The sequence below is a fragment of the Deinococcus marmoris DSM 12784 genome, from assembly GCF_000701405.1.
Taxonomy (GTDB): domain Bacteria; phylum Deinococcota; class Deinococci; order Deinococcales; family Deinococcaceae; genus Deinococcus; species Deinococcus marmoris.
The window spans coordinates 1-51,434 of the sequence record NZ_JNIV01000024.1 but is presented as its reverse complement, the minus strand read 5'-3'; the positions used below and the strand labels follow the sequence as shown (position 1 = coordinate 51,434).

General features: G+C 65.1%; 51 protein-coding genes and 1 pseudogene. 28 read left to right on the top strand and 24 right to left on the bottom strand.

Translation table 11 applies throughout. The features are described 5' to 3' along the window. Positions 1-298: pseudogene (locus Q319_RS27860) on the top strand (IS4 family transposase); the annotation flags it as partial. A 275-nt stretch (positions 299-573) separates the two neighbouring features. Next, positions 574-2,277 (top strand): copper amine oxidase N-terminal domain-containing protein, encoded by a 1,704-nt coding sequence (locus Q319_RS0107755; RefSeq protein WP_415814597.1) that lies wholly within the window; start codon positions 574-576, stop codon positions 2,275-2,277. Positions 2,278-2,337: 60 nt separating this feature from the next. On the opposite strand, the gene Q319_RS0107750 is transcribed toward Q319_RS0107755, so the two are convergent. Continuing rightward, positions 2,338-2,754, bottom strand: coding sequence for a pyridoxamine 5'-phosphate oxidase family protein (locus Q319_RS0107750; RefSeq protein WP_029481619.1), 417 nt, complete (start codon positions 2,752-2,754; stop codon positions 2,338-2,340). A gap of 381 nt (positions 2,755-3,135) precedes the next feature. Here Q319_RS0107750 and mscL point away from each other — a divergent pair, with 381 nt between their 5' ends. Both mscL and Q319_RS0107735 read left to right on the top strand, forming a co-directional pair. Beyond that, positions 3,136-3,543: a large conductance mechanosensitive channel protein MscL gene (gene mscL, locus Q319_RS0107740; RefSeq protein ID WP_029481617.1), complete on the top strand. Its 408-nt coding sequence runs from the start codon at positions 3,136-3,138 to the stop codon at positions 3,541-3,543. A gap of 113 nt (positions 3,544-3,656) precedes the next feature. Beyond that, complete coding sequence (locus tag Q319_RS0107735; protein ID WP_029481616.1) at positions 3,657-4,943, top strand: aminotransferase class V-fold PLP-dependent enzyme; 1,287 nt, start codon at positions 3,657-3,659, stop codon at positions 4,941-4,943. A 31-nt stretch (positions 4,944-4,974) separates the two neighbouring features. On the opposite strand, the gene Q319_RS28605 is transcribed toward Q319_RS0107735, so the two are convergent. Both Q319_RS28605 and Q319_RS0107725 read right to left on the bottom strand, forming a co-directional pair. Further along, positions 4,975-5,709, bottom strand: coding sequence for a TM2 domain-containing protein (locus Q319_RS28605; RefSeq protein ID WP_029481614.1), 735 nt, complete (start codon positions 5,707-5,709; stop codon positions 4,975-4,977). Between the two features lie 59 nt (positions 5,710-5,768). Then, on the bottom strand, positions 5,769-6,524 hold the full coding sequence (locus Q319_RS0107725) for a methyltransferase domain-containing protein (RefSeq protein ID WP_029481612.1): 756 nt from the start codon (positions 6,522-6,524) through the stop codon (positions 5,769-5,771). A gap of 41 nt (positions 6,525-6,565) precedes the next feature. On the opposite strand from Q319_RS0107725, the gene Q319_RS0107720 reads away from it, so the two are divergent. After that, positions 6,566-7,174 carry a carboxymuconolactone decarboxylase family protein gene (locus tag Q319_RS0107720; protein ID WP_029481611.1) on the top strand — a complete coding sequence of 203 codons (609 nt, stop codon included), beginning with the start codon at positions 6,566-6,568 and terminating at the stop codon, positions 7,172-7,174. Between the two features lie 67 nt (positions 7,175-7,241). Next, a complete protein-coding gene (locus tag Q319_RS0107715; RefSeq protein ID WP_029481609.1) occupies positions 7,242-7,886 on the top strand; it encodes a DsbA family oxidoreductase in 645 nt (214 codons plus the stop codon). Positions 7,887-7,948: 62 nt separating this feature from the next. Here the strand turns inward: Q319_RS0107715 and Q319_RS0107710 are convergent, their stop codons facing one another. The 6 genes from Q319_RS0107710 to Q319_RS0107685 form a co-directional block, all read right to left on the bottom strand. Continuing rightward, positions 7,949-9,112 carry a GNAT family N-acetyltransferase gene (locus Q319_RS0107710; RefSeq protein WP_029481607.1) on the bottom strand — a complete coding sequence of 388 codons (1,164 nt, stop codon included), beginning with the start codon at positions 9,110-9,112 and terminating at the stop codon, positions 7,949-7,951. Then, the gene (locus Q319_RS0107705; protein ID WP_029481606.1) at positions 9,094-10,155 is read right to left on the bottom strand and encodes an agmatine deiminase family protein; all 1,062 of its coding nucleotides are present in this window, start codon (positions 10,153-10,155) and stop codon (positions 9,094-9,096) included. Before Q319_RS0107705 ends, Q319_RS0107710 begins: the two co-directional genes overlap by 19 nt. Before the next feature lie 30 nt (positions 10,156-10,185). Next, positions 10,186-11,598, bottom strand: a complete 1,413-nt coding sequence (gene thrC / locus Q319_RS0107700) for a threonine synthase (protein WP_029481605.1) — start codon at positions 11,596-11,598, stop codon at positions 10,186-10,188. A gap of 88 nt (positions 11,599-11,686) precedes the next feature. After that, positions 11,687-12,025: a hypothetical protein gene (locus tag Q319_RS0107695; protein ID WP_034414240.1), complete on the bottom strand. Its 339-nt coding sequence runs from the start codon at positions 12,023-12,025 to the stop codon at positions 11,687-11,689. 47 nt (positions 12,026-12,072) lie between these two features. After that, on the bottom strand, positions 12,073-12,348 hold the full coding sequence (locus tag Q319_RS0107690) for a hypothetical protein (protein ID WP_029481603.1): 276 nt from the start codon (positions 12,346-12,348) through the stop codon (positions 12,073-12,075). Between the two features lie 256 nt (positions 12,349-12,604). Beyond that, entirely contained in the window at positions 12,605-13,987 is a 1,383-nt protein-coding gene (locus Q319_RS0107685) for an RNB domain-containing ribonuclease (protein WP_029481602.1), read from the bottom strand. Positions 13,988-14,226: 239 nt separating this feature from the next. On the opposite strand from Q319_RS0107685, the gene Q319_RS0107680 reads away from it, so the two are divergent. The 5 genes from Q319_RS0107680 to rdgB all read left to right on the top strand — a co-directional run bounded on the left by Q319_RS0107680 (position 14,227) and on the right by rdgB (position 17,645). After that, positions 14,227-15,105, top strand: coding sequence for a DUF4097 family beta strand repeat-containing protein (locus Q319_RS0107680; protein WP_029481601.1), 879 nt, complete (start codon positions 14,227-14,229; stop codon positions 15,103-15,105). Next, positions 15,102-15,422 carry a hypothetical protein gene (locus tag Q319_RS26945; RefSeq protein WP_029481600.1) on the top strand — a complete coding sequence of 107 codons (321 nt, stop codon included), beginning with the start codon at positions 15,102-15,104 and terminating at the stop codon, positions 15,420-15,422. The genes Q319_RS0107680 and Q319_RS26945 overlap by 4 nt, the downstream gene beginning before the upstream one ends. Positions 15,423-15,459: 37 nt before the next feature. After that, the gene (locus Q319_RS0107670; RefSeq protein WP_029481598.1) at positions 15,460-16,167 is read left to right on the top strand and encodes a hypothetical protein; all 708 of its coding nucleotides are present in this window, start codon (positions 15,460-15,462) and stop codon (positions 16,165-16,167) included. A 111-nt stretch (positions 16,168-16,278) separates the two neighbouring features. Next, positions 16,279-16,968, top strand: coding sequence for a hypothetical protein (locus Q319_RS0107665; protein ID WP_029481596.1), 690 nt, complete (start codon positions 16,279-16,281; stop codon positions 16,966-16,968). A gap of 92 nt (positions 16,969-17,060) precedes the next feature. Next, entirely contained in the window at positions 17,061-17,645 is a 585-nt protein-coding gene (rdgB, locus tag Q319_RS0107660) for an RdgB/HAM1 family non-canonical purine NTP pyrophosphatase (protein ID WP_029481595.1), read from the top strand. Positions 17,646-17,652: 7 nt separating this feature from the next. Here rdgB and Q319_RS0107655 read toward each other — a convergent pair whose 3' ends face one another. Both Q319_RS0107655 and Q319_RS0107650 read right to left on the bottom strand, forming a co-directional pair. Beyond that, entirely contained in the window at positions 17,653-18,069 is a 417-nt protein-coding gene (locus Q319_RS0107655) for an OsmC family protein (protein ID WP_029481593.1), read from the bottom strand. A gap of 90 nt (positions 18,070-18,159) precedes the next feature. After that, complete coding sequence (locus Q319_RS0107650; protein WP_029481592.1) at positions 18,160-18,375, bottom strand: hypothetical protein; 216 nt, start codon at positions 18,373-18,375, stop codon at positions 18,160-18,162. A 267-nt stretch (positions 18,376-18,642) separates the two neighbouring features. Here Q319_RS0107650 and Q319_RS0107645 point away from each other — a divergent pair, with 267 nt between their 5' ends. Further along, positions 18,643-19,794, top strand: a complete 1,152-nt coding sequence (locus tag Q319_RS0107645) for a PQQ-dependent sugar dehydrogenase (RefSeq protein ID WP_081845940.1) — start codon at positions 18,643-18,645, stop codon at positions 19,792-19,794. 184 nt (positions 19,795-19,978) lie between these two features. Here the strand turns inward: Q319_RS0107645 and Q319_RS0107640 are convergent, their stop codons facing one another. Beyond that, a complete protein-coding gene (locus Q319_RS0107640; RefSeq protein WP_029481589.1) occupies positions 19,979-20,287 on the bottom strand; it encodes a hypothetical protein in 309 nt (102 codons plus the stop codon). Positions 20,288-20,398: 111 nt separating this feature from the next. On the opposite strand from Q319_RS0107640, the gene Q319_RS0107635 reads away from it, so the two are divergent. Then, on the top strand, positions 20,399-21,166 hold the full coding sequence (locus Q319_RS0107635) for an exodeoxyribonuclease III (RefSeq protein ID WP_029481587.1): 768 nt from the start codon (positions 20,399-20,401) through the stop codon (positions 21,164-21,166). Positions 21,167-21,196: 30 nt separating this feature from the next. Here the strand turns inward: Q319_RS0107635 and Q319_RS0107630 are convergent, their stop codons facing one another. After that, positions 21,197-22,417 carry a benzoate/H(+) symporter BenE family transporter gene (locus tag Q319_RS0107630; RefSeq protein WP_051655195.1) on the bottom strand — a complete coding sequence of 407 codons (1,221 nt, stop codon included), beginning with the start codon at positions 22,415-22,417 and terminating at the stop codon, positions 21,197-21,199. A 105-nt stretch (positions 22,418-22,522) separates the two neighbouring features. Here Q319_RS0107630 and Q319_RS0107625 point away from each other — a divergent pair, with 105 nt between their 5' ends. Beyond that, positions 22,523-23,932 carry an aminotransferase-like domain-containing protein gene (locus tag Q319_RS0107625; RefSeq protein WP_081845939.1) on the top strand — a complete coding sequence of 470 codons (1,410 nt, stop codon included), beginning with the start codon at positions 22,523-22,525 and terminating at the stop codon, positions 23,930-23,932. Positions 23,933-23,936: 4 nt separating this feature from the next. Here the strand turns inward: Q319_RS0107625 and Q319_RS0107620 are convergent, their stop codons facing one another. From Q319_RS0107620 to Q319_RS0107595, 6 genes are all read right to left on the bottom strand, one after another. Further along, entirely contained in the window at positions 23,937-24,440 is a 504-nt protein-coding gene (locus Q319_RS0107620) for a YsnF/AvaK domain-containing protein (protein WP_029481584.1), read from the bottom strand. A 101-nt stretch (positions 24,441-24,541) separates the two neighbouring features. Further along, a complete protein-coding gene (locus Q319_RS0107615; RefSeq protein ID WP_029481583.1) occupies positions 24,542-25,396 on the bottom strand; it encodes a PRC and DUF2382 domain-containing protein in 855 nt (284 codons plus the stop codon). 376 nt (positions 25,397-25,772) lie between these two features. Continuing rightward, positions 25,773-27,005, bottom strand: a complete 1,233-nt coding sequence (locus Q319_RS0107610) for a 2,3-bisphosphoglycerate-independent phosphoglycerate mutase (protein WP_029481582.1) — start codon at positions 27,003-27,005, stop codon at positions 25,773-25,775. Positions 27,006-27,407: 402 nt separating this feature from the next. Then, the gene (trmH, locus tag Q319_RS0107605; RefSeq protein WP_029481580.1) at positions 27,408-28,073 is read right to left on the bottom strand and encodes a tRNA (guanosine(18)-2'-O)-methyltransferase TrmH; all 666 of its coding nucleotides are present in this window, start codon (positions 28,071-28,073) and stop codon (positions 27,408-27,410) included. A 60-nt stretch (positions 28,074-28,133) separates the two neighbouring features. Continuing rightward, positions 28,134-28,754, bottom strand: coding sequence for an ASCH domain-containing protein (locus Q319_RS24300; protein WP_034414234.1), 621 nt, complete (start codon positions 28,752-28,754; stop codon positions 28,134-28,136). Positions 28,755-28,789: 35 nt separating this feature from the next. After that, the gene (locus Q319_RS0107595) at positions 28,790-29,842 is read right to left on the bottom strand and encodes an MBL fold metallo-hydrolase (protein ID WP_029481576.1); all 1,053 of its coding nucleotides are present in this window, start codon (positions 29,840-29,842) and stop codon (positions 28,790-28,792) included. Between the two features lie 112 nt (positions 29,843-29,954). Here Q319_RS0107595 and Q319_RS0107590 point away from each other — a divergent pair, with 112 nt between their 5' ends. From Q319_RS0107590 to Q319_RS0107570, 5 genes are all read left to right on the top strand, one after another. Then, complete coding sequence (locus tag Q319_RS0107590) at positions 29,955-30,722, top strand: AIM24 family protein (protein ID WP_029481574.1); 768 nt, start codon at positions 29,955-29,957, stop codon at positions 30,720-30,722. Positions 30,723-30,774: 52 nt separating this feature from the next. Then, on the top strand, positions 30,775-31,362 hold the full coding sequence (locus Q319_RS0107585; RefSeq protein ID WP_029481571.1) for a hypothetical protein: 588 nt from the start codon (positions 30,775-30,777) through the stop codon (positions 31,360-31,362). Further along, positions 31,359-32,528: an MFS transporter gene (locus tag Q319_RS0107580; RefSeq protein ID WP_029481569.1), complete on the top strand. Its 1,170-nt coding sequence runs from the start codon at positions 31,359-31,361 to the stop codon at positions 32,526-32,528. The genes Q319_RS0107585 and Q319_RS0107580 overlap by 4 nt, the downstream gene beginning before the upstream one ends. 46 nt (positions 32,529-32,574) lie before the next feature. Then, a complete protein-coding gene (locus Q319_RS0107575) occupies positions 32,575-33,411 on the top strand; it encodes an enoyl-CoA hydratase/isomerase family protein (protein ID WP_029481567.1) in 837 nt (278 codons plus the stop codon). A gap of 371 nt (positions 33,412-33,782) precedes the next feature. After that, complete coding sequence (locus tag Q319_RS0107570; protein WP_029481565.1) at positions 33,783-34,775, top strand: malate dehydrogenase; 993 nt, start codon at positions 33,783-33,785, stop codon at positions 34,773-34,775. A gap of 68 nt (positions 34,776-34,843) precedes the next feature. Here the strand turns inward: Q319_RS0107570 and Q319_RS0107565 are convergent, their stop codons facing one another. Then, on the bottom strand, positions 34,844-35,860 hold the full coding sequence (locus tag Q319_RS0107565; protein ID WP_281173829.1) for a GDP-L-fucose synthase family protein: 1,017 nt from the start codon (positions 35,858-35,860) through the stop codon (positions 34,844-34,846). Then, entirely contained in the window at positions 35,860-36,906 is a 1,047-nt protein-coding gene (gene gmd / locus Q319_RS0107560) for a GDP-mannose 4,6-dehydratase (protein ID WP_029481561.1), read from the bottom strand. The genes Q319_RS0107565 and gmd overlap by 1 nt, the downstream gene beginning before the upstream one ends. Before the next feature lie 491 nt (positions 36,907-37,397). Between gmd and Q319_RS0107555 the strand changes: the two genes are divergently transcribed. Beyond that, positions 37,398-40,097 carry an AAA family ATPase gene (locus Q319_RS0107555; protein ID WP_051655193.1) on the top strand — a complete coding sequence of 900 codons (2,700 nt, stop codon included), beginning with the start codon at positions 37,398-37,400 and terminating at the stop codon, positions 40,095-40,097. Positions 40,098-40,406: 309 nt separating this feature from the next. Further along, positions 40,407-41,186, top strand: coding sequence for an NAD-dependent epimerase/dehydratase family protein (locus tag Q319_RS0107550; protein ID WP_029481556.1), 780 nt, complete (start codon positions 40,407-40,409; stop codon positions 41,184-41,186). A 94-nt stretch (positions 41,187-41,280) separates the two neighbouring features. On the opposite strand, the gene Q319_RS0107545 is transcribed toward Q319_RS0107550, so the two are convergent. Together Q319_RS0107545 and dnaB are read right to left on the bottom strand one after the other, a co-directional pair. Further along, positions 41,281-41,949 (bottom strand): NUDIX domain-containing protein, encoded by a 669-nt coding sequence (locus tag Q319_RS0107545; RefSeq protein ID WP_029481554.1) that lies wholly within the window; start codon positions 41,947-41,949, stop codon positions 41,281-41,283. Further along, the gene (gene dnaB / locus Q319_RS0107540) at positions 41,949-43,295 is read right to left on the bottom strand and encodes a replicative DNA helicase (RefSeq protein ID WP_029481552.1); all 1,347 of its coding nucleotides are present in this window, start codon (positions 43,293-43,295) and stop codon (positions 41,949-41,951) included. The genes Q319_RS0107545 and dnaB overlap by 1 nt, the downstream gene beginning before the upstream one ends. A 431-nt stretch (positions 43,296-43,726) precedes the next feature. On the opposite strand from dnaB, the gene Q319_RS0107535 reads away from it, so the two are divergent. From Q319_RS0107535 to Q319_RS0107530, 3 genes are all read left to right on the top strand, one after another. Further along, positions 43,727-44,128, top strand: coding sequence for a type IV pilin protein (locus Q319_RS0107535; protein ID WP_029481550.1), 402 nt, complete (start codon positions 43,727-43,729; stop codon positions 44,126-44,128). A gap of 67 nt (positions 44,129-44,195) precedes the next feature. Next, positions 44,196-44,576 carry a prepilin-type N-terminal cleavage/methylation domain-containing protein gene (locus tag Q319_RS26145; protein ID WP_081845937.1) on the top strand — a complete coding sequence of 127 codons (381 nt, stop codon included), beginning with the start codon at positions 44,196-44,198 and terminating at the stop codon, positions 44,574-44,576. Positions 44,577-44,786: 210 nt separating this feature from the next. Further along, positions 44,787-45,362 (top strand): DUF1802 family protein, encoded by a 576-nt coding sequence (locus Q319_RS0107530; RefSeq protein ID WP_029481548.1) that lies wholly within the window; start codon positions 44,787-44,789, stop codon positions 45,360-45,362. A gap of 72 nt (positions 45,363-45,434) precedes the next feature. Here Q319_RS0107530 and Q319_RS0107525 read toward each other — a convergent pair whose 3' ends face one another. Further along, complete coding sequence (locus Q319_RS0107525; protein ID WP_029481546.1) at positions 45,435-45,896, bottom strand: hypothetical protein; 462 nt, start codon at positions 45,894-45,896, stop codon at positions 45,435-45,437. Between the two features lie 193 nt (positions 45,897-46,089). On the opposite strand from Q319_RS0107525, the gene Q319_RS0107520 reads away from it, so the two are divergent. From Q319_RS0107520 to Q319_RS28200, 4 genes are all read left to right on the top strand, one after another. Then, positions 46,090-46,851 carry a class I SAM-dependent methyltransferase gene (locus Q319_RS0107520; RefSeq protein WP_029481544.1) on the top strand — a complete coding sequence of 254 codons (762 nt, stop codon included), beginning with the start codon at positions 46,090-46,092 and terminating at the stop codon, positions 46,849-46,851. After that, on the top strand, positions 46,848-47,816 hold the full coding sequence (locus Q319_RS0107515) for an NAD(P)H-dependent glycerol-3-phosphate dehydrogenase (RefSeq protein WP_081845936.1): 969 nt from the start codon (positions 46,848-46,850) through the stop codon (positions 47,814-47,816). The genes Q319_RS0107520 and Q319_RS0107515 overlap by 4 nt, the downstream gene beginning before the upstream one ends. A gap of 306 nt (positions 47,817-48,122) precedes the next feature. After that, complete coding sequence (locus Q319_RS0107510; protein ID WP_029481540.1) at positions 48,123-51,125, top strand: adenosylcobalamin-dependent ribonucleoside-diphosphate reductase; 3,003 nt, start codon at positions 48,123-48,125, stop codon at positions 51,123-51,125. A gap of 90 nt (positions 51,126-51,215) precedes the next feature. After that, a partial coding sequence (locus Q319_RS28200; RefSeq protein WP_245619035.1) for a DUF6444 domain-containing protein occupies positions 51,216-51,434 on the top strand: 219 nt, incomplete at its 3' end.

The following is a 51,434-nucleotide window of genomic DNA, read 5'->3' as shown; positions in this document are numbered from 1 at the left end:
AAAACAGTTTGCAGGGCTGACCACCTGCCAGCTTCGTCAGACGCAGGCTCTGGAGAACCATTGGAATACTGCGTTCTTCGCGCTCAGTCTGGGACGGGCAGAAGTGCTGCTGGAGGCCGCTGGCCTCCAGGGTCGCCCGGCCACTTCACTGGTGTTTTCCTACGAAGACATCAAGCGGCGGGCCTTCAACCGGCTCTTTGCGTGGCGAATACTGAGCAATCTAGGTCTCCAGGCACGATTTGCCGAATTAGGAAAACATCCGTCCAGGCCGCTGGATTTGGGGGTCAAAGCGGCTTGAGGGTGGTCAAAACTGTCCGAACCATTGCTCTTTCCGGGTTCAGTTCTGTCATGCTTCAGCCTCCTGATTGTGATGCAGATCGACATAGATCTGTCTTACACGGCTGTCAGCGGAATGTTCATGAAGATGTGGAGGGACAATCCGCACAGATCGGCGTCAGGTGCGGCGGGCATACTCCCCCGGTGCGTGTTGCCCCCTTCTTCCTTCCGTTGTTGCTCCGGGGCTCTGCCCTGCGTCTGAAACGTCGAAATCCTGCTTCTCTCGTCCTGAGCGCCCTGCTGTCCACGGCAGGCGGCCCAGCGCTGGCCGCCACCGTGACCGCCGGATCGGTGCAACTGACCTTCACGGTGGACGCCCCGGACCTGAACGTGAACGGCGACGCTGCACGCTGGCAGGCTGCGCCCCGGCTGATCGGCGGGCGCACGATGCTGCCGCTGCGCGAGACGGCGCTGCTGCTGGGCCGCCCCGTGCAGGTGGGGGGGGCCGGGCAACTGGGTCTGGGGCGCGTGGTGGTCACCGCAGACGGCAGCGCCTCGCTGGGCGGGGTGCCGCAGCCTGCGGGCACGGCGCTGATCGTGGACGGTGTGCCCTACCTGAGTGCCCGCACGCTGGCCGACGCGCTGAACGCCAACCTCAGCGCCGCCGACGACACGGGCCGCACGCTGACCCTGACCGCCCTGCGTGACGGCGGCAATCCGCTGGCCCCGCAGGCGCGCTTTTCCACCGATAAGGTCGTCTATGCCCCTGGCGAGCGCGTGGTGTACACCGAGTACGCCTATGACCCGGACGGCGCGGACATCACTTCTCGCAAATGGAGCAACCGCGAGGACGCTTTCTTTCAACCCGGCACGTACACGGTGGGCCTGAGCGTCACCAACAGCCGGGGCCTGAGCAGCAAGGCGTTTACCCGCACCATCACCGTGCAGGGTGCGCCGCTGGACAGCCCGTTGACCTACGCCCTCAAATACGCCGCCCCCGGTGACCGTTTCCCCGACTCGCAGGTGCTGAATTACCCCTCTGCGGCGGTGATGCCGGTGGCCGGGGCTTCCTTCCCCCTGATCTTCAGTGACAGCCCAGAAGTGCCCACCCAGAGCGGCGTGCTGTACCAGGACACGGTTTCGGGGCCGGTCCGCCTGCTGGGTTACCACCTGAACGGTCTGGGCAAACCCGCGCGGTTGTACGTGCTGGCCCGCAACATCGAGGACCGCGCCGTGGAAGTCCGTACGCTGCGGCAGGGCGAGACTGCGCCCACCCGCATTGAGGGACTGCTGGGACAGGTCACGCTGCTGGACTACTTTGCCAGCACCGGCGGCCCCACCCTGACCCTGGCCCCCGGTCAGGCCGCCGCCGTCTACGCCAGTCCCACCCTGAGCGTGGGCAGCGGCGCGAACATGATGCAGGACCTGACCGCCTCGGGCCGCGTGGAACTGACCTTTCTGATGCTGGAAGACGGTCTGCCCCCCAGTGCCCAGGTGTCCCAGCAGTTGCCGTACCTGAAGCCCGACGGCAAGCATGTGCGCGGCACCTTCCCGAATGCCGTGCGCCGCCTGCGGGTCAGCCTGACCACGCTGCCCGCCCGCATCGTGATCGGAGACGGGCAGCTTGATCCGGCCATCGACGGCATTGACAAGCTGACGGGACAGCCAGTTCGCCTGAGCGGCAACTACGGCGTGCTGTACGATCTGGAGGTCAACGGCGCGGCGGGCACGGCGGTGGCCCTCAGCCCGCGCGGGGGCCTGTACCGGGGGGCCATGAACGTGCAGGACGGCCCCCTGAGCCAGACCATCAAGCTGCCCAGAAGCGGCAACGCCATCAAGCCGCAGGAACCCGTGCTGCTGTGGCGCGCGGGATCGGACCGCCTGAACATCGACTTTATCCCCGCCAGCGGCAGCAATCTGCCGATCAGTCTGGTGTTCTACCGCGCCGGAAAAGCAGGGGCCAGCGGCGTGATGGACGGGTTGAAAACGTACCAGCCGTAAGCCTGGGCAATGCAAAAAGCCAGCCTGGGGAGTCTCCCGGCTGGCTTTCTCGGTCTGGGGTTACAGCTTGACTTCGCCCTCGTCGCCGCCGTCCCAGTAATGCACGCGGGTGGCGTCTACCTGAATCATCACGATGTCCGGCGTGTCGATGCCGTCCTTGAACCATTTGTCCAGGTCCGGGGACCAGTGTTCTTTCATCTCAGCCTTATCGCGGCTCAACTTGGCGTTGCCTTCCACCGCCACCGAGAAGCCCTCTTGACCCATAAAGGCCAGCGAGACTTTGGGGTCCGCCTCGATCTCGCCCACGGTATGGGCGTCCTCGTAGGTGAAGTAATAGGAGGTGCCGTCGTACTCCACCTGCCCGTTGTTGCTCATGGGCCGCCCGGCGATATTGCCGTTGCTGGCGTGTGTGGAGAGCATGGCAATATCGATCTTGCCCATCTGCTTGGAAAGGTCAGCCAGTGTTTTGTCAGCCATGCTGCCAGTCTGGGAGTGCGGGGGCCGCGCTGAGGTCAAGTTGGATAAATGCCGTTTTAAGTTCCGGTTCGATGACCGGCCCTGTAGAGCGCCAGATTCAGGCCGGGGCCAGGGCGTCCGGCACGCGCACGGTGAACCCGGCGGCCTGCGCGGGCGTGCAGTTCTGCGGCCAGATCGGTGTGTAGAAGGCGGCTGGCAACGCTGCACGCTGAGAGGCATCAGGGCCGTGGGCGTCAGGGACATGGCCCGGAGCAGAGCGGAGGCGGGTTCACGGCAGTCCCAGAGGACGGGATGCAGACCCAGGAATGGTCTGGATAGCCTGTCTAGACAGAAAAAGTGACCAGATTGACGTTTTCATGTGTAAAGTGTAAAAATTCACACATGGTGAGCGGATTTCAGAAGTTCTTATTGCGTGGCAATCTCATTGATCTGGCTGTGGGTGTCCTCATCGGGGCGGCCTTCGGCAAGGTGGTGGATTCCTTTACCAGCGGCCTGATTCTGCCGATCATCGGCATTTTCGGCGGCGTGCCGGACTTCTCGGCGTTGACCTTCGCCATCAACGGCAGCGTTTTCAAATACGGCCTGTTCCTGACCAACGCGCTCAGCTTTGCCCTGACGGCGGCCATCATCTACTTCTTCGTGATCATCCCCTTCAATCACCTGATGGAACGGTTCAAGCGCGAGGAGAAGCCGCCTGTGGCCGAACCCAGCAACGAGGAAAAGCTGCTGGCCGAGATTCGCGACGCCCTCAAGGCCCAGTCCGTGGGCAGCGTGCCACCCAGGCTCTAGAGCATCTGTTTGAAGGTGAGGCGCGGTTTCCCGTTCGGGACCGCGCCTCATTGATGTCCTGTCATGCGGACATGTCCCGCACGTTTGGGTGCGGGGGCGCGTAGCGTGGGCGGATGAGCGATTCTCCTGCTGACCCCGCCAACGACGCTGCGCCCAATGCCGACTGGACCGATACCGACTGGGGCTACGAGACCGCCGCCGTCCAGTCCGGCATTCCGCGCGGGCTGGGGCAGACGATCGGGTTTCCCATCCACGCCGCCGCCGCCTTCCAGTTCGACACGCTGGAGCAGGCGCAGGATGAATTCCAGAACAACATCGGCCTGAGCTACGCCCGCATTCAGAACCCCACCACCCGCGCGCTGGAAGCCCGGATCACGGCGCTGGAGGGCGGGGCAAACACGGTGGCCCTCGCCAGCGGACAGGCCGCCACCCTGACCGCCATCCTGGGCGTGTGCCGCGCCGGGGACCATGTGGTGTCGGCCTCCAGCCTGTTCGGGGGCACCACCGGAATGCTGAATAACATCCTGCCGCTGATGGGCATTTCCGCCACGCTGGTGGACAACACCCCGGACGCCGTGCGCGCCGCCATGCAGGACAACACCCGGCTGGTCTGGGCCGAGATGATCAGCAATCCTGCCGGGGACGTGGCGGACATCACGGCATTCGCCCAGATCGCGCACGAATACGGCGCGCTGCTGGCCATCGATAACACCTGCGGCGGCGTGGGCTACCTGTGCCGTCCACTGGACCACGGCGCGGACATCGTGGCGCAGTCGCTGACCAAGTGGGCGGGCGGCCACGGCAGCGTGATGGGCGGCAGCGTCACTGTGGGTGCGCGGCACGATCTGGGCCGCAATCCTATCTATACCGAGGGCGGCGAGAACAGCATTCTGAAGGTGCGGGGTGACAACGCTCTGGCGTGGCGGCAACGCTGGCTGGGGGCCAGTCAACTGGGCATGACCCTGGCACCCCACAGCGCCTTTCTGATCGCGCAGGGCCTGGAAACGCTGGCGCTAAGGCTGGAGCGCGAGAGCCATACGGCGCTGGAACTGGCCGGGTGGCTGCGGGCACATCCGGGGGTAGGCCGGGTCAGCTATCCGGGCCTGGAGGACCATCCGTTCCACGCGCAGGCACAGCGTTATCTGGGCAACGGCTGCGGCGCGGTGCTGGCCTTCGAGGTCCCGGACCCCGCCGCCTTCCTGTCGCGCCTGCGGGTGCTGCGGGTGGCCCCCAACCTGGGCGACGTGCGGACCCTGGTTGTTCACCCGTGGACCACCACCCACGGACGTGTTCCCGAGGCCGCCCGCATTGCTGCCGGGGTCAGCCCCCAGACCATCCGCATGAGCGTGGGCGTGGAGGCGCTGGCCGATCTGAAGGCGGATATCGCGGCGGCGCTGTAGGACCGTTGGCCGTCTGAACGTCAAAAGCTTCTTACAGCCAGGGTTTCTTGCCCACCAGATAGTCGCGCCCAAAGTCCGCATCGGATTTGGTCAGGTACAGGATGCCTTCCACCAGGCCCAGCAGCCCCAGCGCGGAGCTGACCACGCCCGCCAGCGGCAGGGTGATGAACAGGCCGAAGCCCAGGGTCAGTAGCCCGATCAGCAGCGCCAGAACCCAGACGCCGATGTTGGCCCCCAGGATCAGGATGCCCTGGGTGTTCATGCCCAGATAGAACTTGTGGACGCCTAGGCTGCCCAGGAAAATGGCGAGCAGGCCAGCGATCAGGCGTTTCTGGGCCACGTCGCCCGCGTGGGTGGGAGCTGGCGCGTAGGGGGTGATGGGCCGTTCGTCGGCTACGCGTATGGTGGGCCGCTGCGGTTCGCCCCAGGCGTCCAGATCCGGGGCAGTGGGGCGGGGACTACTGGGCTGGGGGGCGGTGTGTGGCGCGTTAGGGCGGGCCGGGGGCGGGCTGCCAGTCACGCGGGAAATCCAGTCGTCGGTTTCTGCCGCTGGGGCCGGGGCGGCGCGCGCGGGTTCGGGAATCCGCAGATCACCCGCCGGTGGGGGCGTTTTGCTGAGGTTGGGCCGGGTTGAATCCGGGGCGTGCGTCTGTCCGCTGCTGCCCGAGCCGCTGCCCGGTGTGCCCAGCACGTCGTCCACCCAGGACGGGGCGTTGCCCTGCGCCCTGCCTGCCGCCGGGGTCTTCTGATCGTCAGGATTCGTCATGGTTCACATTACGCCCCAAACGTGACCGGGGTTGCATCCGCCAAAAGAGGCAGCCGCGTTTACCCCGCCCGCACGCCCGTCGCCACCAGCACCGGGACGGGCACAGTCAGCGGTTGCCCGGCGAACAGAAGTTCCAGTTCGGCCAGATGATCGGTCTGAAGCTGGCGGCGCACCTCGGAGGGAAGGGCGGCCAGCGGCGCACCTTCCATGCCCGCCTCAATGTCGTCCCAGCGGTCCTGTGGCGTGGGCAGGGGGTAGGGCAATTCCTGAAGGTCCACCGTGACCTCCTCGAAACCCGCTTCCCGCAGGAGCTGGGCCGCCGCGTCCGGCGAGGGCAGGCGGCCCAGTGGCGGAAAGCCCATCAGGCCCTTGCCGAACGAGCTGAAGACCACGCGCCCGCCGGGCCGCACCACCCGCCGCCACTCGCGCAGGGCCGCGTCCATCTCCGGCACGAAGAACAGGCCCGAGGCGCAGGCCACGCCGTCAAATTCCGCGTCCGCCAGGGGTAGGGCCGTCGCATCTGCCTCCACGAATGACACCTGTGGCTGTCCCGCCGCCTTGTTCCGCGCCACCGCCAGCATTCCCGGCGACAGGTCCGCGCCCACCACCCGCCCGCCCGCGCCCACCGCGTCGGCCAGGGCCAGGGCCAGCGTGCCAGTGCCGCACATCACGTCCAGCAGCGTTTCACCGGGCTGCGCGTCAAACCGCTGCGCCAGATACAGCGCCGTCAACGGCAGAAAGCCCATGCGGTCATAGTGCGCCGAGAGGGTATCGAACAGCCGGACATTCTGTGTCGCGCGCTCGTCTGGGTTCATGGTGGCTTCAGCTTATTCCTCTGTGGCCCCTAGACTGACCCATGCCCTGGATTGAAACCGTTCCCTACGCCGACGCCACGGGCCGCCTGAAAACCCTGTATGACCGCGTCAAGGGGCCGGGCGACGCCGTCGATAACATCATGGCGATGCACTCGTTGCGGCCCCACAGCATGGAGGGGCACATGGCGCTGTACAAGGCCGTGCTGCACCACAGCGGCAATGCCCTGCCCAAGTGGCTGCTGGAAACGCTGGGCGTCTGGGTCAGTTCGCTGAATGCCTGTGCCTACTGCGTGGAACACCACTTCGCCGGGCTGAGGCGACTGCTCAAAGACGACGTGCGGGCCGACGCGATTCGCCGCGCGGTAGAGGCGCGTGATCCCGCCGCCGCTCCGCTGACCGACGCCCAGCAACAGGCCCTGCGCTATGCGGAGAAGCTGACGCTGACTCCGTCTGCCGTCTCAGAAGCGGATGTTGCTGTTCTGCGAAGCGCTGGTTTCACCGATGGCGAGATTCTGGAGATCAATCAGGTCACGGCCTACTTCGCCTACGCCAACCGCACGGTGCTGGGGCTGGGCTGCTCCACGGACGGCGACGTGCTGGGCCTCTCGCCCGGCGACTCGGACGATGCCGGGAACTGGAACCATTCCTGACACGCAACAGAGCAGGGGGCCGGAAGGCTGACAGTCCCCGTTTGAGCTGCGTGCTAGCGTCGCCGCCATGACCCCATCCAATGAAATTTTCTTCGATTTTGTCTGCCCCTACGCCTGGCGCGGCCTGGAACTGGCGCAGGTGCTGCGGAAAGCGGGCGAGCAGCAGTTCACCCTGAAGCACTTCTCACTGGTGCAGGGCAACCACCCCGACAACGCGGGTCAGAAGGAACCCGTCTGGTGGCTGACCGATCAACCGGGCGACGCGGGCGAGCGTTTCCAGAAATCCAGCCTGCTGGCCTTTCTGGCGGCGGTGGCGGCGGCGAAGCAGGGCGAGGATGCCAGTTGGGAGTTCAGTCTGGCCCTGTTCCGCGCGGTCCACGAGGACAAGAAACCGCTGGACGAGGACGTCGTGATGGCCGCAGCGAAGGCCGCCAATCTGGACCTGGACGGGTTCGCCGCTGACCGCAAGGACGACGACGCCCTGCGCGCCAGCCTCCGCAGCGATCTGGCCGAATCCGCTGAGATCGGTGTGTTCGGTACGCCCACCTTTGTCCTGCCCGGCGGGGAAGCCGCCTACTACCGCTTCGAGAACCTGACCCGCGATCTGGAAACGGCCCGTCAGTGGTGGAACCTATACGGCGAGGTGCTGCACTCCGGCGCGGGCATTGCCACAGTCAAGCGCGCGAAAAACCGTCCGGCGAAGAAGGCATAGAGACACGTCTCGTTCCGCGCTGGAACAGTCACCCGGCCCTTTCCCAGCGGAGAGGGCTTTTTCTATGGCTTCCGGCTGATGCCCAGCGCCCGCGCCACCTCGCCCTCCGGCTGCTTCAGACCGCTGCGAACATCCATGTAGTCGCGGTACAGCGTGCCAAAGCCCAGCATCAGCACCGCCATGACGCCGTGATCATCCACCTGAAGACCCTGCAAGCGAAAGCCCGCGCGCAGTTTCGGGATCAGCACAGCGTTGTTGGTGGCGTGGTGGTGGCTGCGGACCAGATCGTAGCCCTGGGTTTGCAGCGTCCTCAACACAGGCGGCAGCACGCGGGAGTACAGGCCCCGGCCCCGGTGTGCGGGCAGCAGCGCGGTGTTGACCATGTAGGCCGTGCGGGCGTCCCACTGGCGGGAATAGTGCCAGCCCACCACCTCGTTCTGGTGGCCGATCAGCCAAGTGTACTGCGGATATTCCGGGGATTCGAGGCGCGGAGGCGTGGGCCAGTTCAGGGAAACGCTGCTGTACACGGCGTCCTCTAACTGGGTATAGATGTCGTAATAGGTCGCGTAAGCGACGGGGCGCAGGACGTAGCCGCCGCCCAGATCGGTGTCGTCGCCCTGACATTCTGGCATGGGGACGGCAGAGGGAGCCGTTTTCTGGGCTTGAGGCGTGGAGGGCAATCCCAGCCGCCGCGCAACCTCACCCCTTGCCGCCTGGAAGCCGCTGCGGACGTGCATGGCTTCCCGGTATGTGTCATCCAGACTCAGCGTCAGGGCCACGTTCAGCCCGCCCTCGTACAGATTCAAACCCTGGATGAAAAACCCGGCGTGCAGCTTGGGCACGATCACGGCGTTGTTGGTGGCGCGGTGGTGGCTCTGGACCAGGGTGTAGCCTGCTGCCCGGAAGGCGTCCAGCAGGTGTGGTAACAGGCGGGTATACAATCCGCGCCCCTGGTGTTCGGGCAGGATTCCCGTGTCGGCCATGTCCACCGTGCGTTCGTCTTTCTGGTGCGCGAAGCTCCAGCCGATCAATTCCCCAGATGCGTAGATGCCCCAGGCAAACGTCTCGCCCAGTGGCGGCGGCGCTTTGGTCTCAGGCCCGAAGGCATACAGAGAGTTGCCACCGAAAATCTGGTCTTCCAGCCGGGCGCAGGCGTCGCGGTAGGTCTGGATGGGGATGGGCCAGGCGCTGTAGCCGCCGCCGAGGTCTATTTCTCGCCCGTCCACACTGTTCCCGTCGGCTGCTGCTGAGTGATGCAGTGGAACGAGCCGCCGCCCTCGATGATCGCGCGGCTGCTCAGGCCAATGACCTCTCGCCCCGGAAAGAGCGGCGTTAGGATGTCCAGTGCGCGGGCGTCATTTGAATCGCCGTACTGCGGCACCACCACGAAGCCGTTGCCGATATAGAAGTTGGCGTAGGTGGGCGGCAATCTTCCCTCTGCGCCCTCCAGATACTCGGCGGGGAGGGGCAGTTCCACGATGCGGAAGGGCTGGTCCTGAGCGTCCGTCATCTCCCGCAGCGCCGCCAGATTGGCCGACATGACCGCGTGGTTGGGGTCTGTCCTGTCCGCCTCCACGCTGGTGACAATCGTCCGCTCATCCGTAAACCGGGTGATGGTGTCGATGTGGCCGTCGGTGTGGTCATTTTCCAGGCCTGCGCCCAGCCACAGCAGCTTGCTGACGCCCAGGTATTCGCGCAACCAGTCGGCGTATTTGCCTGCGTCCAGGCCCAGATTGCGCGTCTCGGTCAGCAGGCAGGAACGGGTGGTCAGCGCCACGCCCGCGCCGCCGATTTCCAGTGCGCCGCCCTCCAGCACCACCGGGACATCCCAGTGAGGGGCGTTCAGGATGTGGGCCACGGCTTCCGGCACGCGGTCATCCTCGGCGTAATCAAATTTGCCGCCCCAGGCGTTGAAACGCCAGTTGACCAGGGAAACCTCGCCAGAGGCGCGAGTAACGAACAGTGGGCCGTTGTCGCGGATCCACACGTCGTTCAGTGGCACCTCGTGGAAGGTCACGTCGGCCCCGGCCAGACGCTCGGCGGCGTCCTGACGGCTGTGGGCATCGCAGGTCAGCAACTGCACCGGCTCGAAGCGGGCAATCGTGCGCACCAGCTCAGCGAATTCGGCGCGCACGGCCTCCAGATGGCCGAACCACAACTCGTCGTCGGCGGGCCAGCTCATCCAGGTGGCGGCGTGCGGTTCCCATTCCGGGGGCATGGCAAAGCCCAGGCTGCGCGGCGTGGCATCGGTGGCGGAGAGGTGATTCATGGGCCAGAGTTTAGTGCGGGCCGTGAGGGTTCAGCCCAGCTTCTCCACCACAAACGCTTTCAGCTCTGCCGCGTCGTTGTCCATCGCCGTGTAAAAGCGCGGCTGTTCCTCAATGCCCTCAAAGCGTGCTGGGCGCGGCGGCGTGCGGTTCACGGCTTCCTCCACCGTTCCCTCGAATTTGGCGGGCAGGGCGGTTTCCAGGCAGACCATCGGCACCCCGGCCCGTGCGTACCGCTCACCCACCAGCAAGCCGTCGGCGGTGTGCGGGTCAATCAAACGCCCGAAACGCTTGTCTGCACGGCGGATGGTGTCCAGTCGGTCCTCGTGGTTGCTGCGCCCGCCCACCAGACCACTGGACTTCACCGCTTCCCAGTGGGTGCTGTCGCTCAGATCAACCGCACGCGACTCGCCCACCTCGGCCCACCACGCGCGGGTCTGCACGCCGTCCGCCCCGGCCACCAGATACAGATACCGCTCGAAGTTGGACGCCTTGCCGATGTCCATGCTGGGGCTGGAGGTCTGCGCCACCTGTGCCGCTTTCCGCACCCGGTACACCCCGGTAGAAAAGAACTCGTGCAGTACGTCGTTCTCGTTGCTCGCCACCACCAGTTGCCCAATCGGAAGGCCCATGCGCCTGGCCAGATACCCGGCGAACACGTTGCCAAAATTGCCGGACGGCACGCTGAAATCGGCCTGTTGTCCGGCGGGCAGGTTCAGAGCAAAGTACGCCTTGAAGTAATACACCGCCTGCGCCAGCACCCGCGCCCAGTTGATCGAATTGACGGCCCCGATGGTGTAGCGGGCCTTGAATCCGGCGTCGGCGTTGACCTCTTTCACCAGATCCTGGCAGTCGTCGAACACGCCATTCACGGTGATGTTAAAGATATTCGGTTCATTGATGCTAAACATCTGCGCCTGTTGAAACGCGCTCATACGCCCGTGCGGCGACAGCATAAAGACGTTCACGCGGGCCTTGCCCAGCATGGCGTACTCCGCCGCCGATCCGGTGTCGCCCGACGTTGCGCCCAGGATATTCAGATGCTCGCCCCGCCTCTCCAGCACGTATTCAAACACCTGTCCCAGAAACTGCATGGCAATGTCCTTGAAGGCCAGCGAGGGACCGTTGGACAGCTCCAGCAGGTACAGATCGGAGTCGCCCAGCCGAACCAGTGGGGTGATCTCGGCGCTGTGGAACACGTCTGGGTGATAGGTGGCCCGCAGCATCTCGCGCAGGTCTTGCTCGGGAATGTCGTCGATGAAGGGCCGCATGACTGCGTAGGCCAGCGCTGAATACTCCAGGCCGCGCAGCCCCTCCAGCTCGTTCGGGCTGAACGTCGGGATGTGTTCGGGCATGGCGAGGCCGCCGTCCGGGGCCAGCCCCATCAGCAGAACATCCGAAAAGCCCCCCAGATCACGCAGGCTACGAGTCGACACGTACTTCATGGGGGTCACTCTAGCGAGTGTGACTGCTGGGCGTAGGGCAGGGACTAGGGGAGGAATCTGGCCGCGTCAGCCTCATGCCCCGGTACGCTTATTTTCCTATGACCAGGGTCAACCGCTGGGCTGCGCTGTTCTCCCGCCTCGTCGCCGCCTTGAGACTGACCTCTCCCGCCGCCGTCTGGACGGGTACGCCGGGCAGATACACCGTGTGCAGCCGCGCGGATTTTCCCCTGACCACGAACAGGCTGGCCTTCACATTGCCCGCCATCACGCAGATGGCCTTCTCCGGGCAGCGGCTGTCGGTGAAGCGCAGCAGGGTGATTTTTGCGCCGTTCAGCGTGGCCGTCTGTCCGGCTCTCAGCGTCATGGAAGCGGCAGAGGCGACGGGCAGGGCTGAGAGCATCAGCGTCAGGAGCAGGGTTCCGAACATGCTGCCAGTACGGTTCGCAGGCGCGTCGGGTTTCAGCCCAGCAGGTTTCAGCCCAGCAGGCCGGGAAGTTCGTCCTCGACACTGGCCAGGGCGCGGAACTGGCTTGCCTTGTCGCGCAGGCCCATCTGGTCATAGCAGCCCGACAGTTTCAGGGCGAAGAACTGCACCGCCTGACAGTCCTCGCGGCACTCGGCGGCTTCCAGGCAGGCGCGGTAGTGCTGCACCGCCAGATGGTACTGGGCGGCCCCGGCGGCCTGTTCAGCGCGGCAATGGCTCATTCGCAGGGACACAATGTCGTTCAATACCCGGCTCACAGCGGTCATGTCTGGCAGTTTAAGCAGAGAGGGGGGCATATGAATGAAAGATGAAGCAGGTTTGGCTGCACGAAATGTGCGTGTTCAACGTTGTTTTTCGGCTGTGGGTTAAATGTCCCGAGTACATTTCCGCTTCGGATGTACTGGACCGAGTACAGACAGTGTGATCCTCAAGAACAGTGGGTTACTGACAGGGGCTAAAGCGCGGGCCAGCCGCCACCAACTCGGGGCGAGGCTGAGGCGGATGACCTACCCGGCAGTTGTCTCAGACCAGCCGCGCCCGCATGCTCAGCGCGGGCAGGTTGATGTCTACCAGCCGCACCCGCAGCGCCGTTCCCACGGGCGCAGGCGTGCTGAAGGGCAGATCGTAGGCCAGTTCGGGAATCAACAGGGTGGCCTGCGGTCCCCGGCGGTCCACCACCACCGCCTCCCACTCGCGGTCCGGCTGTGCGGCGGCGTACCGAAGGGTGTGGTGCTTGCGGCTCAGGCGCTCGGCCTGGCGGGTGGCGTCGGCGTTCAGGGTGGCCTGGGCAATGTGGGCGGCCACCACCTTGCCGTCCAGCGGTTCCCGGCCTGTCAGCGCGGCGCGCAGTTGCTGATGCACCACCAAGTCCAGATACCGCCGCATGGGGCTGGTGGCCTGCGCGTACAGGTCCAGTCCCATGCCGGAATGCGGCCCCGGCGACGGCTGGAAACGCGTGCGGGCCAGCGTTTTGCGCCGTGCCCACTGCACGCCCAGGCCCTCGCCGCGCACCTCACGGCTGGGATCGGCCTGGGTGGCGAACGGCAGGGGAATCTCGTGATCGTCGGCGTAGATGGCGGTGGCCCAGCCCGCCAGCGTCATGCATTCCTGCACCACAGCCCGCATCTCTGGCTTCGGCAGCGGCGTCACGGACGCGCCGTTTTCGTCGGCTTTAATCTTCACTTCGGGCAGGTCGATGCTCAGCGCACCCTCGGAATCGCGCAGTTCCTTGCTGGCGCGGGCCAGCCGGGCCAGGGTCACGAAGGGTTCCTCACCCGCTTCCAGCTTTGCCTGTGCGCCCATGTAGGTCAGCCGCGTGATCCGCACGGTGGTCAGCGCCACGTCCACGGCGTCGGCGTTGCCGTCGGCGTCCAGGTCCAGCGAGATGGACAGCGCGGGCATGGTGTCGTGCAGGCCCAGCCCGGTCTTCTCGATCAGGGCGTCGGGCAACATGCCAATCGTCTGGTCCGGCAGGTACAGCGTCGCGCCGCGTGCGCGGGCCTCCAGGTCCAGTTCACTTTCCGGCGGCACCAGCGCGGCCACGTCCGCCACATGCACCCAGAGGCGCGTCAGACCACCCTCCAGAGCCTCAATGCCTATCGCATCGTCCGGGTCACGGTTGCCCTCGTCGTCGATGGCGTAGGCGGGCAGGTGGGTCAGGTCCAGCCGGTCCTCGTCGGCAAAATCCGGCACGTCCAGCGTCAGGTGGGTCAGCGCCGCGCCCAGACGGTCCGCGTAGGGCGTCTTCGCATCGTTCCAGATGCCCAGGCGCAGCAGCAGCGTGTGGGCGGATTCCGGCGTCTCGGGCAGGTTCATCTCGCGTAGGGTGCGGCTCTTTTCCGCCTTGCCGCGCGCCAGCAGTTCCACATCGGTGCGCTGAGCAGGGGTGAGTTCGGGCAATGTCATGGCGTCAAGCATAGGGGAGAGGAAAGGACGGGTGGGCAGACGGCCTGAAATGCGGGAGGCTGATTGAAGTGGGAATGAGTGAATAGAAAGTTGAGATTTCTATAGGCGGATCTGATCCGCCAGCCTCACCTCTCAATATGCGTGTGGTAGAGGGAAAATTCTGTCTGCGAAAATCAGATGCTAAAACACGTATTGACATTCTGATAGATATATGTTTCTATTCTCTCAAGGAGAACGATATGAATGAACAGCAATCGCCCGCAGAGGAGTTCCGTTCACAGGTGCAGCGTCTGGTGGCCGAGGGCAAACTCACCGCCGAGGAAGCCGCCGGGCTGCTGGAAGGCACGCCCGCCGACGAGCCGGAAGCCGTGATGCCCGCCGCCCAGCAGGGCAGTGTCAGCGACATTCCTGCCGACCTGACACTCAGGGTCAGCGGCTACACCCTGACCGTGCTGCACGACGCCTCGCTGGACACGCCGCACCTGAGCGCCAACGAGGACGGCGTGTTGCGCCTGACCGGCACGCCGAAGGGCTGGCAGGTTCAGCGTGTGGATCACGCCAGAGGCCACTGGGGCAATGTCAAGGCCATCCTCTCGGTGCCTTTTGTGCCCCGGCATGTGCGCGCTTCGGTGGAGGGCGGCAACCTGACCCTGCCCGATCTGGGCGGCGAGCTGTGGGCCGACGTGAACGGCGGCAACGTCCGCATGGGCCGCGCCGCGAGCCTGAAGGCTGAGGTCAACGGCGGCAACCTGACCGCCGCCGAGGTGAACGGCCCCACGCATCTGAACGTCAACGGCGGCAACCTCACGCTGAGCGGCGCGCACAGCCTGAACGCCAGCGTCAATGGCGGGAACCTCAAGTGGGCCGGGGTGCTGGCGGGCGGCGATCACCGGCTGGAAGTCAACGCCGGAAACGCCACCCTGCACCTGCTTCCTGGCAGCAGCCTGCGCGTGGACGCCGACGTGACCGTGGGCGCGTTCAAGGCCGACTTTCCCACCCGTAAGAGTGGCGGCTTCATGAACACGCAGCACGCCGGGGAACTGGGCAGTGGCGCGGCTTACCTGTCCTGTAAGGTGGCCGCCGGGCAGGTCAAGCTGCTCACCGAGGATGCGAAATGAGCGCTGCGTCTTCCCCCCGCACGGCTTCTTCCGCCGTCACGGTCCGCTCTGAGAAGGGTTACCGCGTGATCCGCCGCGTCCGGCAAGCTGCCGCCGAAGTGCCTCGCCCCAGCCTCCTCGGAAGATTCTGGCAGCGCCTGGAAGCCATGCTGCATGTCACGCCCGAGCAGTGGCACGCGCAGGGGCTGGCCCGGCAGTCGGGTTTGGACGGGGGCGATCTGCGCGGCAGGGCCGTGATGTCAGGCGAGCGTGCCCTGCTGGTTGCCTCCGCTGGGTCAGCGTCCAGCCGCCGCCCTTCGCAGGGTGACCTTCCATGACCGTTCAGATGAAACCGCCCACCCACAGGAGGACCCCATGAAAGAGAAAGTCAAACGTCTTCTCGATCTGGTCCGCGCGGGCCGCCTGAGCCTGGAGGACGCCGGGCCGCTGCTGGCCGCCCTGAGCGCCAAACTGGCCCTGACCGACAGTGACCGCGAACTGATCGACTCGCTCCTCAAGCGCGACGAGCTGGACACCGGACAGGTGGCCGAACACCTGCTGCTGCTGCGCGGCGTGCGTGATGTGCCGCCCCCGCCGCCACGGCCACCCCCATTCCCTGGAAACCAGCCCCCCGGAGGCTTCGGCAACCCGCGTACAGACGACGAACGCGGCCCGCAATGGGCCTGGGACCCCGGCAGCCGCCCCCGCGCGGGCAGAGGAGGCATAGAAGGCATGGTAGACCGCATCACCGATACCGTGGAGCGCGCTGTCGAGGGCGTGTTCGAGGACAAGACACCCCAGTACGACTACCAGTATCAATATGGCAACTCGCGCTCCGGCTCGGCCCGCATCCTGCGGATTCAGGTGGAGTCCGAGAACGGCGACGAGTACAGCGCCAACCTGCCGGTCAGCCTCGCCCCGCATCTGCACAAGCTGATTCCGCCGCATGGCATCCGCGCGCTGGAGAGTGCCGGATTCAGCCTGGAAACCCTGCAACTGCTGATCGAATCCGATCCCCCTCCCGGCGAACTGATCAGCGCCGAGGACAGCGCGGGCAACGAGGTCAGGATTTCTCTGAAGTGATGGAGCTGGAACTGGGGTTGGAACGGTGGGCGCAGGGGTGCGGAGAGCCTTGCGCCCTCCAGTCTGTCTCTGACCCCCAGACCCTGCCCGGCCATCTGCCACAATCGCGCCATGCCTGACCCCACCGCCGGAACGCGTTTTGCCGTCTACCTGTGTCCGCCCGCCGGATCGGCGCTGTACCAGATGGGGTCCGAACTGCTGGGTTTCGATGTGCGTGCAGGCCAGCCCGTTCCCCTGCCCGACTTTCTGCGCCCCGAGTGGCAAACCGACGCGGGGCCGTTCGGCTTTCATCTGACGGTGGCGGAGGGCTTTTCCACCGATCCGGCGTGGTGGCCCGCCATCGAGGCCGAGGCGCGCGCCTGCGTGGCCTGCCTCTCGCCCGACGCGGACCTGTCACTGAGCAACGGGCGCATCGACGTCTGGGACGATGGCGAAACGTGGGTGCTGCGCCTGGACCCTTCCCCGGCCTTGCTGGTGGCGCACACATTGCTGCTGGCCCGCCTCGCGCGCTTCGTGACTGACTCGCCCTTTGCTGGGCAGGTGGCCCAGGGCTTATATGCCAGACCGTTCGAGGGCGCGCGCATGTCGCTGCTGCACACGCCGCGCGGGCTGGATACCTGGGAGCCGCATTTCACGCTGGTCCAGCCCTACGGCGGCCATGACCCGCAGGCGCTGCGCCGCGCACTGGAGGACCATGTCCGCCCTTTCACCACACAAAAATACACCTCTCTGACCCTGTTCGAGAAACCGGAGGGCCAGGAACGCTGGCGGGTGCGCGCCGAATTGCCGCTGGGTGACTGAGGCTGGGGGCTGGTGTTGGGGGGGACTGGTGGGGGGAGGGACCGGATTTCCGCACCTGCTGCTCTGCATTTCCCCGTACACTCTGGAGTGTGATGAGCAATGGCCTGATGCGAGTAACGGTGGCGACGGGAAACGCCGGAAAAGTGCGCGAGATCGAGGCGGCGCTGGCCGATCTGAACTGGGACTTGCAACCGGTGCAGGGCGTGCCCATGCCCGAGGAAACCGGAGCCACCTACGCCGAGAACGCCGCCATGAAAGCCTGCACGGTGGCGCTGATGACCCGCACCACGGCGCTGGCCGACGACAGCGGCATCGAGGTAGAGGCCCTGAACGGCGAACCCGGCGTCTACAGCGCCCGGTTCGGGGGCCGCGACAGCGATCTGGAGCGCAATGTGTACCTGCTGGAAAAACTGCGTGGGCAGGTCAATCGCCGCGCCAAATTTGTCTCGGTGCTGGTCCTGGCCCATCCCAACGGACAGGTGGAATCGTACCGGGGCGAGCTGTCCGGCACCCTGCTGGAAGGCCCACGCGGCGACGGCGGCTTCGGCTACGATCCCCTGTTCGTTCCCGACGGCCAGACCCGCACCCTGGCCGAGATGAGCGTGGCCGAGAAGCAGGCCATCAGCCACCGGGGCAAGGCGCTCGCGGCCCTCAAGGCGGCCAAACGCGGAAGCTGAAGCCGGGTTAGGCCGTTTCCACTCGCGTTTCCACGCTAATCTCGCTGTTCAGGCTGGAGGCCACCGAGCAGTATTTCTCGTGGCTCAGGTGCGCGGCCCGTTCCAGCGCCTCGGCGGTAATGCCCTCGCCGCCCGCAATATGGCGCACGGTGATGTGGGTGTAGCGTTTGGGATCCGTGTCGGCCCGCGTGCCCTCCACCTCGATGCGGTAACTCGCCAGCGGGGTGCGGCGTTTTTTCATCACCTCCACCACGTCGTAGGCCGTGCAGGTCGCCAGCGCGCCCAGCAGCGCTTCCATCGGGGAAACGCCGATCTTGGTGGCGCTGTTGTCGATCAGCAGTTGCTGCCCGCTCTCGCTGACGCCCAGGTAGCGCTGCTCGCCCAGCCAGGTGACATTCAGGGTTTTTTTCGGGGTAGAGGTCATGCCAGAAGGCTAGAGCATCGGCGGCAGGCCAAATGAAACCGCCCAGGCGATGGTGTCCTGGGCGGCTTTTAAAGATGTCTTGCGCTGCGCTTAGCTGAAGTCCAGCAGGCTGCGCCCGTCCTTCTCGCGGTCCTCGGCCACCTTGCCCAGAATGAAGAAGGTGGGTGCCCAGTGGCCCAGAAACAGGCCGTCGCGCTCCTTGGTGTCCTGATCGTGGCCGCTCTTGGCCTTGCCGCGCAGGAAGTTGGTGGCTGAGAGGACGATGGAGGCGTAACCGAGGATGTACAGCACGTTTGAAGTCTTCATAGGGGCAATCTGGCCTGTGACGGTGGGCCGGATGGTGCCCTGCCCCCTAATCTCAGCGCTGCATGGAGGTTGTTCCAGCAATCCATGAACACTCTGTGGACGCTTCGGCGCTTGATGGCGGTCTGGCCCCGAACAGCGCTCCACGCCTCTATTTTCCCACGGCGGCCACCCATCATTCCTCTACTGACAACGTAAGCCCGCAAGCAGTCTCAGCCACGGTTTAACCAAGTGATCCTCCGTTTTCATGTCCTCCGTGTTTCATGGGTCATGCTCTCTCCCAACCCACGACGCGCGGCCCTGCTGGGCGGCCTGCTGACCCTGGCCCTCGGCTCCTGTGCGGTGGTCCAGCGCCCCGACGCCACCAAACCCAACGCCGGGCTGACCCTTCCGGCGGGCTTTCAGGCGGACCTGTACGCCGAGAACCTGGGCAAGCCGCGCCTGATGGCCTTCGCGCCGGGCGGCGACCTGTTCGTGGCGGACGCGGGCAAGGACCCCGGCACCGGGCGCGTGCTGATGCTGCCGGATCGCGATAAAAATGGTGTTCTGGACGCAGCGCAGACGTACCTGTCCGCGCTGGACCGACCCAACAGTCTGGCTTTTCACGGTGGTTACCTGTATGTGGCCAACACGGACGGCGTGATCCGTATGCCCTACAGGGACGGCGACCTGAAGCCGGAGACGGCCCCCGAGAAGATCATTACTCTGCCCGCCGGGGGACAGCACCACTCGCGCACCATCGTCTTTGGTCCAGACGGCAAACTGTACGTGGCGATGGGCAGCACCTGCAATGTCTGCGAGGAAGAGGACCCCCAGCGCGCCACCGTCTGGGTCTATGACGCCGATGGCAAGAATGGCCGCCCCTTCGCCACGGGTCTGCGAAACGCCGTGGGCCTGGAATGGTTCGAGGGCACCCTGTACGCCACGGCCAACGGGCGCGACATGGCCGGGAAAGATACTCCGCCCGAATCCTTTTTCCGCGTGCTGGACGGTAAGAATTACGGCTGGCCCTATTGTTTCCCTATGGCGGCGGGTGCCCCCCAGGTCTGGGACAGCGATTTTGGCAGGAAGACCCCGGCAGTCTGTGAAGCGGCCCAGCCGTCCTTTGCCACCACCACCGCCCACGCCGCGCCGCTGGGCATGGCGTTCTACACGGGCAAGGCGTTCCCCGCCGAATACCAGGGGCAGATGTTCGTGGCCCTGCACGGCTCCTGGAACCGCCCGCAAAAGAGCGGTTACAGCGTCATCACCGTGGACCCCAGAACAGGGGAGACGAAGGATTTCATGACTGGATTCCTGGGCGCGCTGGGTCTATCCACCTCGGGCCGCCCCGCCGATGTGCAGGTGGCCCCGGACGGCGCGCTGTTCGTCACGGATGACGGCAACGGTGTGATGTACCGGGTGACCTACCAGCAACCCTGAGCGGTGCGCACTGGCCGCGTCAGCCGCTGCTGAAAACCATGGACCTGCCTCCGAATATTGGTCTGCTGGACATCGGGGCAGGGAAGGGGACATCTGCCGTGGCTATGTTGATGCGAACGCGTCTGGAGCGAGGGCAAAACAAGGTGAGGGACAGCCCGAAGACCATCCCCCCACCTGCCAGAGCTTACTTGTCGAACTTGCCGTATCCGGCGGCGCTACGGCGCTGCGCCCCACGGGCATAATCCATCTGCATTTCCACCGTCTCGTGCTTGCCCTCGGTGAAGGTGGAGTCGTGAATCCAGTAGTTCAACCGGTCCTCGCCCAGTTGCACCCACAGCTTGTGTTCGTCGTCGGTGTCGCGCCAGAAGGCGACGTGTTCAAAGCCGTTGCCCTGCGCCCACTTCCTGATGTCGCCCAGCACGCGGGCCGCCTTGGGGTGGGTCATCTGGAATTCCTGACCGTCGGCTTCGTTGAGAAATTTAATGTCGGCCATAGTGGCTGTAGCGTACCTGAAACGGGGGAGCGGCAGGGCTGAGTTGGATCAACATGTCTTGAAAGTTGGACTTGTCGCTGGGGAAAAAGTCGGGCGCTATTCTCGACCCTGATGACAGTTCCGACTTCCCCTCTTAAAATTACTACCCTGAACGCCAACGGCATTCGCAGCGCCCTGCGAAAAGGGCTGGCCGACTGGGCGGCGCGCGAGGCCCCCGATGTGCTGCTGCTTCAGGAAGTGCGCGCCCCGCCCATGCCCGATGCCCTAGCCCATCTAGGATACGAAAGCGCGTGGTTTCCGGCGCAGAAGGCGGGGTACAGCGGCGTGGCGATCCTCTCCAAACAGCCGTTGGAAGACGTGCGCGTGGGCATGGGCCACGACGAGATGGACACCGAGGGCCGCGTGCTGAGTGCCCGGATTGGCGGCGTGCGTTACGTCAGCGTGTACCTGCCCAGCGGCAGCAGCGGCGCGGCGCGGCAGGGCTTCAAGGACCGCGTGCTGGGCGACTTTCAGGACTTCGTGGGTGGACTGGTGGCGGAGGGCGAACCCGTAATCATCGGCGGAGATTACAACGTGGCCCACCGCGAGATCGACATCAAAAACTGGCGCAGCAACCAGAAAAACAGCGGCTTTCTTCCCCACGAGCGCGAGTGGATGACCGCCCACCTCGGCAGCGGCCTGACCGACACCCACCGCGTCACCTTGGGCGATGAGGCTGAATATACGTGGTGGAGCAACCGCGCCGGAGCCTACGCCAACAACGTCGGCTGGCGCATCGATTATCTGCTGTCGGCAGGCGTGAATCTGGGCCATGTGCGGGTGGACCGGGGGGCGAAACTGAGTGACCACGCGCCGCTGAGCGGGTGGATCATCGTTTAACCGTTCAGGCCAACCTCACCGCACAGCAGCCTATTTCGCCGCCTGCACCATCTTCCCCGCACCCCGCCGCTCTGCCGCGTACACCGCCAGCCCGGCCAGGATGCCCCAGAATGCTGCCCCGATGCCCAGCGGGGTAATGCCGCTCAGCGTGACCAGAATGATGATCGGGGCGGCCAGACTGCCGGACTGCCCCTGGAACGCGCCCTGGAGGCTGCTGCCCATCGCGCCCAGCAGGGCGATTCCGGCCATGGCCGCCAGCGCCTCGGCGGGCAGGATGCCCATCAGATGCACGAAGGTTCCGGCGAACAGGCCAAAGCAGATGTTGATACCCCCGGCCCAGATGGCGGCGGTGTAGCGCTTCTGTGCGTCCGGGTGCGCCTCCGGGCCGCTGACGATGTTGGCCAGCAGTGCGCCCAGCGTCAGGTTGTGGCAGCCCACGAAAGCCGCGCCCAGGCTGGCGACGCCGCAGGTCCGCAGCACCGGCCCTGGCGCGGGTTCGTAGCCGTTGGTCTTCAACACGCCAAAACCCGGCACGAATTGCCCGGTAAAGGCCAGCAACGTCAGCGGCAGCGCCAGATTGACCGTGGCGTGCAGGCTGAACACCGGCAGTACAAATTGCGGCTGAGTCAGCGCGAAGCTGATCGGCGCGGGGTGCCACAGCCCCAGGCCCGCGCTGGCAAAGACGCCCACCACCAGCACGGCGGCCACCGCCCAGCGCGGCGAAACCTGCCGGATCACGAAGTAGGCCAGGGTCATGGCCCCCACCAGCGCAGGCTCCACGCCGAACGCCTGCGCCGCCTTAAAACCGAAGGGCAGCAGAATCGCGGCGTTCAGCGCGGCGGCCAGATGCGGCGGAATGGCCCCCAGCGCCCGCGTCAGCGGTTTAAAGGTGCCCAGGATAAAGACCAGCACGGCAGAGGTCACGAAGGCCCCCACTGCTTCTGGGAAGGGAATGCCGGGCAGCGCCGTGACCAGAAAGGCGATGCCAGGGGTGGACCACGTACTCAGAATGGGCATCCGCGTCCGCAGGCTCAGGAAGATGCCCGCCAGTCCGGTGAAGATGGCGTGCGCCCACAGCCACGACATGGCGGTGGTGTCGCTGAGGCCCGCCGCCTGCGCCACGCTGTAGACCAGCACGTTCGGCCCCGCCCAGCCGATGATCACGGCGATCAGTCCGGCCAGCACGGCGCTGGGCTGGGTGTCCCGCCAGAAGTTGCGAGGAGCGGCGGGATTCAGGGCAGGCGCGGTCATGGGGGTGATTGTGCGCCGCGATTGGACTGCTGACTAGTGGCAATGGCCTGCCTATTGGACCGCTTGTCTGGAATGTCCTTAGAAATGGACTGCTATGCTGGGCTTATGGATGCCCCCCGCTGGTCTGCGCTGCTTTCCGGCTGGAGGACTGGAAACGGTCCCCTGTACGAACTGCTGGCCGAGGCTGTACGCGCAGGTATTCGTGGTGGTCAGCTTCCGCCCGCTGAACTCCTGCCAGCAGAGCGGACCCTGGCGGAACTGCTGGGCATCAGCCGCAGCACGGTGGTGGCCGCCTATGACGCGTTGGAGGGCGGCGGCTGGATCACCCGCAAGCGCGGCAGCGGAACGCAGGTCGCGGCCACTGCGCCGCGTGCAGTAAACCTGCTGGCCCTGCGGACACCGTCCGTCCTGGCCCAGGGTGGAGAGGAATTCGATTTCACCATCGCTGTTCCATTGCTCCATGACACCCAGCGGCAGCAGATGCGCGAGGCCGCACTGGACGCCTTTCATGAGTCGCTGTATTACCCACTGGGCCTGCCCGATCTCCGCGTCCTGCTGGCCGAGATCTACACGCGGGAGGGCCTGCCCACCACGCCGGAAATGATCCTGATCACCAGTGGCGCGCAGGGGGCCATTTCGCTGCTGGCAAATGTCTTTCTGCGCCCCCGTGACCGGGTGCTGCTGGAAACCCCCACCTATTTCGGGGCCATCGACGCCTTCCGCGCGGCGGGGGCCGAAACGGTGGGCGTGCCTGTCACGGCGCAGGGCGTGGAGGCTGTGGCTTTCGCTGGGGCCGTAAAGCAGCATGCGCCACGTCTGGCCTTCCTGACCCCCACCTTCCAGAACCCCACCGGAACGGTCATGCCAATCCGCGCCAGGGAAAAGATTGCCGCTGCCGTGGCCGAGGCGAATCTGCCCACCATCGAGGACGACACCCTGATCGATCTTGGTTTCGAGGTGGAAGCCCCGCCGCGTATCGCCACCTTCGCCCCCGACGCGCCGATCTTCAATGTCGGTTCGCTGAGCAAGCTGTACTGGGCGGGACTGCGGGTGGGCTGGGTGCGCGTGCCAGCGGCGCACGCGGGGCCGGTGGGGCAGGCCCGGACCCTCTCCGATTTCGGCAGCAGTTTGCCAGGGCAGCACATCGCCCTGAACCTGCTTCAGGACCTGCCCTGGCTGCGGCAACAGCGGCGCGAGGCCGTCATGCCCGCCCGCGATCTGCTGGCCGATCTGCTGTGCCTGCATCTGCCCGAGTGGCGGTTCACCGTGCCGGGCGGCGGGCAATTCCTGTGGATAGAACTGCCCACCCGCCAGACCAGCGCGTTTACCCTCTGCGCGGCGCGGTACGGCCTGCGACTGTTCCCCGGCGCGTCAATGGGTGTGGACACCCTGCCCGACAGCTTTCTGCGTCTGCCCTTCACGCTGGACCCGGCCCGACTGCCCGAAGCCGTGCTGCGCCTGAAGGCCGCCTGGGACGAGTTTCAATTGCGCCAGGGACGAGAGCGGCTGGCCTGAACGGCTAGAGCTTCTGCTCTCCGGCGGGTTGCTTGAAGACCTGCACGTCGCCCTCTGGGTTGACCACCAGTTCCTCACGGGCCAGCGTGGCGTCGAAGGTCCGGGTCTCGATCACCTGCCGCTTGCCGATGCTGATCTGCTCGCGGACCACTACGCGCTTCTCGATCCGCGCCTCCTCGCGGTAGACCAGCAGTTCGCGTCGTTCGCCGGGGGCCAGTGGGGTGCCGTCCAGGGTGATGATGTGGCCGCCGTCCGCCGCGCCGGTTCCCAGGTGTTCGATGGTCAGCACCTCGGTCACCAGTTCCACGGGCATCTGCACGGTCTCGCGCCGGACCTCGCGGGTGAAAGCGACGCTGCCCGCCACTTCCCGTTCCTTCTCGACGATCAGGCGTTCCTCGCGCAGTTCGATCATGCCCTGAAGTTGGACGCCCTGAAGCTGCGTGGTCTGGATTTCCAGCTCAGTTCCAGTCAGCGGCTCATCGAATCTGTCCTTGCGTTGGTCTGTCATTTCAGCTCCTGCCTGTCTGGGAAAACCTATTGGGAGAACCTACCTGAGAAAAAAAGGCAGGGCGACCTCCCTTGAGAAGTCGCCCTGCCCCTGAGCCTTGATCAGACCTTGCGGTTCGTGTCGTCCATCATCGGCTTGCCGTCGCTGTCCAGGCGCACGTCGCCGCTCTTGGTCACTTCCAGCACTTCGCGGCCCACGGTCTCGGTCACGGTCTGCGAGTCGGTGACTTCGCGCTTGCCCACAGAGACTTCCTCGGTCACGAACGCCTGCTTGCTCACGTTGGCGCGCTCGGCTTCCAGATCGATCCGCATGGTCTGGGAATCCGCACCCAGCACCGCGCCTTCCACGGCCTGCGCGCCAGTGACGGCGTGGCGCTCAATGACCACTTCCTCACGGATCAGGTCCACGTTGACATTTTCCTGGTGGGTTTCGACGCGCTTGCCGACTTCCACGCTGCCCGCCACGAAACGGTCCTTGTTGACCATCAGACGCTCTTCCAGGAGGCGCAGTTTGTCGGGGGTCTGGTACATGGCGTCGTCTTCGCGGTAACCGGCCTTGGCGGCGTACTGGCTCTCGTCGACCTGCATGTCGGTGTTGGCGGCGCGCAGCACCCGCTCGTCGGACATCTGGGCGTCGGTGTCGTACTCCTCGCCCATGCGGTACTCACGCATGTCGCCGACCTGCTCTTTGGTCAGGTTGGTGAAATGCACTTCATCGCCCTCGAAGGTAGACATGCCCACGGGCACGACGACTTCCTTGCTGGAGAACCAGCCGCCCACATCCACCAGCAGGAAGCGGATCTTGCCGGTTTCGGCTTCGGCCAGCGCGCCGCGAATGGTGCCGATCTTCTCGCCGTTCATGCCGTAGGCGGTCTGACCGGTGGGATCGTGGAATTCGGTGCCGAGAAGGTCAGAGTGCTGGGCAGTGATATCGGACAGGGACATTAAACGGGCCATGTGAATCTCCTTTGTGTGGACGCCGCTTTGGAGGCGGCTGGGCTTTCAGTGAACGGTTGGGCGACAGCAAACGGTGATGATGCGCGCGGTGGCGCTGTTCTGTAAGCTGTCTTCCGTTCGTGTTGCCCATGCTGCCGCAGGGTCTGGAAATAAGAATGGCAGCCAGCTAAAGACTGCCCTGGACAACCCTTTACGCAATCCTGAGAGGATTCGCATGGGCATGACACCCGGTCCGGCGACTTCCACACGGATTTGCATCGTGGCGACACGAAGAAAGGGCGGCGGCGCACACTCGCCCACCGCCCCCATTGCACTTATCTGCTCTCACATAGGCTTAAGCTGGCCTCCAGAGATCAGATTCAAATGAGTTCCCGCCTCACGCGCCGTACTTGTTCAGCTTCAGCGCGTTGGCCATCAGGATCGGCATCAGGTCCGGGCCGCGCCGCAGGCCCAGGCTGCCCTTCTGGGCCTCTTCCTCGGTGTAGCGGGCGGTCAGGTCCTTGCGCCCGTGGTCACTGCGGACCAGCACCGGGACCGGGTGCCACGAGTGGCTGAACAGCTTGCTGGGCGTGCTGTGGTCACCGACGATGCACAGCACGTCCGGCTTCAGCGCCAGGATGCCCGGCAGCAGCGCGTCGAACAGTTCTATCTTCTTGACCTTGGCTGCAAAATCGCCGTCCTCTCCCGTGCTGTCGGTTTTCTTGACGTGGAAGAAGAAGAAGTCGTACCTGTCCCAGTTGTCGCGCAGCACCTGCACCTTGCCGTCCAGCGCGTCTTCCTCGCCGGGCACGTCCAGCACGTCCATGCCCACCAGACTGGCCAGCCCCTTGTACATCGGGTAGGAGGCGATGCAGGCGGCCCTGAGCTTGTAGGCGTCGTCGAAGCTGGGGAAATGCGGCACGTCGCTGTAGCCCCGGAACAGCACACCGTTGACCTGCGGATCGTCCTTGAGGACGACCTCGGCCTGCGCCACGAAGGCGTTGACCAGTCCAGCGGATTTTACGCTGGCGGCGTCGTTGGCAGTGGCGGTCAGCGGCTGCACGCCCGTATCCTGCGGGTCCACATCGCCGATATTCGCGCCCAGCACCTCACCGTTCTGCGCGCGGAAGACCACCACGAAGCGGTGTTCGGATTCGGTGTAGATCTCCACGGGAACGCTGTCAATGTGGTGAATGGCAGCCTTGAGCTGCGCCACCACTTCTGCGTTTTTCTCGTCGCTGGGACGCCCCGCGCGGCGGTCTTCCACGATGCGGCCCGCGCCCAGCGTGGCGAAGTTGCCGCGCACCGCCACGTCACCCTTGTTCAGCTTGACGCCGATGCCCACGGCACTGAGGGCCCCGCGCCCCACCACGTAATGCAGCGGATCGTATCCGAACAGGCTCAGGTGGCCGGGGCCGCTGCCGGGGGTGATGCCTGCACCCACCAGTTCCACCTGCCCCAGTTGCGACTGTGCCGCCAGTGCGTCCAGATTGGGCGTTTTTGCGGTGGCCAGCTCGGTTTCGCCGTTCAGCGTCAGCGGCAGCCCGCCCACGCCGTCCAGCACCACCATCACGATCTTGCTCTCGGTCTTCTTGGACAGCCCACGGATCGTCTGCAACAGGTCACTCATGGCAAACAGTGTACGCCGGACACTAACTAGGTGGCAGGTGAAAGTTAGAGGACGTCGAATCCGGAAGCGGGGTTGCTGGTCCACTACTTTTACCGGGCAGGGAGAAGTCTGTTTTAGAATTTCAGTGGCGTTTCGCCTGTCTGGCAGGACAGCAGATTATATTCTGCCGCCAAAAAGAAGAGGAGCTAAAAGCAGCGCTCGCCGTTCCTGGCGAAACGGCAACCGAAGGCCGTCGGGCGCGCAGCGCACGGGCCGGATTCAGCGTCACGGAGCAAGGCATCAGACCCGGATGCCGCCGCCCTCTCCCACCTGCCACATCCGAGAACCCCTGCCTAGCGCAGCGCTGCTCCCCCTGCCCCCCTGGGGGAGGGGGCTGGGGGGTGGGGCTGCCCAAACACAACCTCAACCCAGAATCTGCCCGTCACCATCCAAAGCCGGATACGCTTCCCCCCGCTCCCGGTACTTTGGGGCCAGCTCCGGGTAGCCCCACTCGAAGGCCAGCCGCGCCAGCTCCTCCGGCGAGAGCTGGGGCGCATCGTACATACCAGCCGCCAGCCGCTGCCGCTGCGCCTCGAACAGAATGGTGGCCGCCGCCACCGACACGTTCAAACTTTGCACCATGCCGAACATGGGGATGATGATGTTGCCGTCCGCCGCATCCGCCGCCGCATCGGCCACGCCCCATTTCTCCGCGCCCAGCAGGACGCAGGTGGGCTGGGTGTAGTCGGCCTCGCGGTAATCCACACTGCGCTGCGAGAGGTGGGTGGCCAGCACCTGCACGCCCTGCCCCTGCAATTCGCGCACGGTTTCCAACGTGTCCGTATGCGTCTGCACCCGCACCCATTTGTGGGCGCTGCCTGAAGTGGCCTCAAAGGTGTTGCCCTCAAAGTCCAGTGGTTTGCCGTTGCCCGGCGGAACGGCGTGGGCGGTCAAGACCCCCACCGCGTCGCAGGTGCGGACGATGGCCGAGAGGTTGTGGGGTTTGTTGACCTGATCCATCAACACGGTCAGGGTGGGCTGGCGTTTGCTCAGCACCCGCAGAATCTTGGCGTAGCGCTCGGGGGTCATAACACCGCAGACTAGCGCGTGGGTGCCAGGCTGGGGCGGTTCAGGTCGGGGCTGGGCAATTCAAGTCGGGGCTTGTAGCGCCGCCTGAATTTCCTCTATTGGCACGCGAAAGATGCTGGCCGCGCCCTTGTATGGAATGGGCTGGGAGAAGCGCCGGGGGTAGGCCAGCAGCCATTCAAATTCCTCATTTTCCTCGTCCCACAGGCAATCCACCACATCCACGATGCCCACCAGCGCCGCGTAAGGCAGCGTGTCCGGCGCGATATCCGCATCATCAAAGGCGTCCGGCCCCGCTCTGGTGTCGGAGGCGTGCAGGAGCAGTGGCCCCGGCTCCTTGACCTGCCACGAGCGGTATTCAATGTTCTTCTCACCGCGCAGAATCTGTTCCACGAAGGGCTGGCGGATGCTCAGGGCGCGGATAGATTCGGCACCGAGGTCCAGCGGTTCGGGCGCGGGGGGCGGCGTGAAGGAGCGGTAACCATCAACGTCTCTGTAAATCACATAAATCGTCGCCACACTGAAACCGTTGGCGTTGAGTGCATCGTTGACGGTATCCATCTGCTTGTCGGTCAGCGGGCGCTCGCCAAAATAGCCGCCCATCGTTCCGGCATCCAACTCCACGCGCCCGCTGTCTTCCAGATCTTCCAGCAACCGCTCCAACCCTTCTTTCACTCGCGTCATTCCGCCTCCTGTTTTGACCGTGATGTGAAGTCAGTCTACGGCTGGGCCGCCTGCACAAATAAAGCCGCCGCATCTTCCCGCCGCGTTTCCACCAGATCGCCCCGCGCCACCAGATACTCTGCCAGCGCCGCCGTCTGGTCCAGCAGCAGGATGGCCTGAATGGCCCTCAAACGGGGATGCAGCGCGTGGGTCAGGTCATGGATGGTAATCGGTGCGGCGGCAGCGTCCAGCACGGCACGCAACTTGTCGTCGTAGCGCTCGCGCAGGTTCTGGATGCGCCCCTTCCAGTCCTGCATGGGGCCGTCGTGTCCACCCAGCGCCACCGTCACGCCCTCCAGCGCCTCAATGCGGTCCAGAGATTTCAGATAATGCCCCAGCCCCGCGCCCCGCTGAAAGCGCTCCGGCATCAGCGGCGGCGAATTGCGTGGCAGCAGATGATCGGCGCTGAGCAGCAGATCGTCCACGCGCAGGCAGACCTGTGAACCCTCGTGGCCGGGGGTGTGGATAACCGTGAAGATGTCGTCCAGCACGTCGCCGTCATGTAAGACAGTCTGAACTTCAACCGCTTCGGACAGCATGCTGTTGCGGGCGCGGCGGCGCAGGCGTTCGGCGTACTCGGCTTCCGTTCCCCCGCCAGTCAGCCCCAGCCAGCGGATGTGGTCTTCCATGTCGGCCTGCCGGGTGACTGGATTGCCTGCCGGGTTCTGCATGGTGGGAATGGCCCATTCGTACGCGGCGACGGGGGCATCTGTCCGGCTGCGAACGAACGGCAGGCCCGCCACATGGTCCGGGTGCGGGTGCGTGATGATCACGCGGCTGAGGGTGTCCCAGGCCACCGCCTCGCCGTATTCAGTGCGAATGGCGTCCAGCCCAGCTTCCAGGGCGGCGGTGCTGGCCTCGTGGCTGCCTCCGGTGTCTATCAGAGCAGCGTATTCAGGTCTGGCAGCCTCGCCCCGCACCACGAAAAACACGTTGGCGGCGAAGTGTGGGAAGGCGGGCACGGTCAGCGTGTAGACCCGCGTACCGCTGGAGGTGACGTGGCGGGCGGCCACCGCTGCCGGGGGAGAGGTGGGAACAGGCGCGTTCATGGCCGCACCCTAGCGTCTCCTCTCACGGCTGACAGGTCAGTTCCAGACGGTCTATCTGCGGAGCAGGCGGCCTCCCACATTCCACAATAGAAGTTTGTATTACACTTGACGCATGACCCATATGCAGCTTGTGCAGGAGCAGAAAGGCGACGGCATTACCTTCCGCGTTCACGCGCTGACCCATGTGACCCGCTACTCGGCGTCTGCCAGTGGTGAGCTGGAAGAGACGCGCCAGATGGACGGACGCTTTACCGTGGAGGCCCAGCTTCACGGCTCCGGCGTCCTCATTGAGCCGGGCGCGTTCCAGTACAGCCACGGCAACATTCAGGCCAAGGTGGAGCAGCAGGCCAAGGGCGGCTTTCTGAGCCGGGCCATCGCCACCGCAGGCACCGGGGAGAGCGCCTTTGCCACGCGCTTTACCGGACAGGGCAAGGTCTGGACCGAGCCGACGCGCAAGCACTTTATCATCGCGGAATCCAGCGGCGCGAAGGGCGACGACATGATTCTGGACGACAAGGCGTTCTACATGGCCCAGGACACCATGCAACTGGGCACGCACACCCACAACTCCATTGCCGGGGCGCTGTCGGGCAACGGGCTGCGCCAGCCCAAGCTGTCGGGCAAGGGCATCTTCGTGGTGGAATCCCCGGTTCCGGTCTCGGAAGTAGAGGTGATTGAACTCAGCGGCAATGACAGCCTGATCGTGGACGGCGACCTGATGCTGATGTACAGCGCCTCGCTAAACGTGGAACTGCGCCCGCTGGTGCGCGGCCTCCGCAACGCCATGCGAAGCGGCGAGGGACTGGTGTTCATGATCAGCGGTCAGGGCACCGTGTTCCTGACGCCCACCCACCGCAACCTCTCGGCAGCGACGCTGTAAGCCAAGGTCCAGGCGACAGCAACGCGGGCAGGAATGCTTTAGCCTGCCCGTCATGCTGACCTTTGAAGAAGCCGCGCGGCGCGGCGCAGACCGAGTGGGCGCGGAAGTGGTGCGGCTGGCGGCGCAGGATGTGCGCGGCATGCTGGTGCCGCCCGAATTTGAGGAAGCCTTTTACCGTAGCGTCAACTTGCCCGAACAACTGGGCCGTCTGTTTGCCCCGATCAACCCCAGACGTGTGGATGAGGACGTGCTGGAGGACCTGACCGCGCGGGCCGAGGCCCTGATCCGCACCAGTTTTCTGATGGACGACGCGGTGCAGATTTTTTACCGGGCGCTGGGCAACGCTGGGTTGACCAGAGGCGCGGTGCATGTGCGCCGTCCGGGGCTGCTGTCCACGGAGGAGGCCCAGGTCATGCCCCCCGGCACGGCGGCCCTGCAAGCGGTCAAGCGGCTGTGGGCATCTGACTGGGCGTTCGGCGCTGTGCTGGTGCGGCTGGACGAGACCGGGGGGGTGGGTCTGGACGCCCGCCCCACCCTGATCTTTCCTGGCCTGACCGGCACCCCGGACCCGGTAATGGCCGAGGCGCTGGGCGTGGGGACCGCCTGGGTCAACGAAACGGGCCTCGTCGGCCTGCCTTGAGCGTCCGGGCTGGGCCGCCACATCCTTTTCTTTTTGCGGCGCTGGGAACGCTGGTCTTCCTGAACGTCTACGCGCCGCAAAGTCTGCTGCCCGTGCTGGCGCAGGAGTTCAGCGCGGACGCGGCGCAGATCGGCTTCGTGATTGGCGCGACGACGCTGGCGATGGCCCTGGCTTCCCCGCTGGTGGGCGTGCTGGCCGATGCGTTGGGCCGCCGGGGCGTGGTGATCTGGGCCTTCGCGCTGCTGACGGTTCCGGCGGTGCTGGCGGTGTCTGCCCCCACCCTGGCGACTCTGAATGCGGCCCGCTTTGCTCAGGGATTGCTGATTCCCGGCGTGATGGTGGCCCTGAACGCCCTGATCGCCGAGGAAGTCCCGCCCACCGGACGCGCCCGTGCGCTGACCATGTACGTGACGGGCACGGTGCTGGGCGGCTTTCTGGGCCGTTTTCTGGCCGGGCTGGTGGCGGTGCGCTGGGGCTGGCACGCGGCGTTCTGGCTGCTGGCGGTGGCCTCGCTGGCCGGATTTTTTCTGGCCCGCGCCGGGTTGCCCGCTGAACAGCATTTCACCCCGCAAAGGAATGTGCGCGGCGTGCTGGAAAACCTGAGTGCCCATCTGCGAAATCCCGCGCTGCTGGCGACGTGCGCGGTGGGGTTTCTGATCCTGTTCACGCTGGTGGGGCTGTTCAATACGCTGACGCTGCGGCTGGCGTCGGGACCGTATTTTCTGAACACCGCCCAGACCGGGTTGATCTTTGCCGTCTACCTGCTGGGCGTGGTCATCACCCCGATTGCCGGGCCGCTGCTGGCTTTGCGTGGTCCCAGAATCGCGCTGTTGACGGCGGTGGGGGCCAGTCTGGTGGGGCTGCTGCTCACGCTGGCCGCGCCGCTCCCCCTGATCATCGTGGGGGTGGCGGCAGGGGCCTGTGGCGTCTTTCTGGCCCAGTCCGCTGCCCTGGCCGCCGTGCAGCGCGAGGTCACGCGGGCGCGCAGTCTGGCCTCGGGGCTGTATCACATGGCGTATTACGGTGGGGCTGCCGCCGCCAGCGTGCTGGCCGGGCATGCCTACGAGGGTGGAGGCTGGCCCTCGGTGGTGCTGCTGGTGACGGGCAGCATGGCGCTGGCAGGGGTGGTGGGCCTGCTGGGCTGGCGAAAAACCGCCTCCGCCTGAGCTAGCCTCGGGCCATGACCTCACAACCCATGAATCTGGAGCAGCCGTGAATCTGGAACAATTGTGCGTCCCCGGCGCGTATCCCGGTCTGCACCTCGAAGCCCATGACCTGACCGAGAGCGGCAGCGGCATCCTGGAAATCGTGATCCGCTCCGAGAAAACGCTGAACAGCGTCAACGCCGAGGCCCACCGCGCGCTAACGCAGGTCTGGCGCGACATTGACGCGGCGGCGGGCGTGCGCTGCGTGCTGATCCGGGGCGAGGGGCGCGGTTTCTCGTCGGGCGGGGATTTCACGCTAATTGAGGAAATGAGCAACGACTTCACGGCCCTGGCCCGCGTGTGGCGCGAGGCGCGCGATCTGGTCTACAACGTCGTCAACTGCGGCAAGCCCATCGTCAGCGCCATCCACGGCCCCTGCGTCGGCGCGGGGCTGGCCGTGGCCCTGCTGGCGGACGTGAGCGTGGCCGCGAAAACGGCGCGCATTCTGGACGGCCATGTGCGCCTGGGTGTGGCGGCAGGCGATCACGCCGCCATCATCTGGCCGCTGCTGTGCGGGCTGAACAAGGCCAAGTACCACCTGCTGACCGGCGAACCCGTCTCCGGCGAGGAAGCCGAGCGCATCGGTCTGGTCAGCCTGTGCGTGCCAGATGACGAACTGCTGGACCGCTCGTGGAAGGTGGCCCGCAAACTGGCTGCGGGCAGCCCCACCGCGATTCGCTGGACCAAGTACGCCCTGAACAACTGGCTCCGCGCGATGGGACCCACCTTTGATGCCAGCCTCGCCCTGGAATTCCTGGGCTTCACTGGCCCCGACGTGAAAGAGGGCCTGAGCAGCCTGCGCGAGAAGCGCGAGCCGAGGTTTGAGGAGGACGCGCCAATCTGAGGTTGGTCTATGGATCTGAGGGCGAGGTCAGTTTGAGAGGTAAATATGCGTCACGCTGAAGGGAAACCCCTCAGTCTGCTTCGCAGCCAGTTCCTCTCAAAAGGGAGCCAGGAAACCCGTCATAGCCCGGCAATTCCGCAACTCTTGCCTCCCTTTTGAGGGGAGGTGGCCCGAAGGGCCGGAGGGGTCAAACGGGCGTGGCAGCCCCTTAACCGGACTTCGCGACTGCCGCGTCTAAAAACCGGGAGGGAGACGAAATCATTCAGACCTTCAATCCTCGCCCCTGTCCGCCCTGAAGAAACACCCCGCCCCGCCCCAGCCCCCGCCGCGTTATGGTGGGCTGAACACAATCAACCCCAGGAGGAATTTTTATGGCGAACAATGAACCCATCCGTGTGGCGGTCACTGGCGCAGCGGGCCAGATCGGCTACAGCCTGCTGTTTCGCATCGCGTCCGGCGACATGCTGGGCAAGGACCAGCCCGTCATTCTGCAACTGCTGGAAGTCACCCCGGCCCTCAAAGCGCTGCAAGGCGTCGTGATGGAACTGCGTGACTGCGCCTTCCCGTTGCTGGCCGACATCGTGACCAGTGACGATCCCAATGTAGCCTTCAAGGACGCCGACTACGCCCTGCTGGTGGGCGCGATGCCGCGCAAGGCGGGCATGGAACGCGGCGATCTGCTGTCGGCCAACGGCGGCATCTTCAAGCCGCAGGGCGAGGCGCTGAACAGGGTGGCCAGCCGGGACGTCAAGGTGCTGGTGGTGGGCAACCCCGCCAACACCAACGCCCTGATCGCCCAGCAGAACGCCCCCGATCTGGACCCCGGACAGTTCACGGCGATGGTCCGCCTGGACCACAACCGCGCCGTCTCGCAACTGGCCGAGAAGACCGGTAAGCCTGTCACCGCCATCCAGAATCTGACCATCTGGGGCAACCACTCCAGCACCCAGTACCCGGACCTGAGCCAGGCCACTGTGGACGGCAAACCTGCCCTGGATCTGGTGGACCGTGACTGGTACGAAACCCAGTACATTCCCACCGTCGCCAAGCGCGGCGCGGCCATCATCGAGGCGCGTGGGGCCAGCAGCGCAGCGAGTGCGGCCAGTGCGGCCATCGACCACATGCGCGACTGGGCGCTGGGCACCCCCGAGGGCCAGTGGGTCAGCATGGGCATCCCTAGTGACGGCAGCTACGGCGTGCCGGAGGGGCTGATCTACGGCTTTCCCGTCAAGTGCAGCGGCGGCAAATACGAGATCGTGCAGGGTCTGGACGTCTCCGACTTCAGCCGGGGCAAGATGGACGCCACCGCGCAGGAACTGACCGAGGAACGCGACGAGGTCAAGAAGCTCGGTCTCGTTAAGTAAAAGCACAACAAGAAGAGGGGCGTGGTTTGCGTACCATGCCCCTCTCTCTTGCTGTGATGTCAGCGCTGTTACGCCAGGGCTGTGCCCGTCCCAATTCCGGCCCCCACCAGCGCCTCACCGCGCACCTGACCCCGGTGGGCCAGATACCACTCCACGGTGCTGCGCAGGCCGTCTTCCAGCGAGATGCGGTGGTGCCAGCCCATCGCGTGAATGCGGCTGACATCCGTGATCTTGCGCGGCGTGCCGTCGGGCTTGCTGGCGTCGAAGGCCAGTTCGCCGGGATAGCCCACCACGGCCCGGATCTGCTCGGCCACCTCGCGGATGCTCAGGTCCTGGCCGGTGCCCACGTTGATCGGCCCTGGCTCGGAAACATGGCGCATCAGGAACAGACAGGCGTCGGCCAGATCGTCCACATGCAGGAACTCGCGCAGGGGGGTGCCGCTGCCCCAGATGCTGACCGTGGGGGAGTGGGTCTCGCGGGCGTCCACCATCTTGCGGATGAGTGCGGGCAACACATGGCTGCCCATCAGATCGAAGTTGTCCCCTGGCCCGTACAGATTGGTGGGCATGGCCGAGATGAAGTCCGAGCCGTACTGGGCGCGGTACTGGTCACACAGCTCGATGGCCGCGATCTTGGCCACCGCGTAGGCGCGGTTGGTGTCTTCCAGCGGGCCGGTCAGCAGGGCGTCCTCGCGCAGGGGCTGCGCCGCGTCGCGCGGGTAGATGCAGGTGGACCCCAGGTTCAGCAGTTTGGTCACACCCGTGACGTGGGCCGCGTGGATCACGTTGGCCGCGATCATCATGTTGTCGTACAGGAACTCGGCGGGGCGGGTGCTGTTGGCGTGGATGCCACCCACCTTGGCCGCCGCCAGAAAGACGTACTGCGGGCGCTCCCCCTCGAAAAAGGCCCGCACCGCCGCTTGGTCGCGCAGGTCCAGCTCGCGGCTGCCACGCGTGATGATGTTGGTGTGGCCCTCGGCTTTCAGGGCGCGGACCAGCGCGCCGCCCACCAGACCGCCGTGACCGGCCACGTAAATGCGGTCACCGGGGCGCATGACATTCGCTTGCGTTGCGGCGGGCTGCATCAGAACGCGCCCATGCCTTTCAGGGCCACGCTGTGCCCGGCGTCGCGCAGGGTCTTCTCCTGACGGGCCAGTTCCAGGTCATGCTCCACCATCTCGCGGACCAGTTCCTCAAAGGTGGTCTTGGGCGTCCAGCCCAGCTTCTCGCGGGTCTCGGTGGCGTCGCCCAGCAGGTAATCCACCTCGGCGGGGCGGAAGTAACGCGGATCGATCTCCACGTAGTCCTCGGCCTTCAGCCCGGCCAGAGCGAAGGAACGCTCGGCGAACTCGCGCACGCTGTAGGCCTCGCCCGTGGCGATGCAGTAGTCGCGCGGGGCGTCCTGCTGGAGCATCATCCACATGGCTTCCACGTAGTCGCGGGCGTGGCCCCAGTCGCGCTTGGCTTCCAGGTTGCCCAGGTACAGCTTCTTTTGCAGGCCCATCTTGATCCGGCCCACCGCGCGGGTGATCTTGCGCGTCACGAAGGTCTCGCCGCGCCGGGGGCTTTCGTGATTAAAGAGGATGCCGTTGCAGGCGTACAGGTCATATGCCTCGCGGTGGTTGACGGTCTGCCAGTACGCGTAGACCTTGGCCACCGCGTAGGGGCTGCGCGGATGAAATGGGGTGTGCAGGCCCTGTGGCGGGGCCGCCGCGCCGAACATCTCGCTGCTGGACGCCTGATAGAAGCGCATGGGGTTGCCGGTGCGCCCGCCCACGTCGCGGATGGCTTCCAGCAGGCGTAATGCGCCCAGTCCGGTTACGTCGGCGGTGTACTCGGCCTGATCGTAACTGACCTTCACATGCGACTGCGCGCCCAGGTTGTAGACCTCCTGGGGCTGCACCTTTTCCAGCAGCGCCCGGATGCCCGAGGCGTCGGCCAGATCGCCGTAATGCAGGAACAGACGGGCGTCCGGGTCGTGCGGATCGTTGTACAGGTGATCGATGCGCTCGGTGTTGAAGGTGCTGGCGCGGCGGATCACGCCGTGAACCTCATATCCCTTGTCCAGCAGCAGCTCGCTGAGGTAACTGCCGTCCTGCCCGGTGATGCCCGTGATCAATGCTTTCTTCATAAGGTCTTCCTTCGTGCGGCGTCTCGGCCCCAGCCGCTACTCCGGCCACTCTCGACTGCACTCGTGGTGTCTTCCATCCTGCCACTTTTTATAGGTCAGCCAATCTTCCAGAGATCTATCAGCCACTCTTCCAGAGGGCAGACCCCGTTCTGGGGACGTCCCTCCGGTCTGTTCTTCAGCCTGCACGGCGCGGCGTTTCAGAACCGTAAACACGGGCTGTAAGTTCTCTGGCATATCCCATTGTCTATTCTGGGTTTCAGTGTGGGGGACGGGTCTTTTCCCCACATGTCAGCGTTCCGCAGACAGATGGGTTTCAAACTGATTGCAGGCTGACGGCAAATGAGAAGAATTTAACACGAAATGGCCACACCGGGGTATCCTGCACCGCAGAATAGGGCTGCCCTGGCCGTGAATGAACACCAGTTCTTTCGGGGATGACCAGAATTCTGTCCCCGCCCGCCCCCCTTCGCCCGCCCGCACGGAGTTTAGCTATGCTCACCGTACATCTGCTGGGACACGCGCACGTGACCTACAACAACCGCCCGGTGCCGCTGTCGGCCAAGGCCGTGGCGCTGATCACGTACCTGACCATCGAGAAGCTGCCCCAGCACCGTGAGCGGCTGGCCGATCTGCTGTGGAACACCCCCGAGGCCCGCAAGAACCTGCGCGTCGAGCTGGCGCGGATTCGCTCTGCCGGGCTGAATCTGTTTCCGCTGAGCCGCCAGTTGCTGTATCTGGAAAACGTCGAGACGGACCTGAGCGGCTGGTTGTCGCAACTGGGCGGCGGTCTGGATCAGGCGGGGCTGGCGCAGTGGCTGTCCACCCTGCGGGGGGTCCCCCTGAGCGGTCTGGAGGACCTGGGCAGTCCGGCCTTTCAGGAATGGACCGATCATCAGCGCTGGGTGCTGACCGAGCAGACCGAGGAGGTGCTGGCGCGGGCCTACCGCCAGTTTCAGCGCGCGGGCAAGGGCTGGGGCACCCGCGCCATCGCCGCGCGGGCCGAGGCGCTGGGCTTTACTCACCCCGGCGAATTCCTGATGGCGGACGCCGACGCCGGGCTGGAGCTGCCGGAAATGGCGGCTGGCCTCCCGGCTGCGCTGTCTGTCCCCCTGCCCGTCCCGGCCCCCCCCAGCACCGGGCGGCCCGATCTGGACACTCCTGTGACCGACGGCCCGCTGCATTTCCGCGTCCCGGAGCGCGAGGCCGCACTTCGCGAAAGCTTGAAACGTGCCGCCCACGCGCCGCAGGTGCTGGTCCTGCATGGACCCACCGGCAGCGGCAAGTCCCACGAGGCCGGGCGTGCCCTGACCGAGAGCGGCTGGCTGAGCCTGCAAATCAGCAACAGCCGGGCGGGCCGCCTGATCGTGGCGACGCTGGCCCAGGCGCTGCTGGCCCACCCGTTCTTCCCCACGCTGGCCGGGGGCGCAGACGGCGAACAGCCAGCATCCCCGGACGCCGGGCATTCTGAGCCGTCTGGCAACCAGTCCACCAGTGTTCAGACCCTGCAAGGGGTGCTGCTTCGTCCCGGCAGCTTGGAAGAGGATGTGGTCAAGGTGGCCACTGTGCTGGCCACCGTGTCGCGTCCGCTGGCGATTGTGCTGGATCACGCCCACAACGGCCCGGTGGAACTGGCCTCGGTGCTTGAATTTTTGCTGAATGTCCCGTCGGCGGCTCCCCGCGCGCTGGTGATGCTCAGCCGCACGCCGCCGTCCCAGGCCCCGCTGTGCCGCGCGCTGCTGCGGCGCTTCAGCACGGTGCAGTCTTCAGTGGCGCAGTCCTCGGGGGCACAGGCTGCGGTGGCGCAGGCGCTGGTGCTGGAAGTCGCGCCGCTGTCTCCGGGTAGCGTGGTGCAGGCGCTGGGGGCGCAAGGTGCGTACCGGGGCAGTTCCGGCTGGGGCGACGCCGATCTGCACGCGCGGGCCGCCGTGCTGGTGCAGCGCAGCGGAGGCAACGCCCTGCATCTGCTCTCGCTATTGCAGGAAAACGAACCGGAGCAGGGGGAAGGTGCGGGCCGTCTGCCTCCCGCTGGACACCTGCCCAGCGCCATGCGCGAGACGTATCTGGGCGAGATCGATGGCTGGCCTGCGCCCCTGCGCGCCGCCCTGAGCAGCCTGAGCGTGATTCAGGGCGATTTCAGCTTCGGGCTGGCCGGGTCTTTCCCAGAAGCGGCGCGGCGCGGCATGACCCCGGCGGCGCTGCTGCGCGAGGCCCTGGAACGCCGCGCCCTGGTAGAGACTGAACCGGCCAGCGCCCTGTCGTGGCCTGCTTTCAGCCCGGTAGGCGACGTGGCTCCCAGCGAGCCGTGTTACCGCTTCCGCGCCGAGGGTCTGCGGACCGCACTGTCGGGACAGTTGCCCCAGACCGAACGGCAGGAATTGCGGCGTCATCTGGCGGCAGAACTGGAGGCTACCCAGCCGGGTCTGGCGCTGTATTACGCCGAGCGCGCGGGGGCCGACGCAGACGCCGAACGTCTGCGCGTGGCCTACCGCTCCCGCCTGCCCGCAGGTAGCCCGCTGCTGCGCCCGCTTCAGCCTGTGACATCTGGTCAGATCAGGGCGGCGCAGGTGCTGTCGGCCCCGGGCCTGATCGCACTGCCCGCTCCCCCGGTTCCCGAACCCCGGCGGCGGCCCGTCAGCGCCCGTCCCGCCGTGTCCTGGCAGGGCTACCTGCTGTCCTGGGAGCAGGGGGGATGGCTGAGCATCCTGAGTCAGGGGCGCTACGGCCATCCGCACACCCTGCGGGTCCATCTGCCGGTTCCTGCGAATCTGCGCGGCACTCCAACCCTGACCCTGAGGCTGGTCTGGCGGCTGGACGTCTTTCACGCCGGACATGAACTGGGGCCGGGTCAGATGGCCTTTCCGCTGCGCTTCAGCGTTCCCGGGGCGGACGCCGCGCAGGTGTTGACCCCCGACTCACCCGGCGACTACACCGAGGAAGGCCAGCGCCAGCAGGTGGGCGCGGACGTGACCCTGGGCGGCTGGATGGAGCATGAACTGCACTTCAACTTGGCGGGTCAGGCTGCCGGGCGGCTGGACCTTCAGGTGCGCGCGCTGGATCTGGCCCTGACCATCGGTGAACTCAGCCTGAACGGGCAGTCCATCCTGCCGCTGACGGCTGCCCCCGAACGTCCGGGCGTGGAGGGCAATCAGGACGCCCATCCTCTGCCCAGGTCCCTGACCACCCGGCACTGACCATCCGGCACCGATCACCCAGCACTGGCCGGAAGCCGTGAAAGCGCTGGCCTGCTTTCTGAAGCGGCCTGTGCCACTGGTCGTTCCCCGCCTCTCACTGCCCCCGGAGTATTAGCGCCGCAGTAACGCCGCCCCAGCGACACTGTCCATATCAGGGTGGTTCTTCCGTGACAGGTCCGTTGCAGGACCTGCGCGGCAGAGACTGTCATGTACGCCGGGACAGGACCAACCTGTCTTCTGGCACAACCGTTTCTGGCCGTGGGCCAGGGGCGGCGAAACGCGGGGCGCGGGGTGGGGCCAACGATGAGAATGGGAATTCCAGTAGATGCCAAAATTTATGTGGCGGGACATGACAGCCTGATCGGCGCGGTGGTGTGCCGCAAGCTCGAAGAGCTGGGCTATTGGAACATCATCACCCGCAGCGCCGAGGATCTCGATCTGCGGAGTCAGGAGGCGGTCCAGTCGTTTTTCGAGCAGGAGCTGCCCGATTACGTGTTCCTGGCGACGCTGGCGGGCGAACACGTCCTTGACGGCCTGCTGCGCCCTGCCGAATCGCTGTATGGCAAGGTCATGGGTGCCTTCAACGTGATTCACGCCTCCTATCTGTACGAGGTCCGCAAGTTGCTGAGCATCATCGACTGCCAGTTCAACCTGGAAGCGCTACGGTACGAGGCCGACGATTTTTCCATTCAGGCCTACCAGAAGGAGGGCCAGGACAGCGATCACCTGACGCGCTCGATGGTCACCGGCCTGTGTGACCGTTACCGCCGCCAGTACAGTTGTGATTTCATTTCGGTGGTCTTCCACGTAGACGCCGCTCCCATTGACGAAATCCTGGCCTCGACGTCCCTGCCGGGGAGAGAGCCGCTGGGACAGACGCCCGTGGGGCAGATGGCGGTGGGACAGATGACAGCAGGACAGATGTCGGTCAGCGGTCCGCCCGCCTTGCAGGACAGCGCCGCCCTGTGGCAACGCGATCAACTCTATGCCGAGGACCCGGCCCACGCCTGCCTCTTTCTGATGGAGAATTTCTCGGCCACCGGACCGATCACAGTCAGGACCGGAATACGCGGCGGCAACGTGGCCTGACGTGCTGGCCTGAAGGGGAGCATCGGCACAGAAAGACACCCTGAGCTGGACTCGCCTGTCCATGCTCAGGGTGATTTTTGACGTCCGCGCCAGCCTACAAATCCGGCTCGTCGCTGAATTCCGGCTCAATGACGCTCACGCCGCCTTCACCTACGCGGCGGCGCTTGCGGAGCATGGCGGGTTCCTGGTCCAGATTGAACACGAAGTGGCGCGGGCGGCGTTCGCGCAGCCAGGTTTCCAGCGCCACCAGGCGCGGGCGGAAGCGGATGAACTCGCGCAGTTGCCGGATCGGCACAAACCGGGCCTCCTGCACGTCGCGGTCCGGGTCGCGCGGCTCCAGCTTGCCGCTGACCTCGCGCCCGGTGTAGAAGAATTGCAGGTGGTGGCCCCAGGTCTGCGCCTTGAATTCCACCATAAAGGCCAGATCGCGCAGTTCCACCACCAGTCCGGTTTCCTCGAAGGTCTCGCGGCGTGCGCCGTCCTGGATCAGCTCGCCGCCCTCCAGGCCGCCCTTGGGCAGGGACCAGCGCCCGCGCTCGCGCACCAGCAGAATCTCGTCGCCGCGCAGCACGATGCAGCCCACGGCGATACGCGGCCCCTCCACCACACGCTTTTGCCCGCGCTTGCTGGGCGGAGCGGGCACAGGCACCGCCACCGTGTTGGTGACCTGCCCCGGTCCTTGCGTGTTGCTGGGCGTGCGCCGCCGCCGCCGCCTGCGCTGTCCGCCCGCCGCCGCGTTCTTGCCCCCGCCGTCGCCGGTCATTACACGCCCTCCGGCGCGAGGTCATTGAAACGGACGTGCGAGCTGTGGAATTGCAGCTTGACCGTGCCCACCGGCCCGTTGCGCTGCTTGCCGATGATGATCTCGGCAATACCTTGCTGATCGGTTTCTTTGTTGTAATACTCGTCGCGGTAGATGAACATCACGATGTCGGCGTCCTGCTCGATGGCCCCGGATTCCCGCAAATCGCTGAGCATCGGTCTGTGGTTGGGCCTCTGTTCAACAGCGCGGCTGAGCTGACTCAGAACCATGATCGGCACTTCCATCTCACGCGCCAGACTCTTGAGACCGCGCGAGATCATGCTGATTTCCTGCTGGCGGTTGTCGCTGCCGCCGCTGCTCTTGCCCCCCGACATCAGTTGCAGGTAGTCCACCACCACCAATCCCAGTTGCCCGTGCTGCGCGGCCATGCGCCGCAGCTTGGAGCGCAGGCCGTTCAGGGTCAGGTCCGGCTCGTCGTCGATCACCATCGGAGCCTCGGCCAGACGCCCCGCCGCGTGCGCCAGCCGCTCGAAATCGCGTTCGTTGAGCTGCCCGCTGCGGATGCGGTTCATGTCCACGCGGGCCTCCGAACACAGCATCCGCAGGGCCAGTTGCACGCTGGGCATTTCCAGACTGAACACCGCCACGGTTTTCTCGCCGCGTAAGGCGACGTTCTGAGCGATGGAGAGGGCAAAGGCCGTTTTTCCCATCGAGGGCCGCGCCGCCAGCACGTTCAAGCTGCCCTTCTGCAAGCCCGAAATCTGCTCGTCCAGATCTTTGAAGCCGCTGCTCACGCCGTCGGGAATGCCCTTGTTGGCGTGCAATAGCGTGATGTATTCAAAGGTGTCGTGGACCACCTCGCCCATCGCCTGATACTGCTCGCCCTTTTTCTTTTGCTCGGCTACCTCGAAGATCATCTTCTCGGCGCGGTCCAGCAGGTCTTCCAGTGGGAGTTGCGCGTCGTAGGCCAGTTGCATGGCCTTGCCCGATGCGCTGATCAGCATCCGCAGCGTGTGCTTTTCCTGCACGATGCGCGCGTAATGCTCGGCGTAGGCGGCGGTGGGCACCTGATCCGACAGGCCGATCAGGTAGGTCAGCCCGCCTACCTCGTCCAGCGTGCCCTTGCTGCGTAAGTCCTCGCTAAGCGTCACCAGATCAACCGGCTCGCCGCGCTCCTGCAAGTCCCGCATGGCGGTAAAGATCTTGCGGTGGCCCTCGCGGTAAAACATCTCGGGGGACACCGTGTCGCCCAGGCTGCTCATGGTGTCGTTGTCCAGCAATACGCTGCCCAGCACGCTAATCTCGGCGTCGTTGCTGTGCGGCGGAACGCGCGGCGTGAGTTCCAAAATCGTGTCTCCTTTGCCCGGTCGTGCCGGCCAGCGCTGTCCCCACAAAGCGGAGGCGCGCGGCACACGCGGTGAAAATACGGGGTGGGGACGGATGGGCGGTCCCATTCGCCAGACCGGAGTCCGGCTGAACTGAGAAGCAGCATAGCACCCACGCGCCGCCGGGGGAGGGTCCGTCCACTCGTTTCTGACAAATATTATTCTGGACGTTACAAGAGTGGAAACGTGTGCCTGCACGGGCAATACGGTCTGATGATACGTCTGTCTGAATGGTTGCCCTACCCGCAATTGCGAAAGAATCCTGTAAGAAACTTCCCGTTAATCTGTAGCCAAGCAAGGACGGGAGACACCCGAACCTGCAAGCCATAAGTAGGCGGGCCGGACCCATATATAAATTATCCGGTAGGCCGAAGCGCACAAGGAGAACCACCATGAAGAACAGCACCCAAGGCTTCACCCTGATCGAACTGCTCATCGTCATCGCCATCATCGGGATTCTGGCTGCGGTTTTGATTCCTAACCTGCTGGCTGCGCGCAACCGCGCCAACGATAGCGCTGCACAGAGCTACTTGCGTAACTGCATTACCGCCATCGAAACGTCTCGCAACTCTGTAACCCAGGTTCTGCCCGCCTCTGGCACTTGCGAGTCCAATACAGCTACGACGCTCGACAAGGCTGCTCTGACCAAGCCCGCTGCTGTGACTAGCTCGGTTTACACGACCACGCCTGCCACCGACAGCTACACTGCCTCCGTCACCAGCATCACGAGCAAGGTGTTTAGCTTCGACGGTAAAGAAATCAAGGCTGGCGCTCTCGGCACCCCTGCTCCTTAAAGCAACTTGAACAAGCCCGCGCCGCTAGTTCGGCGCGGGCTTGTTTTTTTAGCTACCAAAGGTATTTATGAAAGCACACACATCGGGATTTACTCTGATTGAGCTACTCATTGTCATTGCCATTCTGGGTGTTTTGATTGTAGTTCTTTTGCCTAATCTGCGTGCTGCTCGAGACAGGGCGAATGATGGTGCAACCACCGCTTATCTTCGCAACTGCATTCTTGCTATCGAATCTATAAGAGATCCTATTAGCGGAAAAATTGATGTTTCACCTACCAGTTGTGAAGATCCTGTTTTGAGCGACGCTCAATTAACCAAACCTCCTGCTGTTGCGAGTTCGAGTATCGCTATTGACGCCAATCGAAACTCTTACGTGACGACGGCAGTCAGCTCTACGGGGAAAGAATTTAAACATGATGGCTATGCGCTCATATCTACGACCAACTGAAGATATAATCGCCTGATCTCACATCTAAATCATCTTGCCGCACGTCTCTCCTCTTGCTCTCCACTCCAATCGCCCACGCGCAGGCTGGGGCGGTTTGCGTTTGTAGGGGGGGGGTTAATTTGAAACGGGATGTTCGCTTAAAAAGTGAGGGATCCGGCTCACCCTTACTTCGGGGACGTTCCGCAACTCTACCCACGTTACCCTCTCCCCATGACCCATCCCCACAATCCCCCGTCCCAGCCGCTCAGTGCCCTCAAAGAATGGGACGCCCAGTGCCAACTCCTGACCACAGGCCGCCTGTCGCTGCTGCTCCGCAAAGGCGGCATCATGGAAACGCACAACGGCTTTGAAGTCGAACATCGCCAGTTTTTGCTGTACCCCACCTTCCTGCACCAGAACGCCGCTGAGTTGCAGCCCGCTTATCTGCCACTGCTCCGCCCGGACCCTGCGCCCGGTCAGATCGTGCTGCCCGCGTTGGCAGAAGTGCTGGCCGTGCAGAAGGTGGAATCGCTGGAGGCTGCCCTACGTCTGGAACCCTTGCAGGCGCTGACCGCTGGTGCCATCGAACGGCGGTTCCATTACCGCAATCGCCCCTGGATTCACGCCCTGCTGCTGCGGGTGCGTCCGCTGCGTGCGCCGCTGACATTGACCGAGACGCCGGACCTGCTGGGCTGCGTGAGTTGGGTGCCACTGGGCGATATGCAGGTGGAAACGGACGAGGCGGTTGTCGCAGAGGATGAATTGCAGGTGCGGCGAGGAGAACTGGAGCACTTGCTGAGGGCATGAAAAAAGGGAGGCGCGTGGCCTCCCCGTTTCAGTACTGCCGACGCTTGCTGCGTGGGGCTTACCGCATCAGGCTTACTGCGCGTCCAGATCGTAATTGTTCAGCACGGTGGTCTGCACGTTTCCGTCTGGGCTGACCAGATTCCAGCCCTTCTTGGTTCCGGCGACAAACTGGTTGTCGCTCTGGGCCAGAGCCAGCCGCTTGCCGTTGTCCTTGCTCAGCACGGTGTCGCCCGCGTCATAACGGTTGTTGCTGTTGGCGTCGCGGAACACGATCACGCGGTAGGTGCCGAAGGGCACGTTGCTGGGCAGGTCCAGCGCGAAGCCGCCGCTCAGGAACTTGTCGATGACCTGGCTCTCGGTGCCGTCGGCAGTGTACTTGCCGTCGTTGAAGCCCACGAGGGCCAGGCCCAGATTCTGGTTGGCCGCGAAGCCGCGAATCTGGCCCGTCACGTCCTTCTTGGTGGGGTTGCCTGCCAGGGTGCAGGCGCTGAGGGTGAGGGTGCCGAGGGCGAGGGGAATCAGAAACTTGTTCATGTGTGGACCTCCAGTGGGATGGGATACAGAGTTGATCCCCCTACCGTAGCCGGAAGGGGCGGGTGTGGCTACGGCAAAAGCCTTCCCGCTCAGCTCATGGCTGGCTCACGCAGGGCGGATTTGCGCCGGAAACCTGACGCGGCCTTGATGCAGGGGGGCATCTGGACCGTGGGCCGCCTCTATACTCCCCCCCATGCAGCGCCCACCGTTTACCGCCCTCGCCGCCGTGTACGACGCGATCATGGCAGACGTGGAGTATGACCACTGGGCCGATTTCGTGTTGACCTATGCCCGTGACGGCGGGCTGGAACTGGCAGATGCGGCGGCCCTGGACCTCGCCTGCGGCACCGGGGGTTTCACGCGCGAGCTGACAGCGGCGGGCCTGCGCGTCACCGGTCTGGACGGCAGCGAGGACATGCTGCGCGAGGCACGGGCGCGGCAGCCGGAGATAGAGTTCGTGGCGGGTGATCTGCGGACCTTTGCCCTGCCAGGACGCTTTGACCTGATCACCTGCGTTTTCGACAGCCTGAACAACCTGCTGAGTCTTGAAGACCTGGCAGCGGCCCTGAAGCGGGCGCGGGCGCACCTGAAGCCGGGCGGTCTGCTGGCCTTCGACGTGAACACCCGTCTGGGCGTGCGCGAGCTGTGGGAGGGCGACGCCATCGAGGGGCTGGCCCCGCTGCCCGGCGGCGGCGAGGTGCATTACCACTGGTCCCACCACCACGACGCTGGGGCCGATCTGGGCGTGGTGCAGGCGTTCTGCCGCATAGAAGAGGACGGCGAGCTGCGCGCGTTCGTGGAAACCCACCGCGAACGCGGCTACGATCCCGCCGATCTGGAAGGGCCATTGCAGGCCACAGGCTTCGCCCGCTGGGAAATCGTGGAATACCCCGATTACGCCCCGCCCATGCCCGACGTGCCGCGTGTGTGGGTCTTCGCCTGGGCAGAGGCGTGAACGCCCTCCCCATACTGGGTGCGGGTGGCTGGGGAACGGCGCTGGCGGTGGGTGCTGCGCGCAACGGTAAGGACGTGACCCTATGGGCGCGGCGGCCTGAGCTGGTGGCCGAACTGCAACAGAAGCGCGTGAATGCCGACTATCTGCCGGGTGTGACATTACCTGACTCGATTCGCCTCACCTCTAATTTAGAAGAGGCCGTGCGGGGTGCCGACTTCGCCCTGATCGTCGTTCCCAGCGTAGGGGTGCCGCCGCTCCTCGAACAGCTTCCGCGTGCATTGGGTGTGGTGCTGTGCGCCAAGGGCCTCGCGCCGGATGGGGGGCAACTGAGCGTTCTGGCCCGGCAGATAGGTTTTGCACGCGTCGCCGTTCTGAGCGGTCCCAACCTCGCCTCGGAGATTGGGCGGGGGTTGCCTGCCGCCACGGTGGTGGCCAGCACCGATCAGGCTCTAGCCCTGGCGGTGCAGTCGGCCCTGATGTCCCCGGCCCTGCGCGTGTACACCAGCAGCGATGAGGTGGGCGTGGAACTGGGCGGCGTCCTCAAGAACGTGATGGCCCTGGCGGCGGGTCTGGTGGACGGGCTGGAGCTGGGCGACAACGCCAAGGCCGCCCTGATCACCCGTGGCCTGCGCGAGATGCGGCGTTACCTGCTGGCCCTGGGCGCGCAGGAGGACACCGTGTATGGCCTGAGTGGGCTGGGCGATCTGTTTGCCACCGCCACCAGTCCCCTCAGCCGCAACCGTGCGGCGGGGGAGGCCATCGCGCGCGGTCAGCATCCCAGCCACGGCGGACAGGTGGTGGAGGGTCTGCGGACAGCGGGTCTGCTGGACGCCTGGGCCACCGCGCACGGTCATGACCTGCCCATCGTGCGGGCGGTGGCGCGGGTGGCCTCGGGCGAGTGGACCCTGGATGCCGGGATCGCCAGCCTGATGGAACGGGACGCCAAGGCGGAGGAATACGGCTGAGCCTGCCTGGACTTCTCCCCGGCTCTACCTGACGAGGGTAACGTGAATAAAGCGTCATTTCAGCGTGTGTCACAGCTCTTTTGCACTGCACTGTAAAATCATGAGAAGCGCCGTATCTTGTATAACATTCAGACCTCACGTACAAGCCCTTGTACCCGCCTGGGGCCAGTGGTACAGTCAGGCCCTAGCCGGACACCGCATACTCATCTGAGTCCTTAGCTCCCCACAAACTCGCCGCCCCACGGGGAGGGGAGGGCGTCTGCTGCCGTTCGTTTCTCACCCGTCCCCATTCCAAGGAGTTTCACCATGACCATCCTCGATGCCCAGCCGCTGACCACTTTCGACGACAACGCCCAGCACATCGCCAAACGCCAGTATTTGCAACCCAGCGACGGCGATATCGGTGGGATGTTCCGGCGGATCGCGAACTGGGTGGCGGGTGCGGAGGCCCCGGAGGCGCGGCTGGCCTGGGCGCAGAAGTATTACGACCTGATGGCGGGCAAGAAATTCTGCCCCGGCGGACGCGTACTGGCAGGAGCGGGGACGCAGCACGGCAACGTCCTGAACTGCTTCGTGCAGGGCGCGACGGAACACGAACCCGCCTCCTTTGAGGGCGTGATGGAAGTCGCCAAGAAACTGGCGCTGGTGACCAAAGTGGGCGGCGGCAACGGCGTGAATCTGGACGTGTACCGCCCCCGCGCCGAGGGCAGCCGTCCCGACGCGGGCGTGCGCGGCTGGGTCTACATGGCCGCTGTCCATGCCGACGTGACCGACTTTATCCAGGGCCTGATGCGCCCGCCCACCCAGCCGGACGGCGACAAGCAGCCGGTGGCGGTGCGTAACTGGACGCGCGTGGTCTACGGTCAGGCCATTGCGCCGGAGCTGGTGGCGCTGGCCCGGCAGAACGGCGTGCAGATCGTGCGCGCGTTGCCCGAGGGCGTGCAGAGCGTCCCCGACGACATGGGCGGCATCGTGGACGCGGCCCGCAAGGTGGCCGAGGACGCCAAGCTGAATCTGGAACCCCGCCTGGACCTCTCCGAAATGCGTGCCGAGGGTGCGCCGATCAAGGGTTCGGGGGGCACCAGTAGCGGCCCGGTGTCGTTCCTGATGGAGATTTTCGACAACTTTCTGGAGTGGGCCAACCGGGGTGCGGAGGATGCGGGGCCGATCAACACGCTGCGCTTCGTGTACGCGCCCGTCTTGCGCGTGGTCAGGCAGGGCGGAACGCGGCGCGGTGCTGGCATGGCGACCATCTCCATCGCGCACGCGGACGTGCTGGATTTCCTGACTGCCAAGGATCTGGACCGCGAGGCATCCGAGGGGGATATCAGCACTTTCAACATCTCCATCCTGATCACGGAGAAGTTCTGGGACACGTTGCAAGCGGGCGGCGTGTGGCCCATGACCGCGCAGGAAGTGCCGGGCAAGTATTACCTTGCGCCGCAGGAGGGCACGTTCGACGGCCAGTTCCCCGAACTGCCAGACCGCGATGCAGACGGAGCGCGCGGCGTGCCTATTTACTCAGTCGGCAAAGGCAAGAGCGCCCAGAGCGGCATTCCCGCCGCGTGGCTGTGGGACCAGATCGCTCAGCACGCCTGGAGTACCGGTGAACCCGGCCTGATCTTCAATGACCGCGTGAACGAATTCAGCGCCCTCAAGAACCTGGGCGAGCGCTACGAGATTCGCAGCACCAATCCTTGCGGTGAAATACCGTTGACCATCGGGGAACCCTGCGATCTGGGGGCCATTAACCTCGCCGCCTACGTTCACAACAGCAGCTTCGACTACGCCACTTTCCGCACCGATGTCCGTACCTGCGTGCGCTTCCTGGATGACGTGCTGGACGTGAACGTCTTTGCGCTGGAGGACAACCGCGTCGCCAGTCAGGACCTGCGCCGCCTGGGCCTGGGCGTGATGGGTCTGGCCGACGCCCTGATCAAGCTGGGATTGCGCTACGACAACGAGGCGGGCCGCGAGACCATCATGGAAATCATGTCGGCGCTGCGCGAGGAGGCCATTGCCGAGAGCGAACGCCTGGGAGCCGAGCGCGGCGTTTACCCGGTCTTCACCCGCAACGAGGACAGGATGCCGCACGCGCCCCGACGCAACGTGGCCGTGCTGACCGTCGCGCCCACCGGCACCACCTCCATGCTTATGGGCGTCAGCTCCGGCATTGAACCCGTCTTCTCGCCCTTTATCTGGCGCAAGATCGGCAGCGAGTACCGGGCGCTGCTGGCCCCCCTCTTCGTGGAGTTGCTGGAAACCTACCCCGCCCCAGACGGTGTTGAGAAGGACGGCGGCTGGGACTGGGACAAGGTCACGGAAGCCGTCAGCGAGAACCACGGCAGTGTGGTGGGCCTGCCCTTTATCCCCGACGCGCTCCAGCAGGTCTTCGTGTGCGCCCACGACATCGCGCCGCAGGACCATGTGCGGATGCAGGGCACGGTGCAGCGGGCCTTCGACGCCGACGGCTTTGCGGGCAACAGCCTGTCCAAGACCATCAACCTGCCCAACGACGCCACCGTGCAGGACGTGCAGGACGCCTACAGCGAGGCGTACCGCACCGGCTGCAAGGGCATCACGGTCTACCGCGACGGCTCGCGCCAGTTTCAGGTGCTGAGTACCAGCAAGGAAAAGAAGACCGAGGACGCCCCCGCGCAGGCCGCCGCCGCAGTTATGGGCGAAAACGTTGATGGTCAAAGGGTGATGGTGGATGGAAAACAGCCCCAGCCCGCCGTTCCATCAACCATCAACCATCAACCATCAGCGGCGAAGCCGCAGTACGAGCGCCCCGCCCGCCTCTCCGGCATCACCGACATGGTCAAGCTGACCGATCCCACCAGCGGGCATCGGCGCTCGTTTCTGGTCACGGTCAACCACCTGAACGGCAAGCCGGTGGAGGTCATGGTCATCAGCGGGCGCGCGGGCGACGAGGCCAACGCCGACAGCGAGGCGCTGGGGCGCGTGGTGTCCATTGCCCTCCAGCACGGCGTTCCGGCGCAGGCGCTGATCAAGACCCTGCGCGGCATCAACGGCGGGCTGTACGGCAGCTACAACGGGCGGCTGGTGGGCAGCAAGGCAGACCTGATCGCCGTGGCGTTGGAAACCTTTCAGAAGGACATGGCCGCCGGGCAGATCGCCGTGCAGGAAGCGGCTGGCCTGCCGCCCCTGGCCGGAGGCAGCGGCGTCAGCGTGGACAGCATGGACAGTGCAACCCGCGAACGCTGCCCCGTCTGCGAGGAACGGGCGGTGATTCGGGAAGAAGGATGTTTGAAGTGCCAGGCGTGCGGCTATAGCAAGTGCGGGTGAAGTAAAAGTAATGTAACTACTCAGCAGGGGGACTTGCGGAGTGGAATCAGATAGAGTAGGCGCATCAAGAACGCTCTTTGCCCCAATTGCCTGATCCTTCAAGCTCGCCTTGACGAGCTTGAACTGCGATTGCTGACCCTGGAAGCTCGCCTTGCCGCCACAAGCCGAACTTCTAGCCAACCGCCCAGCCAGGACAAACCGTGGGTCCCCAAGAGTGAGCGCCAGAAGAGCAACCGCTCTTCTGGCGGGCAACGTGGCCATCCCGGCAAGACGCTCAAAATGAGTGAGCATCCTGATGAAATCAGGACG

Bases quoted from the DNA above. Each gene is read 5' to 3' on its own strand.
- Q319_RS0107525 (WP_029481546.1), bottom strand. From the start codon at position 45,896: ATGAACAAGTTTCTGATTCCCCTCGCCCTCGGCACCCTCACCCTCAGC.
- Q319_RS0107630 (WP_051655195.1), bottom strand. From the start codon at position 22,417: ATGACCGCGCCTGCCCTGAATCCCGCCGCTCCTCGCAACTTCTGGCGG.
- Q319_RS0107530 (WP_029481548.1), top strand. From the start codon at position 44,787: ATGACCCATCCCCACAATCCCCCGTCCCAGCCGCTCAGTGCCCTCAAA.
- Q319_RS0107705 (WP_029481606.1), bottom strand. From the start codon at position 10,155: ATGAATCACCTCTCCGCCACCGATGCCACGCCGCGCAGCCTGGGCTTT.
- Q319_RS0107690 (WP_029481603.1), bottom strand. From the start codon at position 12,348: ATGACCGCTGTGAGCCGGGTATTGAACGACATTGTGTCCCTGCGAATG.
- Q319_RS0107640 (WP_029481589.1), bottom strand. From the start codon at position 20,287: ATGGCCGACATTAAATTTCTCAACGAAGCCGACGGTCAGGAATTCCAG.
- Q319_RS0107555 (WP_051655193.1), top strand. From the start codon at position 37,398: ATGCTCACCGTACATCTGCTGGGACACGCGCACGTGACCTACAACAAC.
- Q319_RS0107565 (WP_281173829.1), bottom strand. From the start codon at position 35,860: ATGCAGCCCGCCGCAACGCAAGCGAATGTCATGCGCCCCGGTGACCGC.
- Q319_RS0107715 (WP_029481609.1), top strand. From the start codon at position 7,242: ATGACCCCATCCAATGAAATTTTCTTCGATTTTGTCTGCCCCTACGCC.
- Q319_RS0107520 (WP_029481544.1), top strand. From the start codon at position 46,090: ATGCAGCGCCCACCGTTTACCGCCCTCGCCGCCGTGTACGACGCGATC.
- Q319_RS0107610 (WP_029481582.1), bottom strand. From the start codon at position 27,005: ATGAGTGACCTGTTGCAGACGATCCGTGGGCTGTCCAAGAAGACCGAG.
- Q319_RS0107550 (WP_029481556.1), top strand. From the start codon at position 40,407: ATGGGAATTCCAGTAGATGCCAAAATTTATGTGGCGGGACATGACAGC.
- Q319_RS0107510 (WP_029481540.1), top strand. From the start codon at position 48,123: ATGACCATCCTCGATGCCCAGCCGCTGACCACTTTCGACGACAACGCC.
- thrC (WP_029481605.1), bottom strand. From the start codon at position 11,598: ATGAAGTACGTGTCGACTCGTAGCCTGCGTGATCTGGGGGGCTTTTCG.
- Q319_RS0107615 (WP_029481583.1), bottom strand. From the start codon at position 25,396: ATGGCCCGTTTAATGTCCCTGTCCGATATCACTGCCCAGCACTCTGAC.
- Q319_RS0107635 (WP_029481587.1), top strand. From the start codon at position 20,399: ATGACAGTTCCGACTTCCCCTCTTAAAATTACTACCCTGAACGCCAAC.
- Q319_RS26945 (WP_029481600.1), top strand. From the start codon at position 15,102: ATGAGCGCTGCGTCTTCCCCCCGCACGGCTTCTTCCGCCGTCACGGTC.
- Q319_RS0107750 (WP_029481619.1), bottom strand. From the start codon at position 2,754: ATGGCTGACAAAACACTGGCTGACCTTTCCAAGCAGATGGGCAAGATC.
- Q319_RS0107665 (WP_029481596.1), top strand. From the start codon at position 16,279: ATGCCTGACCCCACCGCCGGAACGCGTTTTGCCGTCTACCTGTGTCCG.
- Q319_RS0107695 (WP_034414240.1), bottom strand. From the start codon at position 12,025: ATGTTCGGAACCCTGCTCCTGACGCTGATGCTCTCAGCCCTGCCCGTC.
- Q319_RS0107620 (WP_029481584.1), bottom strand. From the start codon at position 24,440: ATGACAGACCAACGCAAGGACAGATTCGATGAGCCGCTGACTGGAACT.
- Q319_RS0107720 (WP_029481611.1), top strand. From the start codon at position 6,566: ATGCCCTGGATTGAAACCGTTCCCTACGCCGACGCCACGGGCCGCCTG.
- Q319_RS0107545 (WP_029481554.1), bottom strand. From the start codon at position 41,949: ATGACCGGCGACGGCGGGGGCAAGAACGCGGCGGCGGGCGGACAGCGC.
- trmH (WP_029481580.1), bottom strand. From the start codon at position 28,073: ATGACCCCCGAGCGCTACGCCAAGATTCTGCGGGTGCTGAGCAAACGC.
- Q319_RS0107685 (WP_029481602.1), bottom strand. From the start codon at position 13,987: ATGACATTGCCCGAACTCACCCCTGCTCAGCGCACCGATGTGGAACTG.
- Q319_RS0107645 (WP_081845940.1), top strand. From the start codon at position 18,643: ATGCTCTCTCCCAACCCACGACGCGCGGCCCTGCTGGGCGGCCTGCTG.
- Q319_RS24300 (WP_034414234.1), bottom strand. From the start codon at position 28,754: ATGACGCGAGTGAAAGAAGGGTTGGAGCGGTTGCTGGAAGATCTGGAA.
- Q319_RS0107585 (WP_029481571.1), top strand. From the start codon at position 30,775: ATGCTGACCTTTGAAGAAGCCGCGCGGCGCGGCGCAGACCGAGTGGGC.
- Q319_RS0107735 (WP_029481616.1), top strand. From the start codon at position 3,657: ATGAGCGATTCTCCTGCTGACCCCGCCAACGACGCTGCGCCCAATGCC.
- Q319_RS0107570 (WP_029481565.1), top strand. From the start codon at position 33,783: ATGGCGAACAATGAACCCATCCGTGTGGCGGTCACTGGCGCAGCGGGC.
- Q319_RS0107595 (WP_029481576.1), bottom strand. From the start codon at position 29,842: ATGAACGCGCCTGTTCCCACCTCTCCCCCGGCAGCGGTGGCCGCCCGC.
- Q319_RS0107625 (WP_081845939.1), top strand. From the start codon at position 22,523: ATGGATGCCCCCCGCTGGTCTGCGCTGCTTTCCGGCTGGAGGACTGGA.
- Q319_RS0107655 (WP_029481593.1), bottom strand. From the start codon at position 18,069: ATGACCTCTACCCCGAAAAAAACCCTGAATGTCACCTGGCTGGGCGAG.
- rdgB (WP_029481595.1), top strand. From the start codon at position 17,061: ATGAGCAATGGCCTGATGCGAGTAACGGTGGCGACGGGAAACGCCGGA.
- Q319_RS0107650 (WP_029481592.1), bottom strand. From the start codon at position 18,375: ATGAAGACTTCAAACGTGCTGTACATCCTCGGTTACGCCTCCATCGTC.
- Q319_RS0107680 (WP_029481601.1), top strand. From the start codon at position 14,227: ATGAATGAACAGCAATCGCCCGCAGAGGAGTTCCGTTCACAGGTGCAG.
- mscL (WP_029481617.1), top strand. From the start codon at position 3,136: ATGGTGAGCGGATTTCAGAAGTTCTTATTGCGTGGCAATCTCATTGAT.
- Q319_RS0107670 (WP_029481598.1), top strand. From the start codon at position 15,460: ATGAAAGAGAAAGTCAAACGTCTTCTCGATCTGGTCCGCGCGGGCCGC.
- Q319_RS0107725 (WP_029481612.1), bottom strand. From the start codon at position 6,524: ATGAACCCAGACGAGCGCGCGACACAGAATGTCCGGCTGTTCGATACC.
- Q319_RS28605 (WP_029481614.1), bottom strand. From the start codon at position 5,709: ATGACGAATCCTGACGATCAGAAGACCCCGGCGGCAGGCAGGGCGCAG.
- Q319_RS0107535 (WP_029481550.1), top strand. From the start codon at position 43,727: ATGAAGAACAGCACCCAAGGCTTCACCCTGATCGAACTGCTCATCGTC.
- Q319_RS26145 (WP_081845937.1), top strand. From the start codon at position 44,196: ATGAAAGCACACACATCGGGATTTACTCTGATTGAGCTACTCATTGTC.
- gmd (WP_029481561.1), bottom strand. From the start codon at position 36,906: ATGAAGAAAGCATTGATCACGGGCATCACCGGGCAGGACGGCAGTTAC.
- Q319_RS0107590 (WP_029481574.1), top strand. From the start codon at position 29,955: ATGACCCATATGCAGCTTGTGCAGGAGCAGAAAGGCGACGGCATTACC.